Annotated in this window: 49 protein-coding genes and 1 pseudogene (1 of these 50 only partly in view); 22 read left to right on the top strand and 28 right to left on the bottom strand. The window is 71.8% G+C overall.

All coding sequences use genetic code 11. The annotated features are described in order from the left end of the window. Together ACIO1C_RS19780 and pdxH are read right to left on the bottom strand one after the other, a co-directional pair. Positions 1–497, bottom strand: partial view of a PAS domain-containing protein gene (locus ACIO1C_RS19780; protein WP_401865236.1) — the 5' end (the start) only. The gene continues 991 nt to the left of window position 1, outside the view; only the first 497 of its 1488 coding nucleotides appear in the window; its start codon is at positions 495–497; its stop codon lies beyond the left edge, outside the window. Positions 498–911: 414 nt separating this feature from the next. Then, the gene (pdxH, locus tag ACIO1C_RS19775; RefSeq protein WP_401865233.1) at positions 912–1535 is read right to left on the bottom strand and encodes a pyridoxamine 5'-phosphate oxidase; all 624 of its coding nucleotides are present in this window, start codon (positions 1533–1535) and stop codon (positions 912–914) included. A 354-nt stretch (positions 1536–1889) separates the two neighbouring features. On the opposite strand from pdxH, the gene ACIO1C_RS19770 reads away from it, so the two are divergent. Continuing rightward, positions 1890–2984: a citrate synthase 2 gene (locus ACIO1C_RS19770; RefSeq protein ID WP_401865231.1), complete on the top strand. Its 1095-nt coding sequence runs from the start codon at positions 1890–1892 to the stop codon at positions 2982–2984. A gap of 28 nt (positions 2985–3012) precedes the next feature. Here the strand turns inward: ACIO1C_RS19770 and ACIO1C_RS19765 are convergent, their stop codons facing one another. The 9 genes from ACIO1C_RS19765 to ACIO1C_RS19725 all read right to left on the bottom strand — a co-directional run bounded on the left by ACIO1C_RS19765 (position 3013) and on the right by ACIO1C_RS19725 (position 14724). Then, entirely contained in the window at positions 3013–3621 is a 609-nt protein-coding gene (locus ACIO1C_RS19765) for a TetR/AcrR family transcriptional regulator (RefSeq protein WP_401865229.1), read from the bottom strand. Then, positions 3609–4313 carry an enoyl-CoA hydratase family protein gene (locus ACIO1C_RS19760; protein ID WP_401865795.1) on the bottom strand — a complete coding sequence of 235 codons (705 nt, stop codon included), beginning with the start codon at positions 4311–4313 and terminating at the stop codon, positions 3609–3611. Before ACIO1C_RS19760 ends, ACIO1C_RS19765 begins: the two co-directional genes overlap by 13 nt. Positions 4314–4459: 146 nt before the next feature. Beyond that, positions 4460–6043 (bottom strand): 4-coumarate--CoA ligase family protein, encoded by a 1584-nt coding sequence (locus tag ACIO1C_RS19755; RefSeq protein WP_401865226.1) that lies wholly within the window; start codon positions 6041–6043, stop codon positions 4460–4462. A gap of 101 nt (positions 6044–6144) precedes the next feature. Next, positions 6145–7356 (bottom strand): acyl-CoA dehydrogenase family protein, encoded by a 1212-nt coding sequence (locus ACIO1C_RS19750; protein ID WP_401865223.1) that lies wholly within the window; start codon positions 7354–7356, stop codon positions 6145–6147. Beyond that, positions 7353–9392 (bottom strand): biotin carboxylase N-terminal domain-containing protein, encoded by a 2040-nt coding sequence (locus ACIO1C_RS19745; RefSeq protein WP_401865793.1) that lies wholly within the window; start codon positions 9390–9392, stop codon positions 7353–7355. The genes ACIO1C_RS19750 and ACIO1C_RS19745 overlap by 4 nt, the downstream gene beginning before the upstream one ends. A gap of 89 nt (positions 9393–9481) precedes the next feature. After that, positions 9482–11080: an acyl-CoA carboxylase subunit beta gene (locus ACIO1C_RS19740; protein WP_401865221.1), complete on the bottom strand. Its 1599-nt coding sequence runs from the start codon at positions 11078–11080 to the stop codon at positions 9482–9484. Beyond that, positions 11077–12825, bottom strand: coding sequence for an acyclic terpene utilization AtuA family protein (locus tag ACIO1C_RS19735; RefSeq protein WP_401865218.1), 1749 nt, complete (start codon positions 12823–12825; stop codon positions 11077–11079). Before ACIO1C_RS19735 ends, ACIO1C_RS19740 begins: the two co-directional genes overlap by 4 nt. Then, entirely contained in the window at positions 12822–13619 is a 798-nt protein-coding gene (locus tag ACIO1C_RS19730; protein ID WP_401865215.1) for a TIGR03084 family metal-binding protein, read from the bottom strand. Before ACIO1C_RS19730 ends, ACIO1C_RS19735 begins: the two co-directional genes overlap by 4 nt. Before the next feature lie 85 nt (positions 13620–13704). Further along, entirely contained in the window at positions 13705–14724 is a 1020-nt protein-coding gene (locus ACIO1C_RS19725; RefSeq protein WP_401865791.1) for an EamA family transporter, read from the bottom strand. Between the two features lie 190 nt (positions 14725–14914). On the opposite strand from ACIO1C_RS19725, the gene ACIO1C_RS19720 reads away from it, so the two are divergent. Then, a complete protein-coding gene (locus tag ACIO1C_RS19720) occupies positions 14915–15778 on the top strand; it encodes a LysR family transcriptional regulator (RefSeq protein ID WP_401865212.1) in 864 nt (287 codons plus the stop codon). A gap of 23 nt (positions 15779–15801) precedes the next feature. On the opposite strand, the gene ACIO1C_RS19715 is transcribed toward ACIO1C_RS19720, so the two are convergent. Next, on the bottom strand, positions 15802–18819 hold the full coding sequence (locus ACIO1C_RS19715) for an FAD-binding and (Fe-S)-binding domain-containing protein (RefSeq protein WP_401865209.1): 3018 nt from the start codon (positions 18817–18819) through the stop codon (positions 15802–15804). Positions 18820–19058: 239 nt separating this feature from the next. Here ACIO1C_RS19715 and ACIO1C_RS19710 point away from each other — a divergent pair, with 239 nt between their 5' ends. After that, entirely contained in the window at positions 19059–19706 is a 648-nt protein-coding gene (locus ACIO1C_RS19710; protein WP_401865207.1) for a GTP-binding protein, read from the top strand. Positions 19707–19716: 10 nt separating this feature from the next. Next, complete coding sequence (gene serC / locus ACIO1C_RS19705) at positions 19717–20835, top strand: phosphoserine transaminase (protein ID WP_401865204.1); 1119 nt, start codon at positions 19717–19719, stop codon at positions 20833–20835. An 87-nt stretch (positions 20836–20922) separates the two neighbouring features. Here the strand turns inward: serC and ACIO1C_RS19700 are convergent, their stop codons facing one another. Next, positions 20923–21990, bottom strand: coding sequence for a WD40 repeat domain-containing protein (locus tag ACIO1C_RS19700; RefSeq protein ID WP_401865201.1), 1068 nt, complete (start codon positions 21988–21990; stop codon positions 20923–20925). Between the two features lie 43 nt (positions 21991–22033). Here ACIO1C_RS19700 and ACIO1C_RS19695 point away from each other — a divergent pair, with 43 nt between their 5' ends. Beyond that, entirely contained in the window at positions 22034–22720 is a 687-nt protein-coding gene (locus tag ACIO1C_RS19695; protein WP_401865198.1) for a GDSL-type esterase/lipase family protein, read from the top strand. 31 nt (positions 22721–22751) lie between these two features. Here the strand turns inward: ACIO1C_RS19695 and ACIO1C_RS19690 are convergent, their stop codons facing one another. Continuing rightward, a complete protein-coding gene (locus ACIO1C_RS19690; RefSeq protein ID WP_401865195.1) occupies positions 22752–24041 on the bottom strand; it encodes an MFS transporter in 1290 nt (429 codons plus the stop codon). A gap of 126 nt (positions 24042–24167) precedes the next feature. On the opposite strand from ACIO1C_RS19690, the gene ACIO1C_RS19685 reads away from it, so the two are divergent. Beyond that, on the top strand, positions 24168–25145 hold the full coding sequence (locus ACIO1C_RS19685) for a LysR family transcriptional regulator (protein ID WP_401865192.1): 978 nt from the start codon (positions 24168–24170) through the stop codon (positions 25143–25145). Here ACIO1C_RS19685 and ACIO1C_RS19680 read toward each other — a convergent pair. The 3 genes from ACIO1C_RS19680 to ACIO1C_RS19670 form a co-directional block, all read right to left on the bottom strand. Then, positions 25111–26325, bottom strand: coding sequence for a cytochrome P450 (locus tag ACIO1C_RS19680; protein ID WP_401865189.1), 1215 nt, complete (start codon positions 26323–26325; stop codon positions 25111–25113). The two genes, ACIO1C_RS19685 and ACIO1C_RS19680, sit on opposite strands and share 35 nt — an antisense overlap. Positions 26326–26461: 136 nt before the next feature. Beyond that, positions 26462–26689, bottom strand: coding sequence for a ferredoxin (locus tag ACIO1C_RS19675; protein ID WP_401865186.1), 228 nt, complete (start codon positions 26687–26689; stop codon positions 26462–26464). Between the two features lie 3 nt (positions 26690–26692). Beyond that, on the bottom strand, positions 26693–27904 hold the full coding sequence (locus ACIO1C_RS19670) for a cytochrome P450 (RefSeq protein WP_401865183.1): 1212 nt from the start codon (positions 27902–27904) through the stop codon (positions 26693–26695). A 165-nt stretch (positions 27905–28069) separates the two neighbouring features. Between ACIO1C_RS19670 and ACIO1C_RS19665 the strand changes: the two genes are divergently transcribed. The 4 genes from ACIO1C_RS19665 to ACIO1C_RS19650 all read left to right on the top strand — a co-directional run bounded on the left by ACIO1C_RS19665 (position 28070) and on the right by ACIO1C_RS19650 (position 32777). After that, positions 28070–28642 (top strand): TetR family transcriptional regulator, encoded by a 573-nt coding sequence (locus tag ACIO1C_RS19665; RefSeq protein WP_401865180.1) that lies wholly within the window; start codon positions 28070–28072, stop codon positions 28640–28642. After that, a complete protein-coding gene (locus ACIO1C_RS19660) occupies positions 28639–29319 on the top strand; it encodes a GNAT family N-acetyltransferase (RefSeq protein WP_401865177.1) in 681 nt (226 codons plus the stop codon). The genes ACIO1C_RS19665 and ACIO1C_RS19660 overlap by 4 nt, the downstream gene beginning before the upstream one ends. 1344 nt (positions 29320–30663) lie before the next feature. Next, positions 30664–31704 (top strand): prolyl aminopeptidase, encoded by a 1041-nt coding sequence (gene pip, locus ACIO1C_RS19655; RefSeq protein WP_401865174.1) that lies wholly within the window; start codon positions 30664–30666, stop codon positions 31702–31704. Between the two features lie 86 nt (positions 31705–31790). Then, positions 31791–32777 carry an aldo/keto reductase gene (locus tag ACIO1C_RS19650; RefSeq protein ID WP_401865171.1) on the top strand — a complete coding sequence of 329 codons (987 nt, stop codon included), beginning with the start codon at positions 31791–31793 and terminating at the stop codon, positions 32775–32777. A gap of 170 nt (positions 32778–32947) precedes the next feature. Here the strand turns inward: ACIO1C_RS19650 and thpR are convergent, their stop codons facing one another. Next, on the bottom strand, positions 32948–33607 hold the full coding sequence (thpR, locus tag ACIO1C_RS19645; protein ID WP_401865168.1) for an RNA 2',3'-cyclic phosphodiesterase: 660 nt from the start codon (positions 33605–33607) through the stop codon (positions 32948–32950). Between the two features lie 104 nt (positions 33608–33711). Between thpR and ACIO1C_RS19640 the strand changes: the two genes are divergently transcribed. Next, entirely contained in the window at positions 33712–34305 is a 594-nt protein-coding gene (locus ACIO1C_RS19640; protein WP_401865165.1) for a Uma2 family endonuclease, read from the top strand. A gap of 70 nt (positions 34306–34375) precedes the next feature. On the opposite strand, the gene ACIO1C_RS19635 is transcribed toward ACIO1C_RS19640, so the two are convergent. Beyond that, positions 34376–35824, bottom strand: a complete 1449-nt coding sequence (locus ACIO1C_RS19635) for an MFS transporter (RefSeq protein ID WP_401865162.1) — start codon at positions 35822–35824, stop codon at positions 34376–34378. A gap of 29 nt (positions 35825–35853) precedes the next feature. Continuing rightward, entirely contained in the window at positions 35854–36294 is a 441-nt protein-coding gene (locus ACIO1C_RS19630; protein WP_401865159.1) for a MarR family winged helix-turn-helix transcriptional regulator, read from the bottom strand. 139 nt (positions 36295–36433) lie between these two features. Between ACIO1C_RS19630 and ACIO1C_RS19625 the strand changes: the two genes are divergently transcribed. From ACIO1C_RS19625 to ACIO1C_RS19615, 3 genes are all read left to right on the top strand, one after another. Continuing rightward, complete coding sequence (locus tag ACIO1C_RS19625) at positions 36434–36616, top strand: ribbon-helix-helix protein, CopG family (protein WP_161309965.1); 183 nt, start codon at positions 36434–36436, stop codon at positions 36614–36616. An 80-nt stretch (positions 36617–36696) separates the two neighbouring features. Beyond that, positions 36697–36969 (top strand): DUF2530 domain-containing protein, encoded by a 273-nt coding sequence (locus tag ACIO1C_RS19620; protein ID WP_401865156.1) that lies wholly within the window; start codon positions 36697–36699, stop codon positions 36967–36969. A gap of 207 nt (positions 36970–37176) precedes the next feature. After that, positions 37177–39786, top strand: coding sequence for an HAD-IC family P-type ATPase (locus ACIO1C_RS19615; RefSeq protein WP_401865153.1), 2610 nt, complete (start codon positions 37177–37179; stop codon positions 39784–39786). Between the two features lie 66 nt (positions 39787–39852). Here ACIO1C_RS19615 and ACIO1C_RS19610 read toward each other — a convergent pair whose 3' ends face one another. From ACIO1C_RS19610 to ACIO1C_RS19585, 6 genes and pseudogenes are all read right to left on the bottom strand, one after another. After that, on the bottom strand, positions 39853–40719 hold the full coding sequence (locus ACIO1C_RS19610) for a DUF5707 domain-containing protein (protein WP_401865150.1): 867 nt from the start codon (positions 40717–40719) through the stop codon (positions 39853–39855). A 139-nt stretch (positions 40720–40858) separates the two neighbouring features. Next, the gene (locus ACIO1C_RS19605) at positions 40859–41722 is read right to left on the bottom strand and encodes a DUF5707 domain-containing protein (protein WP_401865147.1); all 864 of its coding nucleotides are present in this window, start codon (positions 41720–41722) and stop codon (positions 40859–40861) included. A gap of 143 nt (positions 41723–41865) precedes the next feature. Next, positions 41866–42762, bottom strand: a complete 897-nt coding sequence (locus ACIO1C_RS19600; RefSeq protein ID WP_401865144.1) for a calcium-binding protein — start codon at positions 42760–42762, stop codon at positions 41866–41868. A gap of 128 nt (positions 42763–42890) precedes the next feature. Beyond that, positions 42891–46028, bottom strand: coding sequence for a sacsin N-terminal ATP-binding-like domain-containing protein (locus tag ACIO1C_RS19595; RefSeq protein WP_401865141.1), 3138 nt, complete (start codon positions 46026–46028; stop codon positions 42891–42893). Between the two features lie 147 nt (positions 46029–46175). Continuing rightward, positions 46176–46393, bottom strand: a pseudogene (locus ACIO1C_RS19590) (UTRA domain-containing protein); the annotation flags it as partial. A 492-nt stretch (positions 46394–46885) separates the two neighbouring features. Then, positions 46886–47797 (bottom strand): DUF3027 domain-containing protein, encoded by a 912-nt coding sequence (locus tag ACIO1C_RS19585; RefSeq protein WP_401865138.1) that lies wholly within the window; start codon positions 47795–47797, stop codon positions 46886–46888. Positions 47798–48418: 621 nt separating this feature from the next. Between ACIO1C_RS19585 and ACIO1C_RS19580 the strand changes: the two genes are divergently transcribed. From ACIO1C_RS19580 to ACIO1C_RS19565, 4 genes are all read left to right on the top strand, one after another. Beyond that, complete coding sequence (locus tag ACIO1C_RS19580; protein WP_401865135.1) at positions 48419–49771, top strand: MFS transporter; 1353 nt, start codon at positions 48419–48421, stop codon at positions 49769–49771. A 123-nt stretch (positions 49772–49894) separates the two neighbouring features. Further along, the gene (locus tag ACIO1C_RS19575) at positions 49895–50383 is read left to right on the top strand and encodes a DUF2771 domain-containing protein (RefSeq protein ID WP_401865132.1); all 489 of its coding nucleotides are present in this window, start codon (positions 49895–49897) and stop codon (positions 50381–50383) included. Positions 50384–50497: 114 nt separating this feature from the next. Next, positions 50498–51250 carry a futalosine hydrolase gene (locus ACIO1C_RS19570; protein WP_401865130.1) on the top strand — a complete coding sequence of 251 codons (753 nt, stop codon included), beginning with the start codon at positions 50498–50500 and terminating at the stop codon, positions 51248–51250. Next, positions 51247–52134 (top strand): 1,4-dihydroxy-6-naphthoate synthase, encoded by an 888-nt coding sequence (locus ACIO1C_RS19565; RefSeq protein WP_401865127.1) that lies wholly within the window; start codon positions 51247–51249, stop codon positions 52132–52134. Before ACIO1C_RS19570 ends, ACIO1C_RS19565 begins: the two co-directional genes overlap by 4 nt. Positions 52135–52165: 31 nt before the next feature. Here ACIO1C_RS19565 and ACIO1C_RS19560 read toward each other — a convergent pair whose 3' ends face one another. Then, positions 52166–52549, bottom strand: coding sequence for a cold-shock protein (locus ACIO1C_RS19560; RefSeq protein WP_388340140.1), 384 nt, complete (start codon positions 52547–52549; stop codon positions 52166–52168). Positions 52550–52738: 189 nt separating this feature from the next. On the opposite strand from ACIO1C_RS19560, the gene ACIO1C_RS19555 reads away from it, so the two are divergent. Next, positions 52739–53083 carry a hypothetical protein gene (locus ACIO1C_RS19555; protein ID WP_401865124.1) on the top strand — a complete coding sequence of 115 codons (345 nt, stop codon included), beginning with the start codon at positions 52739–52741 and terminating at the stop codon, positions 53081–53083. Here ACIO1C_RS19555 and ACIO1C_RS19550 read toward each other — a convergent pair. Further along, positions 52996–53706: an HAD family hydrolase gene (locus tag ACIO1C_RS19550; protein WP_401865122.1), complete on the bottom strand. Its 711-nt coding sequence runs from the start codon at positions 53704–53706 to the stop codon at positions 52996–52998. The two genes, ACIO1C_RS19555 and ACIO1C_RS19550, sit on opposite strands and share 88 nt — an antisense overlap. A 130-nt stretch (positions 53707–53836) precedes the next feature. Here ACIO1C_RS19550 and ACIO1C_RS19545 point away from each other — a divergent pair, with 130 nt between their 5' ends. The 3 genes from ACIO1C_RS19545 to ACIO1C_RS19535 are packed head-to-tail and all read left to right on the top strand — an operon-like array spanning position 53837 to position 56855. Further along, complete coding sequence (locus ACIO1C_RS19545; protein WP_401865119.1) at positions 53837–54874, top strand: FecCD family ABC transporter permease; 1038 nt, start codon at positions 53837–53839, stop codon at positions 54872–54874. After that, positions 54871–55953, top strand: a complete 1083-nt coding sequence (locus ACIO1C_RS19540) for a FecCD family ABC transporter permease (protein WP_401865116.1) — start codon at positions 54871–54873, stop codon at positions 55951–55953. Before ACIO1C_RS19545 ends, ACIO1C_RS19540 begins: the two co-directional genes overlap by 4 nt. Then, on the top strand, positions 55950–56855 hold the full coding sequence (locus ACIO1C_RS19535; RefSeq protein ID WP_401865113.1) for an ABC transporter ATP-binding protein: 906 nt from the start codon (positions 55950–55952) through the stop codon (positions 56853–56855). Before ACIO1C_RS19540 ends, ACIO1C_RS19535 begins: the two co-directional genes overlap by 4 nt. The last annotated feature ends 88 nt before the right edge of the window (positions 56856–56943 follow it).

Below are 56943 nucleotides of genomic sequence, written 5' to 3'. Positions count from 1 at the left end.
ACCTCGCTGAACGCGCAGTACACCCCGGCGGGCTTGCCGTCCGCGGCCCGTACCCCGGCCGCCTGGGTCCGTACGAGCACCCGGCCGCCGTCCTTGCGCAGCAGCGCGAACTCGTGGACCTGGCGGCCCGGCGCGTCCATCGCGGCCATCAGCCTGCCCTGCACCTCGCCGGCGTCGGCCGGCCGCACCGCCCAGCCCGCGAAGCCGTGCCGGCCGACGGCCTCCGCGGCCGACCAGCCGAGGACCCGTTCCGCCTCGCGGTTCCAGTGCGTGATCACCCCGCCCGCGTCGAAGGCGCAGAGCGCGGCGTCCATGCCGTCGAGCAGGGCCGCGAGCAGGTCGGAGCCCGGCCCGTCGCGCGCCGGTTCCGGTTCCGGTTCCGGTTCCGGTTCCGGTTCCGGTTCCGGTTCCGGTACGGCACCGGGCCCGGAGCCGGGCGCGGAACCCGGCTCGTCCGGCCCGGGCGCGCTGGTGGTCCCACTTCGAGAAGCACTCATCCTGGCACCCCCTGGCAGGACGTCTCCGCCGGTGCTGTCGCACGTCCGATCATTCAACTGGAACGTGACTCAGCACACACATCGTTCCCCGAAATCGGCTCGTCCAACAAATCTCGGTGCGCTTCGAAATTCACTTGAGCCTGCCCGGAGAGGCGCCTAACGTGGCAACCACACCGAAAGGAGGTGATCCGGAACATGATTTCAGTCCGGACAAGTGAGGTGGCTGCGGGCTAACGGCCTGCCAGTCGCACTCTTGAAGTGCTCGGCCGGTCGACGGTCGAAATCCCAAGCAGTCACCCGACCCGCAAGCCGCCGGTGTGTCCGGCCGGCTCCCTCCCCGGAGGGACCACGGCTTGCGGGTCGTCTGCGTGTGCGGGCCCCTTTCCCGCCGTACGGCAGAGGGTCGCGGAGGTCTTACGGGCAGAGCCGCTCGACCCGCCAGTCCTTCCCCTCGCCCACGTACCGCAGCCGGTCGTGCAGCCGGTTCTCGTGCCCCTGCCAGAACTCGACCGTCTCGGGGACCACCCGGAAGCCTCCCCACCCCGGCGGCACCGGCACCTGCTCACCCTCCGGATAGCGCGCCGCCAGATCCTCGTAACGGGCCAGCAGCTCCTCCCGGGTCCCGATCGGGCTGGACTGGTCGCTCGCCCACGCGCCGAGCTGCGAGCCGTGGGGGCGGGTGCGGAAGTACGCGGCCGTCTCGTCGCGGCCGACCCGGTCCGCCCGGCCCGTCACGATGACCTGACGCGCCAGCGGATGCCAGGGGAAGAGCAGCGAGACGTACGGGTTCGCCCCGATCTCCCGGCCCTTGCGGGACGTGTAGTTCGTGTAGAAGACGAAGCCCCGGCTGTCGTACGCCTTGAGCAGCACGGTGCGGGAGGACGGGCGGCCGTCCCGGGCGGCCGTGGACACGATCATGGCGTTCGGCTCGTGCAGGCCGCCGGCCGCGGCGTCCTTGAACCAGCGGGCGAACTGGTCCATGGGCGCGGGGGCGAGGTCCGTCCCCAGCAGCGGCATGCCGCGGTACCTCTCGCGCATGACGGCGGGGTCCGGGGCATCGGACGACTGGTCCGAAGACCGGTCCGAGGGCGACGCGGACGGCAACTCTGAAGGCAGGGAGTCAGGCACGCGCCTCATCTTGCCGCAGGGGCCAGTCTTCCCGGCACGGAGTGCCACCAATCCTTCCCGGATGAAATCGGGCACTGTGCCGGATATCACGCTTCCCCGCATCGGAGGAACCCGCCAAAATCCATGGGCGGGGCACTGTCGCCTTCCCACATCGGAAGCCGCCGTTCCCGCCTTCCCGACGGTGGGTGACCATTCACCGTTCGGGGCATCACCGGGGTGACCGGACCGGTACCACCCGTCGCACACATCATGAGGAGCCGCCTGATGTCCGACTTCGTACCCGGACTCGAAGGAGTCGTCGCTTTCGAGACGGAGATCGCCGAACCGGACAAGGAAGGCGGATCGCTCCGCTACCGGGGCGTCGACATCGAGGACCTGGTGGGGCAGGTGTCCTTCGGCAATGTCTGGGGGCTGCTGGTCGACGGGGCCTTCGACCCCGGCCTGCCGGCCGCCGAACCCTTCCCGATCCCGGTCCACTCCGGTGACATCCGGGTGGACGTACAGTCCGCGCTGGCCATGCTCGCGCCGGTCTGGGGGCTCAAACCGCTCCTCGACATCGACGCGGCCACGGCCCGCGACGACCTGGCGCGGGCCGCCGTGATGGCCCTGTCGTACGTGGCCCAGTCGGCGCGCGGTCAGGGCGTGCCGATGGTGCCGCAGCGGGAGATCGACAAGGCGGGGAGCGTCGTGGAGCGCTTCATGATCCGCTGGCGCGGGGAGCCCGACCCGAAGCACGTGAAGGCGGTCGACGCGTACTGGACGTCGGCGGCGGAGCACGGCATGAACGCCTCGACGTTCACCGCCCGGGTGATCGCCTCGACCGGCGCCGATGTCGCCGCGGCCCTCTCGGGCGCGGTGGGCGCGATGTCGGGGCCGCTGCACGGCGGCGCCCCGTCGCGTGTCCTCGGCATGATCGAGGAGATCGAGCGTACGGGCGACGCGTCGGCGTACGTGAAGCAGGCGCTGGACAAGGGCGACCGGCTGATGGGCTTCGGCCACCGCGTCTACCGGGCGGAGGACCCGAGGGCCCGCGTCCTGCGCCGTACGGCACGCGAACTGGACGCGCCGCGCTACGAGGTGGCGGAGGCGCTGGAGAAGGCGGCGCTGGAGGAACTGCACGCGCGCAGGCCCGACCGGGTGCTGGCGACCAACGTGGAGTTCTGGGCGGCGATCGTGCTGGACTTCGCGGAGGTGCCGGCCCACATGTTCACGTCGATGTTCACGTGTGCGCGTACGGCGGGCTGGTCGGCCCACATCCTGGAGCAGAAGCGCACGGGGCGCCTGGTGCGGCCGTCGGCCCGCTATGTGGGGCCCGGGACGCGGACGGTCGACGAGATCGAGGGCTTCGGCGGCCTCTGAGACGAGTGAGCGGGTCGCGGGGCGGCGCTCACCCCGGCCCGCCACCCGGCCCGCCCAGCACCCCGTCCAGGATGTGCGACCACTGGGCCACCACCCGCGTGCGGCGCGGGGTGTCGTCCGTCAGGAGGGTGGCCAGGCCCAGGCCCCGGGCCATGTCCAGGAGGCCCTGGACCGTTTCCCGTACACCCGGCACGGACTCGTCCGCGCCCAGGAGGGCGACCGCGCTGCGGTGCGCCTCGCGGCCCACCCGGGCTTCCAGTTCGGTGACGCGGGGGCGGAGTTGTTCCTCGTCACAGGCCGCGACCCAGAGGTGGAGGGCGGCGCGGAACAGCGGGCCGGTGTAGAGCGCCACGATCCCTTCGACCGCCTGCCCGCGGTGGTCCCGGCCGGCCGGGACGAGGGCGCGCAGGGCGGTGGAGCGTTCCTCCGCCACGTACTCGACCGCCGCGGTGAACAGGTCCTCGCGGGTGGGGAAGTGGTGCTGCGCGGCGCCCCGGGAGACCCCGGCGCGCTCGGCGACGACGGAGACCGTGGAGCCCGCCCAGCCGTGTTCGGCCAGGCAGGACACGGCCGCCTCCAGGAGCCGCATCCGGGTCGCCCGGCTGCGGTCCTGTTTCGGGGCGGCTACCGCACCCATGCGGCGTCCCGCCGTTCCAGGAACGCGGCGATGCCCTCGCGGGCCTCCGCCGACACGAAGAGCGAGGCGGAGCGCTGGACCAAGTCCTCTGCGTGGTCGTCGAACGCCCGCAGCACGTCCGCCGTCAGGAGCTTCTTCGACTCCGCGAGGCCCTGCGGGGACGCCCTGCGCAGACCGTCGAGTACGGGCGCGAGCGCCGCGTCCACGTCGTCGGCCGCCTCGGTGAGGATCCCCGCCGCGACCGCCGCCCCCGCGTCGAAGCGTTCGCCGGTGAGGTAGTAGCGGGCCGCCGCCCGGGGCGTGAGCCGGGGCAGGAGCGGCAGCGAGATCACGGCGGGCGCGACGCCGATCCGTACCTCGGTGAACGCGAAGTCCGCGGCCGTACGGTCGGCGAAGGCGAGGTCGCAGGCACCGAGCAGCCCCAGGCCGCCCGCCCTGACATGGCCGGTGACCCGCGCGACGACGGGTTTGGGCAGCTCCACGATCTGCCGCATCAGGGAGACGAAGGTGTAGGGGCTGGCCGGTTCCTTGAGGTCGGCGCCCGCGCTGAAGGTGGTGCCGGTGTGGGCGAGGAGCACGGCCCGTACGGCGGGGTCCCCGGCGCAGTCGGCGAGGGCGGCGCGGAGCGCGTCGACGAGCCGCGCCGACAGGGCGTTGCGGTTCGCGGGCGAGTCCAGGGTCAGGGTGGTGATGCCCCGGTCGTGCGCGGTGGTGACGAGGCCGGCGCGGGGCGCTCCCGTACGGTCCGCCGCCGTCTGTGCCGCTCCCGTACGACCTGCTCCCGCCTGCCCCGCCCCCGTACCGCCTGCCCGCTCGTGCCCCGCTCTCGGGTCGTCCGTCACGTGGTGGTCTCCCTCTCGCGGTCCCTCAGTTGGCGCCTGAGGATCTTGCCGGAGGCGGCGCGGGGCACACCTCCGATGAACTCGACCCGGCGGATCTTCTTGTACGGAGCGACTCGTTCGGCGACAAACGTCATGACGGCGTCCGCGCCGAGCGTCTCCGCACCGGGTCGTCGGACAATGTAGGCCTTCGGGACCTCGTTGCCGTCCGCGTCGTACACACCGATCACCGCCGCGTCCGCGATCGAGTCGTGGGTGAGGAGCAGCGCTTCGAGTTCGGCGGGGGCGACCTGGAAGCCCTTGTACTTGATGAGTTCCTTGACGCGGTCCACGACGAACAGCCAGCCGTCCGCGTCGGCCCGGCCGACGTCCCCGGTGTGCACCCACCCGTCGGCGTCGATCATCGCGGCGGTGTCGCCGGGGCGGCCGAGGTAGCCCTTCATGACCTGCGGGCCCCGGATGAGGATCTCGCCCTCGCCGCCGGTCGCCACGTCCGTGTCCGGGTCGTCGAGGCGGACGACGCGCATCTCGGTGCCGGGCAGGAGCTTGCCGACGGCGCCGGGCGGCGGGTCGGTGGCGGCCAGCGGGACGATGTGGGTGCCGGGCGACAGCTCCGTCATGCCGTACGCCTGCCGTACGGGCGGCAGGTTCAGCCGGGCCGAACAGGCCGCCGCCAGCCGGGAGTCGAGCGGGGCGGCGGCGCACAGGACGTAGCGGAGCGAGCTGAGGTCGTACCGCGAGACCGCCGGGTGCTTGGCGAGGGCGAGGACGATGGGCGGCGCGACGTAGAGGCCGGTGATGCGGTACGTCTCGATCGCGGCGAGGAACTGATCGAGGTCGAAGCGGGGCAGGACGACGACGGTCGCGCCGTGGCGCAGGGGCGCGTTCATCAGGGCCGTAAGGCCGTATATGTGGAAAAACGGCAGAATCGCCAGGATGCGGTCGCCGGGACCCATGGGGACGACGGGTTCCATCTGCGCGAGGTTCGTGGCGATCGAGCGGTGCGTCAGCATGACGCCCTTGGGGACGCCGGTGGTGCCGGAGGAGTACGGGAGGACGGCGATGTCCTCGCCGGGGTCGACGGGGACGGTGACCTGGGGGGCGGTCGAGCGCGCCAGGTCGCGGACCGAGCGGTGTCCCACGGCCCGGTCGCAGACGAAGATCTCCTCGATGCCGCCGACCAACTCCGCCGAGCGGCGGGCCACTTCGAGGAGCGGTCCGACGGTGACGATCCAGCGGGCTGCCGCGTCGCGGAGCTGGGTGGCCAACTCCTCGGCGGTGGCGAGGGGGTGGGCGGTGGTGACGGTCGCGCCGGCGCGGGTGGCGGCGTAGAACACCGCCGGGTACACCACGGTGTTGGGGCTGTGCAGGGCGAGGACGTCGCCCTTGCGCACGCCCGCGTCGGTGAAGGCCGCGGCGAGGGCGCGGTGGTACGTGTCGAGCTGGGCGTACGTCATGCTCGTGCCGTTCGTGCCGTCGATCAGGGCCACGGTGTCGCCGAACTCGGCGGCGCGGCCGAGGACGGCCTCGTGGATGGGCAGATCGACGGCCGGGACATCCGCGTACTCGCTGTGGAAGATCATGACGACCCCTTCGACGCTTCGACGCTCCGACGCGCGCGACACCGACGCGCGGCCGCGACATGAACGCTCAGCCGCGACATGAACGCTCAGAATCGCGTGTCTCAGTAGGACTTGGGGAGACCCAGGGACTGATGGGATATGTAGTTCAGGATCATCTCGCGGCTGACCGGCGCGATCCGGGCCACGCGCGCGGCGGTGACCAGCGAGGCGAGTCCGTACTCCCGGGTGAGACCGTTTCCGCCGAGCGTGTGCACGGCCTGGTCGACGGCCTTCACACAGGCCTCGGCGGCGGCGTACTTGGCCATGTTGGCGGCCTCGCCCGCCGCCGTGTCGTCGCCCGAGTCGTAGAGGTGGGCGGCCTTGCGCATCATCAGGCGGGCGAGTTCCAGCTCGATGTGGGCCTGGGCGAGCGGGTGGGCGATGGCCTGGTGGGCGCCGATGGGCTCCTTCCACACCTGGCGGGTCCTGGCGTACTCGACGGCGCGGTCGAGGGCGTAGCGGCCCATGCCGAGGGCGAAGGCGGCGGTCATGACGCGCTCGGGGTTGAGGCCGGCGAAGAGCTGGAGGAGTCCGGCGTCCTCGTCGCCGACGAGGGCGTCGGCGGGCAGCCGTACGTCGTCCAGGACCAGTTCGAACTGCTTCTCGGCGGCGTGGAGTTCCATGTCGATGGGGGAACGGGTGAACCCGTGGGCGTCGCGCGGGACGATGAACAGGCAGGGCTTGAGGCGGCCGGTCCTGGCGTCCTCGGTGCGGCTGACGACGAGGGTGGCGTCGGCGATGTCGACGCCGGAGACGAAGACCTTGCGTCCGTTGAGGATCCAGCCGCCTTCGCCGTCCTTGCGGGCGGCGGTGGTGATGCGGTGGGAGTTGGATCCGGCGTCCGGTTCCGTGATGCCGAAGGCCATGGTGAGGGAGCCGTCGGCGAGGCCGGGGAGCCACTGCCGCTTCTGCGCGTCGGTGCCGAAGCGGGCGATCACGGTGCCGCAGATGGCGGGCGAGACGATGAGCATGAGGAGGGGGCAACCTGCCGTGCCCAACTCTTCCAGGACGAGGGAGAGTTCGACCACGCCGCCGCCGCCTCCGCCGTACTCCTCGGGGAGGTTCACGCCGAGGTAGCCGAGCTTGCCGGCCTCACGCCAGAGGGTCTCGCGGTCGAAGTCCCGTCCGTGGCGGCGGCCGAGGGCGGAGACGGCGGCGCGGAGGGCGGTGTGTTCGTGGGACTCGATGAAGGTGCTGCCGGGGGTGGCGTTTTCGGGGGTGCTGCTTTCTGAGGTGCTGCTTTCTGGGCCCGTACGGTCGGCGCTGCGGCTCATGACGGCTGGTCCTCCGGGGCGGGGTCGGTGACGACGACAGCGAGCAGGGCGCCCAGTTCGACCTGGCGGCCGGGGGCGGCGTGGAGCGCGGTGAGGGTGCCGGAGGTGGGGGCCGCGACGCGGTGTTCCATCTTCATGGCCTCCAGCCAGAGGATCGGCTGCCCGGCGGTGACGTGGTCCCCCTCGGCCAGGCCGTCGGCGATCCGTACGACCGTGCCGGGCATGGGCGCGAGCAGCGAGCCGGGGGCGGTGGTGGCGCTCGGGTCGGTGAAACGGGGGTGGGCGAGGAGGCGGTACGACCCGTGGGCGGTGTCGACGTACACGTGGTCGCCGTTCGCCTTGTCGCCGTTGGCCTTGTCCCCGTTCACCTCGTCGCCGTACGCCGAGACGTGGAAGTCCCGTGTGACGCCGTCGACTTCGAGGCGTACGAGCCGCTCGGAGAGGCTGACGACCCGGACCGCGTCGTCCTCGACGAGGATCCCGTCGCGGGTGACCCGGTAGCTGATCTCGTGCTCGCCGTAGGTCTTGCGGTGCGGCTGCGAGGCGAGGTTGCGCCATCCGCCCAGGCGGGCGGGCACGGTGGCGGCCTCGCGCCGGGCGGCGGAGTCGGCGAGCGCGGCGGCGACCGCGGCGTGCCGTTCGTCTTCGCCGGCGGCGGGTGCGGTGAGCGCGTCGAGGTGACGCTCGTAGAACCCGGTGTCGGGGTGGCCGCCGAGGACATCGGGATGGGTCAACGACCGTACGAGCAGCTCCCTGTTGGTCCCGGGGCCGTGGATCCGGGCGCGGAGCAGCGCGTGCCCGAGGCGGCGCAGGGCTTCGGCGCGGGTGGGCGCCCAGGCGACGACCTTGGCGAGCAGGGCGTCGTAGTGCGGGCCGATGCGGTCGCCGGGGCCGTAGCCGGTGTCGATGCGGAGGCGTACGGCGTCCTGGGGCGTGCCGGATCGGGGCCGTACCCCCTCCACCTCCACCTCCACCTCCACCTCCACCTCCACCGAAAGCTTGTGGAGAACCCCCGTCTGCGGGGCCCAGTCCCGGGACGGGTCCTCCGCGTACAGCCGTGCCTCCACCGCGTGGCCGTACGGCTCCGGCGGCTCGGGCGGGAGCGGGGCGCCCTCTGCCACGGACACTTGCAACGCCACCAGGTCGAGGCCGAACACCTCCTCGGTGACCGGGTGTTCGACCTGGAGGCGGGTGTTCATCTCCAGGAAGTACGGGCTTCCCTGCGGCGAGACCAGGAACTCGACCGTCCCCGCACCCCGGTACTCCACCGTGCGCGCCGCCGCCACCGCCGCCTCCGCCAGCCCGGTGAGCAGCTCGGCCGGCAGCCCTGGCGCCGGGCTCTCCTCGATCACCTTCTGGTGTCTGCGTTGCAGCGAGCAGTCCCGGGTGCCCAGCGCCCACACCGTCCCGTACGCGTCGGCGAGGATCTGCACCTCCACGTGCCGGCCGTGCTCCACGTACGGCTCCGCGAAGACCTCGCCGTCACCGAACGCGGACGCGGCCTCCGCCGAAGCCGCCGCCAACTCGGCTTTCAGATAGGAGAGTTGGCGGACCACCCGCATGCCTCTGCCGCCGCCCCCGGCCGCCGCCTTGAGCAGCAGGGGGAGGTCGGCCTCCGTCGCCGAGCCCGGATCCACCGGCGCCAGCAGCGGCACACCCGCCGCGCCCATCAGTTCCTTCGCGCGCGTCTTCGACGCCATCGCCTCGATCGCGGCCGGCGGCGGCCCGATCCACACCAGGCCCGCGTCGAGTACCGCCTGCGCGAACTCCGCGTTCTCGGACAGGAATCCGTAGCCGGGATGCACGGCGCCGGCGCCCGCCGCGAGGGCGGCCTTCACGATCAGGTCGCCGCGCAGATAGGTGTCGGCGGGCGCCGCCCCCGGCAGCCGTACCGCCGTGTCCGCCTGCCGCACGTGCAGGGCGTCCGCGTCCGCGTCGGAGAAGACCGCGACCGTCGCGATGCCCAGCTCCCGGCACGTACGGAACACCCGGCAGGCGATCTCGCCCCGGTTCGCGACCAGAACGCTGGTGATCAGCGCTCGTTCGGCCAACTCGCCCTCGGTCGACTCACCTTCGGTCGGCGCACTCGTGCCCCGCGTGCGCACACTCTTCGTCATCGCTCGCCTCACATCCGGAAGACGCCGAAGCCGCCCCGCACTCCCGCGACCGGCGCGGTGTGGAGGGCGGACAGGCACAGGCCGAGGACCGTGCGGGTGTCGCGCGGGTCGATGACCCCGTCGTCGTACAGCCGTCCGGACAGGAACAGGGGCAGGGACTCCGACTCGATCTGCCGCTCGACCATCGCGCGCAGCGCCGCGTCCCCTTCGTCGTCGTACGGCTGTCCCTTCGCCGCCGCCGAGGCCCGCGCGACGATCGAGAGCACCCCGGCCAGTTGCTGCGGGCCCATCACCGCCGACTTGGCGCTCGGCCACGCGAAGAGGAAGCGCGGGTCGTATGCGCGCCCGCACATGCCGTAGTGCCCGGCGCCGTACGAGGCGCCCATCAGGACCGACAGGTGCGGGACGGTGGAGTTCGACACCGCGTTGATCATCATCGCGCCGTGCTTGATGATCCCGCCCTGCTCGTACTCCTTGCCGACCATGTAGCCGGTGGTGTTGTGCAGGAACACCAGGGGGATGTCCCGCTGGTTGGCGAGCTGGATGAACTGCGCGGCCTTCTGCGACTCCGCCGAGAACAACACGCCCTGCGCGTTGGCCAGGACCCCCACCGGGTAGCCGTGCAGCGCGGCCCACCCGGTCACCAGGCTCGGCCCGTACAGCGGCTTGAACTCGTCGAAGTCCGAGCCGTCGACCACCCGGGCGATCACCTCGCGCGGGTCGAAGGGGATCTTGAGATCCCCCGGCACGATGCCCAGCAGCTCGTCCTCGTCGTACTTCGGCGGCGCGGCCGGCCCCGGATCGGCCTGCGCCTTGCGCCAGTTGAGGCGGGCGACGATCCGGCGGGCCTGCCGGATCGCGTCCTGCTCGTCCACGGCGAAGTGGTCGGCGAGACCCGACGTACGGGCGTGCATCTCCGCGCCGCCGAGCGACTCGTCGTCGCTCTCCTCGCCCGTCGCCATCTTCACCAGCGGCGGGCCGCCGAGGAAGACCTTCGACCGCTCCTTGATCATGACGGTGTGGTCGGACATGCCGGGGACGTACGCCCCGCCGGCCGTGGAGTTGCCGAACACCACGGCCACCGTGGGGATTCCGGCGGCGGACAGCCGGGTCAGGTCGCGGAAGAGCGCGCCGCCGGGGATGAAGATCTCCTTCTGGGAGGGGAGATCGGCGCCGCCCGACTCGACCAGGCTGATGAGCGGCAGGCGGTTGGCGTACGCGATCTCGTTCGCGCGCAGCGCCTTCCTCAGCGTCCAGGGGTTGCTCGAACCCCCGCGTACGGTCGGGTCGTTGGCGGTGATCACACACTCGACGCCCTCGACCACGCCGATGCCGGTGACCATCGACGCGCCGACCGGGTAGTCGCTGCCCCAGGCGGCGAGGGGAGACAGTTCGAGGAACGGGGTGTCCGGGTCGAGCAGCAGCTCGATCCGCTCGCGGGCGAGCAGCTTGCCCCGCGCGCGGTGCCGGGCCACGTACTTCTCACCGCCCCCGGCGAGCGCCTTGGTGTGTTCGGCGTCCAGTTCGGCGAGCTTGCCGAGCATCGCCTCGCGGTGCGCCGCGTAGTCGGGGGACGCCGGGTCGAGCGCGGTGGGGAGCACGGTCACAGGAGGACCTCCGGAAGGTGGGCGTACCGGCCGCGCAGCCACTCGCCGAGTGCCTTGGCCTGGGGGTCGAACCGGGCCTGGGCGGCGACACCTTCGCCGAGCAGGCCCTCCACCGTGAAGTTGAGCGCGCGCAGGTGCGGCAGGACGTGCCGTACGACGGTCAACTCCGCGCTCTCGGGGATGAGTTGGCGGAAGAGGTCGACGGTCAACTCGTGCGCCAGCCACCGCCAGGCGCCTTCGCTCCTGGCCCATACGCCGACGTTGGCGTCCCCGCCCTTGTCGCCGCTGCGGGCGCCCGCGATCAGGCCCAGGGGCGCGGGGAGGGTGGCGAGGCCGGTGGGGAGCGGTTCGGGAAGGTCGCCGACCGGATCGGGTACGGGCTCAAGCTCTCTGACGCGTAGGGGAGTTGGCACGCCGACGCGCTCACCGTCCGGCAGTACGGCGATGTGGTCGACCTCCGCCGCGTCGATGTACGCGGACTCGAACACGCCGTAGGGGGCGCCCTTTCCGGGCGGGGCCGTGACGTGGAAGCCGGGGTAGCTGCCGAGCGCCAGCTCGACCACGGCCCCGCTGACGGCCCGCCCCACCCTGTCCGGATCGCTGTCGCGCACGACGAGCCGCAGCAGCGCGCTGGCCGTCTCCTCGGTGGGGGCGTTGTCGTGGTCCGTCCTGGCCAGCTCCCAACACACCTCGGCGGGGGGCGTGTTGCCCAGTGCGTCGGTCACCTGGTCGCGGACGAGGTCCGCCTTGGCCTCGATGTCGAGGCCGGTGAGGACGAAGACAACCTCGTTGCGCCAGCCGCCGATCCGGTTGAGCCCGACCTTGAGCGTGGGGGGCGGCGGCTCGCCGCGTACACCCGAGATCCTGACCCGGTCGGGTCCGTCGGGTGTCAGCCGTACGGTGTCGAGGCGGGCGGTCACGTCCGGGCCCGCGTACCGCGCCCCGCCCGTCTCGTACAGGAGTTGGGCGGTGACGGTGCCGAGGTCCACGACCCCGTCCGTACCGGGGTGCTTGGTGATGACGGCGGTCCCGTCGGCGCGGATCTCGGCGAGCGGGAAGCCGGGGTGGCGCAGGCGGCGCGGGTCGTGGTCGGTGAAGAGGGCGTAGTTCCCGCCGGTCGCCTGGGTCCCGCACTCCAGCACGTGCCCGGCGACCACCGCGCCGGCCAGCGCGTCGAGGTCGTCGGACGCCCAGCCGAAGTGGGCGGCGGCCGGCCCGGTCACCAGCGCGGCGTCCGTGACCCGGCCGGTGACCACGATGTCGGCGCCCGCGCGCAGGCACGCGGCGATCCCGGCGCCGCCGAGGTAGGCGTTGGCCGTCAGGACGCCGTCGCCCCAATCCCCCCTCGCCAGCAGGTCGTCACCCTCGACGTGGGCGACGCGGACCGGCACCCCGACCCGCTCGGCGAGCGCGCGGACGGCAGCCGCGAGACCGGCCGGGTTGAGGCCGCCCGCGTTGGCGACGATCTTCACGCCGCGCTCGTGGGCGAGCCCGAGCCCCTCCTCCAGCTGCCGCAGGAACGTCTTGGCGTACCCGGCGGCCGGATCTCGCTGCCGGTCCCTGCCGAGGATGAGCATGGTCAGTTCGGCGAGATAGTCGCCGGTCAGGACATCCAGCGGGCCGCCGGTGAGCATCTCGCGCAGGGCGTCGAAACGGTCGCCGTAGAAGCCGGAGGCGTTGCCGATCCGGAGGATGCCCGGGGCGGCACCGGTTATGGGGGAGTCGGTCGTCTCGATTCCGCTCATCTCGACTCCTCCCCCTTCGGCGCGCGGCCCGCGCCCGGGAGGCCCGCGAAGGCCTGGGCGATGTCCAGCCAGCGGTCCGCGTCCGGGCCGTGCGCCCGTACGGCGAGGTCGGCGCGGTGGGCCCGCTGGGTCACCAGCAGGCTGAAGTCGAGCGCGGGGCCGGTCACGCGCTGGGGCGCGTCCTCGGGGCCGTACACCCACAACTCCCCGCCCGGTCCGGTTAGTTCGACGCGGAACGGCTCAGGGGGCGGGGGCTCGTCCCGTACGGAGTAGGCGTAGTCGCGGGTCCGTACCCCGATCCACGCGATGTGCCGCAGCCGCGCGGTCGGCGCGCGCCGCACCCCGAGCGTGTCGGCGATGTCCTGGCCGTGCGCCCAGGTCTCCATCAGGCGCGCGGTCGCCATCGAGGGGGCGCTCATGGGAGGCCCGTACCAGGGGAAACGGGCGCCGGGCGGGGTGTCGCGCAGGGCGTCCCACAAGCGGTCGCGGCCCGTGCGCCAGCGGGCGAGGAGTTCGCCGGGCGGGAGCGCGGCGCCGTCCCGCGCGCCGTCGTCGACGAAGGACGAGGGCGCGGCGAGGGCTTTGCGCGTCTCCGTGGCGAAGGCCCGTTTGTCGGTGAGGGAGAGCAGCGCGGCGTTGTCGGTCCAGGCGAGGTGGGCGATCTGGTGCGCCACGGTCCATCCGGGGGCGGGGGTGGCCCGGGCCCAGTCCCCTGTGCTCAACCCGCCGACCAGGCCGTCGAGTTCCTCGCTCTCGCTGCGCAGATCGTCCAGGACTGCGGCAGAGTCGGACACGGGTGCGCTCCCTCGGACTCGGGCACGGCGGTGTGCGTGTCCCGGAGCATGTCAGGGGCCGAAGAAACAATCAAGCATGCTTGCTTTACTTCTCGGCGCGCATCTCCGCTGCCGCCCCGGCACTCCCGGCCGCTTCGGCCGCGCGGGCCGCCTCGGCTCTGGCGCGCGCCCGCCCCGCCCGCTTCCCCGCGTTCCGCCGCCCCACCTGGGTCCGTACCGCCCCCATGCTCGCCACGATCACCAGCGCGATCGCCAGCGACTCGGTGGTGGAGAGCGCCTGGTCCAGCAGGAGGAACCCGGCGCTCGCCGCGATGGCCGGCTCCAGGCTCATCAGGACGGCGAACGTCGAGGAGGGCATGCGGCGGAGGGCGAGCAGTTCCAGGGTGTACGGCAGGACGGACGACATCAGCGCGACCGCCAGCGCGAGCCCGAGGGTCGACGGCACGATCAGCTTGGACCCGGATTCCACGATGCCGAAGGGCAGCGCGATCAGCGCCCCGACGCCCATGGCCAGCGCGAGGCCGTCGGCCTGCGGGAAGCGCCGGCCCGTCCGTGCGCTGAAGACGATGTACGCGGCCCACATGGCGCCCGCCGAGAGCGCGAAGGCCGCGCCCAGCGGATCGAGGCGGTCGAACCCGCCGCCGCTGAGCAGCAGCACCCCGGCCAGCGCGAGCCCCGCCCACAGGACGTTCACCCACCGCCGGGAGACGATCACGGAGAGGGTGAGCGGTCCGAGGACTTCGAGGGTGACGGCGGCGCCGAGGGGGATGCGGTCGGCGGACTGGTAGAAGAGCCCGTTCATGGCGGCGAGGACCGTACCGAAGACGACGACCGTGCCCCAGTCGGCGCGCGAGTGGCCGCGCAGGGTGGGGCGGCAGAAGGCGAGCAGGACGACGGCGGCGAGCGCGAGCCGCAGGGAGACCACACCGAGGGCGCCGGTACGGGGCATCAGCAGGACGGCGATGGCGGCACCGAACTGCACGGAGAGGCCGCCCCCGATGACCAGTGCGACGGGCCCGAGGGAGCGGGAGGAGGACGCGGCCTCCGGACCACCACCGGCCTCCGGACCGTCCCCGGCCTCCGGCACACCCGACACCTCCGGCACGACGACGGAAGCGGTGGCGGAGGCGGTGGCGGAAGCGGAAGCAGTGGCGGAAGCAGTGGCAGCGGTACGCGGCTCATCCACCAAAAACCTCCAGGATGTCGTGGTCGGGCAGGCTGACGCCCGGACTCACGTTACGGCTCCGCGCCTCAGCCGTGAAATGCCTTTTGGGCTGCCGTTATGCTCCGCACGCATGAGCATCGAGCTGCGTCATCTCCGCTGCTTCCTGGCCATCGCCGAAGAGTCCAGCATGACCAGGGCGGCGGCCCGGCTGCACCTCACCCAGCCCGCCGTCTCCCGCAACCTCGTCGCGCTGGAGAGACACCTCGGCGTACGGCTCGCCGAGCGCTCCACCCACCACCTCGCCCTCACGGCGGAGGGCCGCGCCTTCCGCGAGAAGGCGGCGGCCGCCGTCGCGGCGTTCGACGACGCCCTCGACACGGGCCGGCTGCGCCGCCGGCCGCTGCGGCTCGGGCACGCGTGGTCGGCCTTCGGCCCGTACACCACACCGCTGCTGCGGCGCTGGGAACAGGAACACCCCGAGACCCCGCTGGAACTGCTCAGGATCGACGACCGTACGGCGGGGCTGATCCGGGGCGAGGTCGACGCGGCGCTGCTGCGGGGGCCCGGGGTGGTGGGGACGCCGGGGCTGGTGACGGAGCTGCTGTTCACGGAACCCCGCGTCGCGGCGGTCCCGGCCGACGGCCCGCTGGCCGCGCGCACCACGCTGACCCTGGCGGACCTGGCGTCCCGACCGATCCTGGTGAACACCGTCTCGGGCACGACGACCCCGTCCCTGTGGCCCCCGGAGGCGGGCCCGGTGTCCACGGTGACGGTGGCGAACACGGACGACTGGCTGACGGGGATCGCGGCGGGCCGAGGGGTGGGCGTGTCGAGCGCGTCCACGGCGGACATGCACCCCCACCCGGGAGTCGCCTACCGCCCCCTCCCCGACGCCCCACCCCTCCAGGTCTTCCTGGCCTGGCGCGAGGGCGCCGCCCACCCCGCCACCCAAGACCTGGCCACCCTGGCCTGGCAACTGGCCACGGGCACGTAGGCCCCCCTTCACGGGGCCGGCCTCTACGGCCCCTCCGGCCCCCTTCGCCCCTCCGGACCGTTTGTGCCGTCCGGCCGGTCCAGGGCCTCCGCCAGGACTTCCGCCAGGTGGCGGGGGTGGTGGTCGGTCAGGTGTGTCAGTTGGGTGCGGCAGGAGAAGCCGTCTGCCAGGAGTTCTGCCTCGGGGGGTGCTGACCGTACCGCCGGGAGCAGTTGGTCTTCCGCGACGGCCTTCGACACCTCGTAGTGGCCGCGTTCAAAGCCGAAGTTGCCCGCCAGGCCGCAGCAGCCGCCGCTCAACTCGCCCGTCAGGCCCGCTCGTTCGCGGAGTCTGCGGTCCGCCTCGTCGCCGAGGACCGCGTGCTGGTGGCAGTGGGTCTGGCCGGCGATCGGGCGGTTCAGGTGGGGTGGGTGCCAGTCCGGGGACTGTTCCTCCAGGGTTTGGGCGAAGGTGCGTACCGCCGCCGCCAAGCGGGCCGCGCGGGGGTCGTCGTGCAGGAGTTCCGGGAGGTCGGTGGTCAAGGTGGCCGCGCAGCTCGGTTCCAGGACCGTCACCGGGCCGCCCGCGTCCAGAATGGGTTCCATCCGGTCCAGCGTGCGGCGCATGACCTTGCGTGCCTGGTCCAGTTGGCCCGTCGAGACGTACGTCAGCCCGCAGCACACCCGGCCCTCGGGCACCGCGCAGCCGATTCCCGCCGCCTCCATCACCCGTACCGCCGCCCGCCCCACCTCCGGTGAGAGGTGTTCGGTGAACGTGTCCGGCCAGAGGGTCACTTGGGGGGTGAGGGGTGTGCTGTCCTCGTTCGCCTGGCGGCTTCGCAGCCATCGTGTGAACGTCTCCGGGGCCAGGGCCGGAAGGGTGCGCTCCCGCGCGATTCCCCCCGCCCGCTTCGCCACCGCCGCCAGCAGCGGCACCCGCGCCGCCGCGTTCAGCACCCGGGCGAACGGGGCCGCCGCCCGCAGCCACACCGGCAGCCGGCCCATCGCGTAGTGCGCGGCCGGCCGCAGGCGGCCCCGGTAGTGGTGGTGCAGGAACTCCGCCTTGTACGTGGCCATGTCGACGCCCACCGGGCAGTCGCTCCGGCACCCCTTGCACGACAGGCACAGGTCCAGCGCCTCCCGTACCTCCGTCGAACGCCAGCCGTCCGTCACCACCCCGCCCGCCTCCCCCGCGAGCATCTCGTGCAGCAGCCGCGCCCGGCCACGCGTCGAGTGCCGCTCCTCGCCCGTCGCGCGGAACGACGGGCACATCACCCCCGCGCCCTCACTCGGTCCCGCGACCCGGCACTTCGCCACGCCCACGCAGCGCCGTACCGCCGCCGAGAAGTCCCCGCCCCCGTCAGGCCCGTCGTGCGGGTAGCCGAACACCACGTCGACGCGCTCGCGCGGCAGCACCGCGAACCGCAGGTTCTCGTCCAGCCGCGCCGGCCGGGCCAGCACGCCCGGGTTCATCCCGCCCGCCGGGTCCCAGACGTCCTTGAACCGGCCGAACAGCGCGACCAGTTCGGGCCCGTACATCGCCGGCAGCAGCTCCGCCCGCGCCAGCCCGTCGCCGTGCTCCCCCGACAGCGAGCCCCCGTGCGCGACGACCAGCGTGGCCGTCTCCTCCGAGAAGCGCCGGAAGCGCCGTACGCCGTCCTCGCCCAACAGGTCGAAATCGATGCGGACATGGATGCAGCCGTCCCCGAAGTGCCCGTACGGCGTGCCCCGCAGGCCGTGGTGGGCGAGCAGCGCGCGGAAGTCGCGCAGGTACGCGCCCAGCCGGGCCGGCGGCACCGCGCAGTCCTCCCAGCCGGGCCACGCCTCGCTGCCGTCGGGCATCCGGGTCGCGGTCCCGGCCGCGTCCTCCCGTACCCGCCACAGCGCCCGCATCCCGGCCGGATCGTCCACGACCGTGCCGTCCAGCGCGTCCGCCGCGCGGAGGATCGCCCCGGCCGCGGCGCGCGCCTCGGCCGCCGTCGCCCCGCCGGTCTCCACGAACAGCCACGCGCCCCCGCGCGGCAGCCCGTGCCGACCGTCGCGCCCGCCGCCATACCGACCGTCGCCCCCGCCGCCGCCCCCGAACCCGAACCCGCCGCCGCGCCCGCCCCGTACCAGGTCCTCCGCCATGCCCTCGACCGTGAGCGGACCGTACGGCAGCAGACCCGCCGCGGCCTCGGCGGCGGCGCTCTCATCCGGGTAGCCGAGGACGGCGAGGGCGCGGGCGGGCGGGGACGGGACGAGCCGTACGGTCGCTTCCGTGACCACCCCGAGCGTGCCCTCGCTGCCGCAGAAGGCGCGGGCGAGATCCACCCCCGCCTCGGGGAGCAGCGCGTCGAGCGCGTACCCGGAGATGCGCCGGGGCAGCCCGGCGGGGTAACCGGTCCGCAGCAGCGCCAGATTCCGGCCCACCAGATCCTCCAGGCCCCGCAGCAGCGCGGCCCCACCGGACCCACTCGCACCCGCCCCCGGCCACCCCTGCCCCAGGCTCAGTTCCTCCCCGCCGTAAGTGAGGACGGACAGCCGGTCGACGTTGTCGGCCGTCGTCCCCCACGCCACCGAATGCGCCCCGCACGAGTTGTTGCCGATCATCCCGCCGAGCGTGCAGCGGCTGTGCGTGGACGGATCGGGTCCGAAGGTCAGCCCGTACGGGCGTACGGCGTCCCGCAGGTCGTCCAGGATCACACCGGGCTGCACGATCGCCGTACGCGCCTCCGCGTCCACCGACACGATCGACCGCAGGTGGCGGGTCAGGTCGAGCACCACCCCGACCCCGGTCGCCTGTCCCGCGATGGACGTCCCGGCGCCGCGCGGCAGCACCGGTACGCCGTGCTCGCGGCACACCGCCAGCGCGGCGGCCACGTCCGCCGCGTCGCGCGGGGCGACCACGCCCACCGGCACCCGGCGGTAGTTGGACGCGTCCATGGTCATCAGGGCCCGGGCCGCCGTCCCGAAGTCCACCTCTCCGCGCACGGCGCCCTCCAGCGCCCGCGCCAGCGCGGTCGCGCCCGTATCCCTCGTGCTTCCGGGTCCCCCGGACGACTTCTCAGCCTGGTCAGCCATGGTCCCAGGATGCCCCGGCCGCTCCCGCGAACCCGGTACATGAGTGGCACATGTACGGCATATGCCCGACGCACACCCGGTCCATCACTGGTTCACTTGTCAGCCACAGCACCTTCAGCAGACGGAAACACATAAGGAATCGAACAAAAATTTCCCAATTCAATCGTCAACTCTCCTATAGTGACCTCCGTTTGTGCGGTGCGCTGGGCCAACTTCACCGACCCGGAGGGCAATCCCCGATGACCGGCACCCCCGATGCCCCCACCGGCGCGGCCAGACCCACCGACAGCGGCACCCTGAAAATCGCCATCGTCGGCGGCTTCGGCGTCGGCAAGACCACCATGGTCCGTTCCATCAGCGAGATCCGTCCCCTGAACGCCGAGGAGACGATGACCCGCACCGTGGAGATCGACGCCCTCGCCGACCTCGACGGGCTCGGCAGGAAGACGGCGACCACGGTCGCGTTCGACTTCGGCCGGATCTCCCTCGACCAGACCTCGGCGCTGGACAAGAGCTCCGTGCTGTACGTGTTCGGCGGCCCCGGCCAGGAGCGTTTCTCGTTCCTCTGGGACCGCCTCTTCTCCGGGACGTTCGGCGCGGTGGTCCTCGTCGACACCCGCCGCGTCGCCGACGCGCGTCACACCATCGAGCGATTGCAGGCCGACGGAACGCTCTTCATCGTCGCCTGCAACGACTTCGGCGGCCCGTTCCGTACCGAGGAACAGGTGCGCGAAACACTCGGCCTGACCTCCGACATCCCGCTGGTGGAGTGCGACGCGCGGGACCGCTCGTCCAGCAAGTACGTCCTGATCACCCTGATCGAATACCTGGCCGCCCGCGTCTCATCCGACGGACACGGCTGTCCGGCACCGCGCGCGAGGCACTAGGCTCCGGCCCGTGGCCGATATCCAGATTCCTGCTGACATCAAGCCCGCCGACGGCCGTTTCGGCGCAGGCCCCTCCAAGGTGCGGACGGAGGCGGTGGACGCGCTGGCGGCCACCGGAACGTCGCTGCTCGGCACCTCGCACCGCCAGGCTCCGGTGAAGAACCTGGTCGGCGCGGTGCGCGACGGTGTACGGAGCCTCTTCGACCTGCCCGACGGGTACGAGGTGATCCTGGGCAACGGCGGCTCCACCGCCTTCTGGGACGTCGCGACGCACGGCCTGATCGAGAACAAGTCGCAGCACCTCTCGTTCGGTGAGTTCTCCTCCAAGTTCGCCAAGGCGTCGAAGCTCGCGCCGTGGCTGGCCGAGCCGACCGTCATCTCCACCGACCCCGGCTCGCACCCCGACCCGAGGGCCGAGGAGGGCGTCGACGTCTACGCCCTCACCCACAACGAGACCTCCACCGGTGTCTCCGCGCCCGTACGGCGTGTCGAGGGCGCCGACGCCGGCTCGCTGGTGCTGGTCGACGCGACCTCCGGCGCGGGCGGCCTGCCGGTCGACATCACCGAGACGGACGTCTACTACTTCGCCCCGCAGAAGTCCTTCGCCGCCGACGGCGGCCTGTGGATCGCGGTCTTCTCGCCCGCCGCGCTGGAGCGCGCCGCGCGCGTGCACGGCTCGGGCCGGCACGTCCCCGAGTTCTTCTCGCTGCCGACCGCGATCGACAACTCGCTGAAGAACCAGACGTACAACACCCCCGCCCTGGCCACGCTCTTCCTGCTGAACGAGCAGCTCACCTGGATCAACACCCAGGGCGGCCTGGACTGGGCGGTGAACCGTACGGCCGCGTCGTCGAGCGCGCTGTACGGATGGGCCGACGCGTCCAAGTACGCCACCCCCTTCGTGGTCGACCCGGCGAAGCGCTCGCAGGTCATCGGCACGATCGACTTCGCGGACGAGATCGACGCGACGGCGATCTCCAAGGCCCTGCGCGCCAACGGCATCGTGGACACCGAGCCGTACCGCAAGCTGGGCCGCAACCAGCTGCGCGTCGCCATGTTCCCGGCGGTCGACCCGGCGGACGTCGCCGCGCTGACGGCCTGCGTCGACTACGTGATCGAGCGGCTCTGAAATTCCGAAGAATTCGAAGGGCCCCGGTACGCGATTCCCGCGACCGGGGCCCTTCGCCGTGCACTCCGTCCGTCCGTCCGGCCGGCCTCAGCCCTTCCGCCGCAGCCGCTTGAAGCCGAGGAACAGCACCACCGCGCCCACCAGCACCACCGCCCCGACTGTCACCTTGCCCTGCTCAGCGTCCGTGCCGATGCCCCCGGCCGCTCCGCTCCCGCCCGACGCCGTACCACCGCTCCCCGAGGACGAGCCGCCGGAGTCCTTGTCCAGGTCCACCCGCTCCACCCCGCTCTGCTCGCCCTCGGAGCCGAACATCAGCGCACTGCCGTCCGCCGTGTACGTCACGGACTCGGCCTGCCCCTGGATGGGCGCGCGCACGCGGTGGTCGGCGCCCAGCCGGCCGTTCTTCCAGGCGTAGCCGCGCGCGCTGAAGTACGAGCGCAGCACCAGTTCCCTGCCGTCCGGCGAGAACGCGCCGTCCGTCACCCACGGCACCTCGCCGATGCGCCGGAAGACGTTGGTCCCCGTCGCGGTCAGCCGCGCCGGACCCTCGTACAGCCCGCCGCCGTCCTCGTTCTTCGAGGCGATGTAGACCCGCCCGGTCTTCGGGTCGACCATCAACGCCTCGGCGTCGCGCGGCCCGTCGGCGTACTTCACCGTGAACTGGGTGGCGCGGACGGTCGTGTCCTTGAGCTGCTCCGGCTCCGGGAAGCGGTAGATCCACACGTGGTCCCAGCTGCCGCCCAGGTTGTCGCCGATGTCACCGACGTACACGTCGCCGTCGGGCCCGACCGAGATGGCCTCCACGTCACGCGGGTCGCCGACGCCCCGGAGGGTGATCGTGGCGACCGTCTCCCCGGTCCGGGAGTCGACCGCGTAGACGTACGGTCCGTCGTCGCTGTCGTTGTGGGTCCAGTAGACGCCGGGGTGGGCGCGGCTCGCCGCCAGGCCGCTGGACTCGGTGATGCGCGGGTCCTTGATCGTGAAGCTGCGGTCGGGGGCCTGGTCGTCGGCGGTGGCCGCTGAGGCACCCGGCGCGGATATGCCGAGCAGGGTGGACACACCGACGAGCAGGGTGGACACACCGAGCAGTACGGTGGAAACACCGGCGAAGCGGCCGGAAAGACGCAGGCCAGGGTGGCGCGGAAGCGAACGCATGCCCCCAGCCTGCCATCCCGTCCCGATCGGGGATGATGACCCGATGCGTTTCATGTTCGTCGGCGACTCCATGACCATCGGACACGCGGGCGACTTCACCTGGCGCTACCGGATGTGGCAGCACCTGAACACGTCCTTCGGCGGTCCGTACCGGATCGTCGGCCCGCGTACGGAGTTGTACGACCTGCTCGCCGAGGCCCCCGTCTCGTACGCGTACGGCGCCCCGGACTTCCCCGCCGCCGCCCGGCGCCATCTGGCGGGCTGGGGCGAGGGCTGGCAGCACCTGACGCCCTTGATCCGCGACGCCGTGAGCACGCACAGGGCCGACATCCTGCTGATCTCGCTCGGGCTGATCGATCTCGGTTTCTACACGGACAGCACGCAGACCGCCGACCGGGCGCGGCTGTTCATCGCCGAGGCGCGCGCGGCGAATCCGCGGGTCAGGGCCGTGATCCTGCCCGTCATACCGAACGTGCGCGCCGACACCGACCCCGCCTTCGCCGCCGAGGTCGCCCGCTTCAACGAGCTGCTGGCGAAGGCCGTCGCCGACCTGGACCGGGCGGGCTCGCCCCTGCTGCTGGCGTCGCGCCCGCCCTCGTACGACATCCACCGCGACACGTACGACGGCACGCACCCCGCCCCGTCGGGCGAGCACAGGCTGGCGGGGGCGTTCGCGGACGCGATGTACGAGGCGTGGGGGCTGGGAGCGCCGTACGAGGCAGGGGTCTGACGTCGGCGGCACATACCGGGGGCCGCCGACGTCAGGCGACCCGGACGTCCGCCTCCGACGAGACGGGCTCAAGCTCCGACAGATGCGCCCGCGTGGGCAGCAGAAGCGGTGTGCCGAGCAGCAGAACACCGGACACGGCGATCGCGGCGAGCGGGCTCGTGAGCGTGGCGAGAATCCCCCAGATCACCATCAGGACGGCGTGCAGGAGTTTGCTGGCGGCACTCCACGTGCTGAGGATCTGGGCAGTCCGGTCTACGGGAGTCCGTCGCAGGCGCTCCGTCGCGTAGATCGGATTGAAGATCCCCATACAGGTGATCAACAGCCCCTCGACCACGATCACGGTGAGGAGTCCGGGAAGACCCGGACCGACAAACGCCAGACCGAGCGGGAAGACCGAGCGCAGCCAGCCGGAGACGACCATCACCCGGTGCCGGCCGTAGCGGGCCACGAGGCACGCGGAGAGGCGGGCGCCCGCGAAGCCGCCGAGGGCGGGGATGCCGAAGGCCAGACCGTACTGCCAGGCGGGGAAGTGGTACTGGCCCAGCAGGAGGACGGACAGGAGCGGGGCGGTGGCCATGATCAGGCCGCCGACCAGGATCGAGTTGAGGAACAGGCGCCTCAGCGCGGGGTCGCGGAGGATGAACCGCCAGCCGTCGAGAAACCGGCCTCCGCGCGGCTTGGCGGACCGGTCGCGCGGCTCGGCGGACCGGTCGCGGGGCTCGGCGGACCGGTCGCGGGGCGTCACGACATCGCCTCCACGGATGCGGAGGATTCCGAGCGCGGACAGCAGGTAGCTGAGGGCGTCGGCCAGGACCGTGACAACCGGGCCCAGCAACCCGATGAGCGCGCCGCCGAGGGGCGGACCCGCCGCCGTCGCCACCCAGCTCGTGCCCTCGAATCTCCCGTTGGCCAGGAGGAGGTGGTCCCGGGGGACGAGATGTTTCAGGTACGCGCCGGACGCGGCGGTGAAGGCGATGCCCGCGGCCCCGGAGACGACCGAGACAACCAGCAGTTGACCGTACGACAGCGCGCCGAGCAGGTACGCGACGGGGACACTCGCGGTCGCGGCGAACCGGACCAGGTCCATCCCGATCATCACCGGCCGCTTGGCCCGGTGCTCGATCCACGGCCCGAGCGAGAACGCGACCACCGCCGCGACGGCGAGCCCGGCCGCCTCCAGGAGCGACACGGCGAACGCCGACGCGTCCAGGACACGGACCGCGATCAGCGGGTACGCGCCGAAGGCGATCCACGTCCCGTACGTACTGATGGCGTAGGCCGACCACAGCCGACCGAAATCGGACCCCAACCGCTCGCGCACGTGCTTCCCTCCCCCGCCTCGACCGACGTTCGGCTCCCCGCATCACATCGCTCGCACCGCCCCCGGATCAAACAACCAACTCCCGGCCGGCCACAACCATTGGTTGTCCACACATAGGCTGCCGCCATGGATACCGAGGCGGTGCGATCGTTCGTCCGGGCGGCCGAGCTGGGGCAGCTGCGGCACGCGGCCGACGAGCTGGGCGTGACCCAACAGGCCGTGTCGAAGCGGATCGCGGCCCTGGAGCGCCAACTCGGCGTGCGGCTGTTCACCCGTACCGCCCGAGGGGTCGAGCCGACCCTCGACGGCCAGGCCTTCCTCCCGCACGCCCGGAACATCGTCACGGGTGTCGAGCGCGCGATCACCGCGATCAGACCGGGCTCACGGGCTCTGCGGATCGACGTCCTCGGCCTGCGGTCCGCGCAGGCCGTCGTCCTGCACGAATACTGGCGCTCTCATCCCGAGACCGACCTCGACGTGGTGACCCTCCGGGTCAACGACCCGCGTGAGGCGGTCGCCGCCGTCCAGGCGGGCGACCTCGACGCGTCGTTCCGCTCGGTCACCGACCCGGCCGCACTGCCACGTGACGTGCGGATGATCCACGCGTTCGACTCCCCGCTGGAACTGCTCGTCGGCCCGAGACACCCGCTCGCCGCCGCGCGGACCCTGACCCCGGCCCATCTGCGCCGGCACCGGATCTGGGTGCCGGGCATCGCGCCGCGCAGCGAATGGGCGGAGTTCTACGACGAACTCGCCACCGAGTTCGACCTCCGCGTCGACGCCGCGGGGCCGCACTTCGGCGACGAGGTGCTTCTCGACATCCTCGCGGACTCCGCCGACGTGGCCACCCTCGTGGGCGCGCGCGACCGGTACCTGTGGCCGACCCACCACGACCTGCGCCGCATCCCGGTGGTGGATCCGACGCTCGCGTACCCGCTCTCGCTCCTCCTCCGCCGGACGAATCCGCACCCGGGACTCCGGGCGGTCGTCGACCACTTCGCGAGCCTGGCCCCGCTCCCCGGGACGGTCTGGCGCCCCTCCTGGGCACTGGCACCGGGTCGTACGGACCTCACACCTCCACCAGCAGCTCCCGCAGCCCCCTGATGACGTACCCCGGGTTCCACTCGGGCTCGGCGGTCAGCCGCAGCTCCGGGGCCCGGCGCAGCAACGCCCCGAAGGAGGCGGCGAGTTCGAGCCGGGCGAGGGGTGCGCCCAGGCAGTAGTGGATGCCGGCGCCGAACGCCAGATGGGGGTTCTCCGTACGACCGAGGTCCAGGATGTCGGGACGGTCGAAGCGGGCGGGGTCCCGGTGGGCCGAGCCGAAGAGGAGGGCCACCTCGCTGCCGCGCGGGACCACCGTGCCGCCGACCTCGATGTCGTCCAGCACCCAACGCTCGAACATCTGGAGCGGGGTGTCGAAACGCAGCAGCTCCTCGACGGCGGAGGGCAGCAGACCGGGCAAGTCGGCGCGCAGCCGGGCCAGTTCGGCGGGATGGCGGAAGAGGGTGAGCCAGCCGTTGGCGGTGGTGTTGACCGTGGCCTCGTGGCCGGCGTTGAGCAGCAGCACGCAGGTGGAGATCATCTCCTGCTCGGTGAGCCGGTCCTCCTCGTCGTGCGCGGCGATCAGCGCGCTGATGAGGTCGTCCCCGAGGTCGCGGCGCCGCCGCGCGATGAGCCCGCGCAGGTACGAGGAGAACGCGACGGACGCCTCGACCGCCCGCCGGGCCGTCTCCTCGGTGGGGTTCAGCTCGAACATTCCGCAGATCGCGGACGACCAGGGCCGCAGCAGGGGCCGGTCCGCCTCCGGGATGCCGAGCATCTCGGCGATCACCGCGACGGGCAGCGGCTCGGCGACGGCGGCGACCAGGTCGCCCCCGCCGTCGGCGACGAACCGGGCGACCAGGTCCTCCGCGAGGCGGGTGACGGTGGGCGCGAGCCGCTCGACGGTACGCGGGGTGAAGGCGAGGGAGATCAGCCGGCGGATGCGGGTGTGGTCGGGGGCTTCGAGGTCGAGGAGGCCGTTGCCGTTGAGCGTGTGGAAGGGCTCGTGCGCGGCGGGCGGGGCGGTGCGGCCGAACTCCTCGTGGGTGAAGCGGTGCAGGTACGTACGGCCGAGGCGCCGGTCGCGGAGCAGGGCCCGTACGTCGTCGTAGTGCGGGACGAGCCACTGCCCGGTCGGCTCGAAGTACGTCACAGGCCCCTGCGCGCGGAGCCCGGCGTAGGCCGGGTAGGGGTCGGCGATGAACGCGGACTGCCAGGGGTCGAACGCGGGGGCGGTACTCATACGGCTCAGGGTAGAGCGGGGTGGAACCCGTGGGCCGGGGTGGTATCCGTGGGCCGGGATGGAACCCGTGAGCCGGGGTGGAACCCGTGAGCCGGACGGGCTTCCCCGGCCGTCCGGCCCACGGAGGACGTACGGGTCAGGGGCGTGGCCCCACCACCGTCCCCGAGGTCGTGTCCGTCACCGTGATGGCGACCGCCGGGCACGAGTCGGCCGCGTCCAGCAGTACCTCCGCCGGGTCCGCCTCGGCCGCGCCCGGCACCACCGCCGCCGTCGCGCTCTCCAGCTCGAAGCGGTCCGGGGCCAGCGCGGCGCACATCCCCGAGCCGATGCAGGCGTGTTCGTCCACCTCAAGATGCCAGGTCATGCGTCACCACCCCACCGTCATCCGGCGCGGGGCCCGCACGATCATCCGGTCCTTCCACTCGATCTCCCCCACCTGCCGCAACCCGGGCATCTTCGTCACCAGGGCGTACAGGGCCTCGTGGAGTTCCAGCCGGGCGAGCTGCGCGCCCAGGCAGTGGTGCACGCCGTGTCCGAAGCCGAGATGCTGGTTGGCCTTGCGGTCCAGCCGTACCTCGTGCGGATTCTCGAACCGGCGCGGATCCCGGTTGGCGGGGCCGATCGCGACCAGGACGGGCTCGCCCTTGCGGACCAGGACCCCGCCGACCTCGATGTCCTCGGTGGCGTACCGGGCGAATCCCCCGGCCACACCCAGCGGGATGAACCGCATCAACTCCTCGACGGCGGTGGGGATCAGCTCGGGCTCGATGACCAACCGGGCCCACTCCTCGGGGTGTTCGAGCAGTACATGTACGAAGTTCGGGATCTGCGAGGCGGTCGTCTCGTGTCCGGCGATGAGGATCGCGATGCACATGTCGACGAGTTCGATCTCGGTGAGCCGGTCCTTGACGTCCTTGGCCTCGATGAGCGCCGACATCAGGTCGTCCTTCGGATCGGCCCGGCGCGCGGCGACGTGCTCCGCCATGTAGGCGCGCAGGGCTACCTGGTTGGCGTGCTGCTCCTCGGCGTCGAGGATGCTGGTCGACAGGGCCGCGTCGCTCCAGGCGCGGAACTTGGGCCGGTCACCGGCCGGTACGCCGAGCAGTTCGCAGATGACGGCGACGGGCAGCGGGAGCGCGAACTCCTCGACCAGGTCGGCCGTACCCCCGCGGGCGATAAGCCCGTCGAGGAGCTCACCGGTCAACTGCCTTACCCACGGCCGTAATCCCTCCACCTGGTGTTTGGTGAAGGCGCGGGAGACCAGGGTGCGCAGCCGCGTGTGGTGGGGCGGGTCCATCGAGAGGATGTTCTCCTCGGTGACGGCCGGGGTGAAGCGGGGTTCGTCCTTCTCCAGCGACATCGCACGGGAGAAGCGGAGATCGCCCAGTACGAAGCGGGCGTCGGCGTACCGGGTGGCCAGCCAGGCCGGTTCGCCGTGCGGCAGCTGGACGCGGATCATGCCCTCGGCGTCCTGTGCGGCGGTGTACGCGACGTCGAGACCGAGGCCCCCTCCGTCGTTGAAGGGGTACGGGACGGGGGCCGGTACGGGGGCGGATACGGCTGCGGGGGGTGTGCTCAAGGTGACTCCCACTCGAACGGTCGATCGAGCCTGGTCAGGGGCTCGTTGAGGTCGCTGTCCGGAGTTTGCAAGCAGACGCTTACAACGCTAGGCAGGCCGTCGGGGAGGCGTCAAGACGGCCGCCCCCGGGCGGCTCGGGCGCTACGGTGTGCGCTGGGAGGGACCGTGGCCGAAAAACAACAACCCCGGCGCCGCGACGCGGCCGGGACCCGACAGGCGTTGCTCGATGCCGCCACCGCCCTCTTCGCGGAGCGCGGCTTCGCCCGTACGACCGTGCGGGACATCGCGGACCGGGCGGGGGCCAACCAGGCGCTGATCTTCCGCTACTTCGGCTCCAAGGCGGCGGTGTTCGAGGCGGTGGCGGCCCGCGAGGGCCGGGCCCAACTGGACACCACACCCCTGGAGAAGCTGCTCGACACCACCCTGCGCAGCATGCTCCGCGACGAGCCCGGCCAGCGGCGCGACCACACGCTGGTGACCTTCCTGCGCTCGCTGGGCAGCGAGGGCCCGGCAGCCACCATCGCCGAACAGCTGGGCGCGGACTACGCGGGCGCACTGGCCACCCTGACCGACGCCCCGGACGCGACGCTGCGCGCCCAACTGGTCCTCGCGTGGCTGGTGGGAATCGGCCTGGTCCGCGACGTCAGCCGCATGGAGCCGCTGGCGGGGGCGGATACGGACGAGATCTGCGCGCTGTTCCTGACGGCGGCACGGACGCTGTTGGAGCGCACCGAATGAGCGAGACGATCCCGCACACGATTCCCCACGCGATCCCGCACACGATCCTCCACGCGCCGGCCACGGCGAAGGCGCCTGCGCTGACGCTGCGCCCGTGGCGGGAGGGGGACGTCCCGGCCCTCATCGAGGCGTACGACGACCCGGTGATGGCCCGCTCGACCCAGAACCCCGTGACGAGCCGGGCGGAGGCGGTGCGCTGGCTGGAGGAACAGTCGAGGGGCTGGGCGACGGGGACGCGGCTGAGCTTCGCTGTGTTGGAGTTGGAGTTGGAGTTGGAGGAGGGGCGGCTGGTGGGGCATGTGGCCGTCAGGCTGGCGGGATGGGTGGAGGGGGCGGGGGACGCGGCTGGCGGGGCGGGGGCTGCGGGTGCTGCGGGCACGGCGGATGCTGCGGATGCGGCGGGCACGGCGGGCACGGCGGAGGTCGGCTACTGGACGGTGGCGGCTGCCCGGGGGCGCGGGGTGGCGCCGCACGCTCTGGAGGCGGTCACGGTATGGGCGTTCGCCGACCTGGGCGGGTTGGGCGGGCGCGGCGTGAACCGGCTGGAACTGCTCCACCAAGTGGACAACCCGGCCTCGTGCCGCGTCGCCGCGAAGGCCGGCTACCGGTACGTGAAAACCCTCCCGCCCCACCCCCCGTTCCCGTTGGAGGGCCACCTGCACACCAGACACCGGTGAGGGTTGGGGGTTGGGGGTTGGGGGTTGGGGGTTGGGGGTTGGGGGTTGGGGGTTGGGGGTTGAGGGTTGGACGTGCGGTGCGGGTTCGGGCCGAGGGGTAGTCGGGGGTGGCCGGGTTGTTTTGGGCGGCGTGGGGCCGCCCCGGTTGTTGATTGTCGCGGGGCCGGGTCGGGCGTCAAGGGCGCTCCTGCGTCGCGTCGGCTTCGCCGATTACGCTTCGCTTCACCCTTGACCCCCGCCCCGTCCCCGCTAAGGAAGGCCGAGGGGGGCGGCCCGGGGGAAGGTCCCCCGGGGGGCTTGTTTGTTGTTGGGGTTTCGTCGCGGGCCCCGGCTTTCGGCGGGGTTTTGCGCCCCACTTGAATGGGGCGGTGGCGAGTCGTCTCGGCGGCTGGACGGCCGTCTGTTGGTGGGTGTGCAGGCACCGTGTCTGGGATCCGTGGTCAGCTGCGGGGCGGGGCGGGGCTTCATCCATCCCCGTGGCCAATATGCCCCATTTACCTAGGTATTGAGGCCCCTGGGGGGCTTCTCCCGCCGGGCGTTGTGTCCTGTGTTTGATTAAGCGGCTCCCGGAGCACACAACCCACCGAAACGGGCCGGAAGGCCGCCTCTGCAATCACATCCGCCCCATCGCCCACCCGGCTCGGGTGTGGTGCTTGCGTGTGGGTCGGTGGGTGGCGGCCGGCCGCCGGGACTGCCCACCACCCCACCCCCAACAGGCAATATGCCCCATTTGCCCAGACTTTGAGGGCTCCTCCGGGCTTCTCCTACCCGGTCCTGTGTCCTGTGTTTCGTTAACGGGCTCCCAGAGCACACAACCCGCCGAAACAGGCCCGACAGGCCGCCTCCCCCGGCCACATCTGCCCCACCATCCACCCAGCCCAGACACGGTGCTTGCGCACCGGCCGACGGACGGTGGTCAGCCGCCGAACCGACCCGTCACCGCCCCATTCAAGTGGTGCGCAATACCCCGCCGAGAGGCGCGGCCCGGCGCGAAACCCCGGGAACAAACAAGCCCCCCGGGGGACCTTCCCCCGGGCCGCCCCCCCAGCCTTCCCTTGCGGGGCCGGGCCGGGGGTCAAGGGTGGAACGAAGTGGAATCGGCGAAGCCGACGCTCCGCAGGAGCGCCCTTGACGCCCGGACCGGACCCGCGACACTCAACAGCAAGGGGCGGCCCCACGCCGCTCAAAACAACCCGGCCACACCCGACTACCCCTCGGCCCGAACCCGCGCGCCCCCGCCGGTGAAAACGGGCTGCCCCGCCTCATCCCCGCAGCCTAAGGTCGGGGCGGTCCACCCGGACCACCATCCCACCCCACCCCATCTCGCCCCCCAGGAGCACCACCATGCCGCAGCCCACCCCCACCCCGGCCCCTTCCCCCTCCCCCACCCCTTCCCCCTTCCCCTCCCCCACCCCCGACTCCCCGCACTATCCGCCCGTCGAGCCGTACGACCACGGTCTGCTCGACGTCGGTGACGGGAACCTTGTCTACTGGCAGGTCTGTGGGAATCCGGACGGCAAGCCCGCCCTTGTCGTCCACGGCGGGCCGGGGTCCGGCTGCAACCCCACCATGCGGCGGTACTTCGACCCCGCCCGCTACCGCGTTGTCCTCTTCGACCAGCGCAACTGCGGGCGCAGCACCCCCCACGCGAGCGACCCCGCCACCGACCTGCGGCACAACACCACCGACCACCTGATCGCCGACATGGAACGGCTGCGCGTCCACCTCGGCATCGACAAGTGGCTGCTGTACGGGAGTTCCTGGGGCTCCACGCTGATCCTCGCGTACGCCGAGCGCCACCCCGGGCGCGTCTCGGAGATCGTCATCTCGGCCGTCACCACCACCCGGCGTTCGGAGATCGACTGGCTGTACCGGGGCGCCGGCCAGATCTTCCCCGAGGAGTGGGAACACTTCCGTGACGGCGTTCCGGAGAGGGACCGGGACGGTGACCTCTTCGAACTCCTCGCCTCCTACTCCCGGTTGACCGAAAACCCCGACCCCGCCGTACGAGAGCGGGCCACCACCGACTGGTGTGCCTGGGAGGACGCCGTGCTCTCCCAGGAACCGCACGGCTCGGCCCGCCCGTACAGCGACCGGCCCCCGGCCGCCCGCCTCGCCCTCGTCAGGATCTGCGCGCACTACTTCTCCCATGCCGCCTGGCTGGAGGAGGGGACGCTGCTGCGCGGCGCGGACCGGCTGGCGGGGATCCCGGGGGTCCTCGTCCACGGCCGGTTCGACCTGGGCGGACCCCTGATCACCGCCTGGCAGCTGGCGCGCGCCTGGAAGGACGCCCGGCTGGTGATCGTGGAGGACTCGGGGCACAAAGGCAGCGTCACCGAACGGCTCGCCGTACGGACGGCGCTGGACGAATTCGCGGGCAGGTAGAAGCGGCGCCCGTAAGCCCCGCCGGGTGTTCACGCCCCGGACGGGGGGTTGCTTCGAGTGCGCTCGAACGCGTTGGCTAGTGCGACATGAAGTACACGCAGCTCGGACGCACGGGACTCCAGGTCAGCCGACTCGTCCTCGGGACGATGAACTTCGGACCGCTGACGAACGAATCCGACAGCCACACCATCATGGACGCCGCCCTCGACGCGGGCGTCAACTTCTTCGACACCGCCAACGTCTACGGCGGGACGGCGGGCCGGGGCCGTACCGAGGAGATCCTCGGCACCTGGTTCGCCCAGGGCGGCGACCGCCGTGACAAGGTCGTCCTCGCCACCAAGGTGAACGGGAACATGGGCGGGGACGGCCCGGCGTGGCCCAACCACCACAAGCTCTCCGCCCTCAACATCCGCCGTGGGGTCGAGGCCAGCCTCAAGCGGCTCCAGACGGACTACATCGACCTCTACCAGTTCCACCACATCGACCGTGCCACCCCGGTCGAGGAGATTTGGCAGGCGATCGACACCCTGATAGCCCAGGGCAAGATCCTCTACGCGGGGTCGTCCAACTTCCCCGGCTGGAAGATCGCCCAGGCCAACGAGACGGCGCAGCGGCACGGTTCGTACGGCCTGGTCAGCGAGCAGTGCCTGTACAACCTCACCGAGCGGCGCGCCGAGATGGAGGTCATCCCGGCCGCGCGCGAATACGGCCTGGGTGTCATCCCGTGGTCGCCGCTGGCCGGTGGCCGGCTGGGCGGCGTGCTGCGCAAGGAGCGGGAGGGCACGGGGTCCGGGGGCCGTTCGAGCGGCGGGATCACCGACCCGGCCGTGCGCGCGCAGCTCCAGTCGTACGAGGACCTGCTCGACAAGCACGGCATCGACCCGGGCGAGGCGGCGCTGGCCTGGCTGCTCACCCGCCCGGAGGTGACGGGCCCGATCTCGGGACCCCGGACCCTGGAGCAGCTGGAGTCGGCCGTGCGCGCGGTGGACCTGGAGCTGTCGGACGAGGTACTGGCGTCGCTGGAGGAGATCTTCCCCGGCCCGGGCGAGACGCCGGAGGCGTTCGCCTGGTAGTCGGTAGCCGGTAGCCGGCTTCGGTCGCCTACGGAAAGGGGTACGCGGCAACACCGCGTACCCCTTTCCGTACCCGACGGGTGTCTATCCCCCGACGGCGGCCGCGACAGCCACGATCACGAACATCAGCACCAGCACGCCGGCCATGATTTGGTTTCGGGTCTTGGGGTTCACCTGTCGAGGTTACGTCGGGCACGGGCCACGCCCTCGCCCGGGGGGCCGCCGTGCCCCGCCCCGAGCGGACACCGCGCGACCGTCTCGTAGCGCGGCACGTGTCCGGGCCCCCATCCGACCTCCGCCGTCCCGGGCAGCCGACTGCGGACGAGCGCCAGCTCGGTCACCTCCCACGGCGTGCCCTCGAAGCCGGCCAGCGCCTCGACGTACGGCCGCAGGCCGTCCCCGGCGCCGTCGTCACCTCTTTCCCGGTCGGTACGGGCCAGGGTGAGGTGAGGCTGATAACGGCGGTGCTCCTCCATCGGTACGCCGGCCCGCCGCGCGGCGGCGTCCGCCCGCTCGGCGAGGAGCCGCAACGCGTCGAGGCCCCCGGCGGCCCCGGCCCACAGCGCCCGTCCGCCGAAGTGCCCACTGCCGTGGAGGCGCAGCGAGAAGGGCTCGGTACGGTACGCGGCCTGCTCCAGCCGCCCGGTGAGCTCCGGCACCAGCGCGTCGTCCACCTCCCCCATGAAGGCCAGCGTGAAGTGCCACCCGGGCACCCCGGTCCACCGCAACGAAACCCCGTCGCCACGCTCCAGCTCCCGCAACGACTGCACAGCGCCCGCGAGTTCGTCGACGACAAGATCGGGCGGCAACACGGCGGCGAAGAGTCTCATACGCCCAGTTTCCCCGGCCGAGCTCCCGCTCGTAACCCGGTCACCGTGCGTATCGTTGTACCGCGCGGCTGCCACATTGTCCGGCGGCGGGGAGGAGCGCCACGATGACCGTCGTAGAGACCGACAGGATCGACATGGCCCACGAGAGCGTAGAGCTGACTCTGGACACGCTGTTCGAACGGCTTGAGCAGATGCCCGTCCCCGAGGGTTACAAGGTCGAGATCGTCGGGGGGAACATTCACATGTCGCCGCAACGGGACACCCACTGGGAAATCATCCGACGCGTCGTACGGGCCCTGGAGGACAGGTTCGGTGTAGATGTGAGGGTGCTCTCAGATGTACGCATCGATTTCCCCGGGCACATGAACGGCTTCGCACCGGACGTGGCCAAACTGGCCGACGGCGCGAAGAAGGACGTGCGCGGGCGGTGGAGCCACGAAGACCTGGAGTTCATCGCAGAGGTGATCTCGCAAGGCACCGGCCCCAACGACTACGGCCCGAAGAAGGCGGCTTACGCGGCGGCCGACATCCCCGTCTACCTGATCGCCGACCCCTACACCCGCCGCTGCCACGTCTACACCGAGCCGAAGGACGGCGACTACACCGCCGAGCTCATCGTCCAATTCGGCAACGAGATCGACCTGACCGGCACCGCCGTCGATCTGAGGCTCCGGACCGCGGAATTCCCCCGCGACTGACCCTCACACGCCCCGACCACCACCGTGGCCCCGACCGGCATCCGGTCAGGGCCACACGTCTCCCGCCGCCTCACACCGTCGCCGGCACCCGTTCCCCCGCCGCTCTCGGGACCAGGTCCACGTGGGGGCGGCCGCCCCGGACATCGATCTTTATGCGGACGCCGACCACCCGGGTCAGGATCAGGCCGATCGTGGCCGCCGCGATCAGGGAGACCGCGCCGCCCGTCGCGAAGCCGACGCGGGCTCCGTACGTGTCCGTCACCCAGCCCAGGAGCGGGCCGCCCACCGGGGTGCCGCCGACGAAGACCATCATGTAGAGGCTCATCACCCGGCCCCGCATCATGGGGTCGGCCGCCATCTGGACGCTGGTGTTCGCGCTGATGTTGGTCGTCATGCCGAGCATGCCGATCGGCAGCAGCAGCAACGAGAACAGCCACACCGACGGCGCGAAGGCGACCAGGAACTCCAGCAGTCCGAAGCCCACGCCCGCCAGGATCATCAGGCGCAGCCGCGAGGAACGGCGGCGGGCCGCGAGGAGGGCGGCGGCCAGCGAACCGACCGCCATCAGGATGTTGAAGAACGAGTACAGCCCGGCCCCGCCGCGGAAGACCTCGTGCGCGAAGGCCGTCAGCCAGATGGGGAAGTTGAAGCCGAACGTGCCGATGAAGCCGACGAGGACGATCGGCCCGACGAGTTCGGGCTTGCCCCGTACGTAGCGCAGTCCCTCCCGCAACTGCCCCTTGCCGCGCGGCACACGCTCGACCTTGAACAGCTCGCTCTGGCGCATCAGGAGCAGCCCGGCGAGCGGGGCCAGGAAGGAGAGGCCGTTGAGGAGGAAGGCATAGCCGCTGCCGACCGTCGTGATCAGCACACCCGCGACGGCGGGGCCGATGAGGCGGGCCGACTGGAAGTTCGCCGAGTTGAGGCTGACGGCGTTGCGCAGCTGGCTCGGGCCGACCATCTCGGAGACGAAGGACTGGCGGCTCGGGTTGTCGACCACCGTCACCATGCCGAGCAGGAACGCGATCAGGTAGACGTGCCAGACCTGGACGTGGCCGGACAGCGTCAGAAAGGCGAGGGAGAGCCCGCAGAGACCCATGGCGGCCTGGGTGGCCAGCAGGATCTGGCGCTTCGGGTAGCGGTCGGCGATGACGCCGCCGTACAGGCCGAAGAGGAGCATCGGCAGGAACTGGAGCGCCGTCGTGATACCGACGGCCGCCGAGGAGCCGGTGAGGCTCAGGACCAGCCAGTCCTGGGTGATGCGGGACATCCACGTACCGATGTTGGAGACCACGGCACCCGTGGCGAACAATCGGTAGTTACGGATCTTGAGGGACGAGAAAGTGCCGCCCTTGGTGGGGGTGGGGGCGGCGTCTGTGCTGGTGGTGCTGGGGGTGGTGCTGGTACTGCCAGTACTGCCGGTACTGCCGGTACTGCCGGTACTGCCGGTACTGCCGGTACTGCTGTCGTGGGCGGATTGCGGTGCGGGGGCGGAGTCTGCTCCGGATCCCGAACTCAACGTTGTTTCGCCTCCTTGCGGCGCGCGGGTCAGAGGTGGGCGAGCTTCTCCAGGACGGGGGCGGCGGCGCGCAGCTTCGCCCATTCGTCCTCATCGAGGCCCTCGGCGAGGGAAGTGAGCCAGACGTTGCGCTTGCGGCGGCTCTGTTCGAGCATCGCCTCGGCCTCTTCTGTCTGGCTGACCACCTTCTGCCGACGGTCGTCGGGATGCGGCTCCAGCCTGACCAGGCCCTTCGCTTCGAGCAGGGCGACGATTCTGGTCATCGACGGCGGCTGCACGTGCTCCTTGCGGGCCAGCTCCCCCGGGGTGGCCGAGCCACAGCGGGCGAGGGTGCCGAGCACCGACATCTCGGTGGGGCTCAGCGACTCGTCCACACGTTGGTGCTTCAGTCGCCGGCCCAGCCGCATGACGGCGGATCGGAGAGCGTTCACGGCGTCGTCGTTCTCGTCACCGTGGGACAGATCAGGCATGTATTTAGCGTAACTCATTACCCATGCTAAATACCACCGGGGGGTCCGGCCCGGCCCGGCCCGCAAAGACCACTCGAAGGAGTGAGAATGCCGCCGAAAGCGACACCGTGGGGCGTGTCCGCCCCCGACCCTGGAACGCATGGGATCGACAGTGCTCAGCCTGCGGATAGACGGTGAGCTGCTCGACCGGCTCAGGCGGCATGCCGCCAGACGAGGGATGAGCGTCCAGGACTATGTGGTCAGGACGCTCGTCCGCGACGACTTCGACGAACGGTTCCAGGCGGCCGTCGACGAGACGGAGAAGTTCTACGGGGTGCCGTAGGGGGAGCCGCGGCGACGTGCGGCAGGGAGGTGCGGCAGGCGGGTGCCGTCGGCCGGACAACCCCGACCTACACTGCCCCCATGACCGGTTCCCCGACCAGATCCCCCCAGCATGAGGCGCCCGAGCCCCTGGAGGGGCCGGTTGTCGGCACCATCGTGGGCGGGACGATCATCTGGTTCGTCCTCTTCCTCGTACAGCTGCCGTTCTACGGATGGTTCAGCGACCACGGGCACACGTGGTGGATCTGGACCTGCCTGACCGGCGCCGGCCTCGGTCTGATCGGCATCTGGTACGTACGGGGGCGGGACGCGGCGCTCAAGCGCGCGGCGGCGGAGGGCACGTCCGGGACCTGAGGGCCTGAGACCTGAGAGCCTGAGACCTGAGAGCCTGAGGGCGTCAGGCCTGAGAGCCTGAGGCCTCAGGGAGGGTGCCTGTCGGGGGCACCCGTACTGCCCCAGGAGCACCCGTCTCCTCCCAGGGTCGGATTCTTCGCCCACCGGGCCCCGGTCTTCGCCCCGCCCAGCGGGAAAAGCCGCCCCCCGGGTCGTACCGTCGGAACCATGACTCAGCGGGCCCATCGGGCGACGAGTGGCACCGACGGCCCGGAACCGGGCGGCGGCGCGTCACCCACCCCGGACGGCCAGGACGGCGGGGACGGCCGGGACAGCCAGGACGGCCAGGACACCCCGGAGACCCCCGGCGGCCGCGCCACCGGGCTGAACGCCGCCGAGGTCGCCGAACGGGTGGCCCGCGGCGAGGTCAACGACATCCCCGTACGCAGCAGCCGCTCCTCCGCCGACATCGTCCGCGCCAACGTCTTCACCCGCTTCAACCTGATCATCGGGGTGCTCTGGGCGGTCATGTTCTTCGTGGCGCCGATCCAGGACACGCTCTTCGGCTTCGTGATCATCGCCAACACCGGCATCGGCATCATCCAGGAGATGCGCGCCAAGCGCACCCTCGACGGCCTCGCGGTCATCGGGGAGGCCAAGCCCGTCGTCCGGCGTGCCGGGGTCGCCGCCGCCCTCTCCACCTCGGAGATCGTCCTCGGCGATCTCATCGAACTGGGCCCCGGCGACAAGGTCGTGGTCGACGGGGAGATGGTGGAGGCGGACAGTCTGGAGATCGACGAGTCGCTGCTGACCGGCGAGGCCGATCCCGTACTGAAACACCCCGGCGATCCCGTGATGTCGGGCAGTTTTGTCGTGGCGGGGGGTGGCGCGTTCCGGGCCACGAAGGTCGGGCGGGACGCGTACGCGGCCCAACTCGCCGAGGAGGCCTCGCGGTTCACGCTGGTCGACTCGGAGCTGCGCAACGGCATCAGCACGATCCTCAAGTACGTGACGTGGATGATGATTCCGACCGCGACCGGGCTGATCATCAGCCAACTCGTCGTCAACCGGAACAACTTCAAGGACTCCCTGGCCAGGACCATCGGCGGCATCGTCCCGATGATCCCGGAGGGCCTGGTCCTGCTGACGTCGGTCGCCTTCGCGATCGGGGTCGTACGGCTGGGCCGCCGCCAGGCCCTCGTACAGGAACTGCCCGCGATCGAGGGGCTCGCGCGCGTCGACGTCGTCTGCCTCGACAAGACGGGGACGCTCACCGAGGGCGGGATGTTCGTGAGCGAGTTGCGGCCGCTGGGCGACGCGGACGAGTCGTACGTACGGCGGGTCCTCGGCGCGATCGGGGCGTCCGACCCCCGGCCCAACGCCAGCCTCCAGGCGATCGTGGACGCCTACCAGGACGGCAAGGCGCCCTGGAAGGCGACGGAAGCACTGCCCTTCTCCTCGGCGCGGAAGTACAGCGGGGCTGCCTTCGACGAGGGGGACGGCGGTGTCTCGGGGTGGCTGCTGGGCGCTCCGGACGTGCTGCTGCCGGACGGGGATCCGGCGCTGGCGGAGATCGACCACCTCAACGAGCAGGGGCTGCGGGTGCTGTTGCTGGCGCGGGTGGCGGGAGAGGTGGGTGGCGGGGGTACGGGCGGGCCGACCGCTCCCGGCGCGGCGGCCGGGCTCAGCGCCCCCGACACGGCGGCCAGGCTGAGCGAGCCCGGCACGACCGCCGGCCTCACCGCCCCCGACGTGGCCGTCGGCGCGAAGGCGACCGCCCTCGTCGTCCTGGAACAGCGGCTGCGGCCCGACGCGGCGGAGACCCTCCGGTACTTCGCCGACCAGCGGGTGGCGGCCAAGGTTCTCTCCGGCGACAACGCGGTCTCGGTCGGCGCGGTGGCCGCGAAGCTCGGCCTCCCGGGCGCGGAGCACACGGTCGACGCCCGCCGCCTCCCCACCGACCCGGAGGAGATGGCCGACGCGATCGAGGCGGGCACGGTGTTCGGCCGGGTCACCCCGCAGCAGAAGCGGGAGATGGTGGGGGCGCTCCAGTCACGCGGCCACACGGTCGCGATGACGGGGGACGGCGTCAACGACGTCCTCGCCCTGAAGGACGCGGACATCGGGGTCGCGATGGGGTCGGGCTCCGAGGCCACGCGGGCCGTCGCCCAGATCGTGCTGCTCGACAACAGCTTCGCGTCGCTGCCCTCGGTGGTGGCGGAGGGGCGCCGGGTGATCGGCAACATCACGCGGGTGGCGACGCTCTTCCTGACGAAGACGGTCTACTCCGTGCTGATCGCGTTCCTGGTGGCGTGCTTCCAGGTGGAGTACCCGTTCCTGCCCCGGCACCTGACGCTGCTGTCGACGCTGACGATCGGCATCCCGGCGTTCTTCCTGGCGCTGGCGCCCAACAAGGAGCGTGCGAGGCGGCACTTCGTACGGCGGGTCATGCGGTACTCGGCGCCCAGCGGGGTCATCGCGGCGGCGACGACGTTCGCGACGTACATGCTGGCGCGCAGCCACTACAGCGGCCCCGGCTCGCTCCAGGCCGAGACGAGCGCGGCGACCCTGACCCTGTTCCTGGTCTCGATCTGGGTCCTGGCGATCATCGCCCGCCCGTACACGTGGTGGCGGCTGTTGCTGGTGGTGTCGATGGTCGTCGCGTTCCTGGTGGTGCTCGGGGTGCCGTCGCTCCAGCACTTTTTCGCGCTGAAACTGGTGGGGACGACGCTGCCGTGGGCGGCGGTGGCGATCGCGGTGGTGGGGGCGGTGCTGCTGGAGGTGGCGTGGCGGTGGGTGGACCGGCATTTCCACCAGACGGTGACGGCGGCGGCGTAACGGAGGAAGCGAAGAGGCCCGTCGCGGACGGCTTCCCGCGACGGGCCTCTCCCCTGACTCTGAGGACTACTTCACGTCGACGTAGTCACCGGCGACGTTGATCGCGGGGGTCGTGGCCGTACCGACAAAGCTCCACCGGTAGTACCCGTCGACCGTGGCCTTGGTCGTCGTCTTCAGCGCACCGGTCGTGGACGTCTTGACGCCCTTGACGTTGGTGTACGCGGTGCTCGTCTTCTTACGGAACTGGAGGATCACCGACTGCGTCGAGTAGCCGGCGTACTTCCCGGTGTCCCAGTTCGCACGCGACAGCTTGCCCGTCACCGTGATCGTGCCGTTCTTCTTCACCGGCTCCGGGGCCGCGTTGACCGTCAGCTGCGACTGGCGCTGGAACTTGACGGAGGTGGCCTTGTCCTTCTCGGTGATCTCACCGTCGGTGGCCAGCACCGCCCCGTAGACCTGCCACGTCTTGGCGTCCACGTTCCAGAGGTCCAGCGGACTGACCGTGAAGGTGAGCGTGCAGGTCGACGTCGTGGCGCTGGCCGCCTTGCAGTTCGCCGCCTCGCCGTCGGGCGCGTAGCCGTAGCTGTTCTCGTCGTCGACGCCGGTCCCGCCGGTGTACAGGATCGCGAAGGCGTCCTCGATGCCCGAGTCGTCGGACGCCGTGACGGTGAGGGTCACCTTCTTGGTGCCGGTCGTGCCGAGCACGATCGGCTTGCCGCCGTTGATGACGGTCTTGGTGATGACGGGCAGGGTCGCGGCCTTCGCGCCCAGCGCTCGCTGGTTCGCCTGAGGAGCGCGGTCCTTCCACGCGAACCCACGCTCGCTGATGCTCGGGTGCTCCTTGTGGGAGTCCGCCGCCTGTGAGGCCGGCACTGCGAGGGCGGACAGGGCCAGGGCGCCGGTCGCGACGGCAACGGTGGCACGAATACGCATATGTGTTAACTCCCCGTGGAGATCTGCGAGTCTGATGACTCAACACACCAGACCCGCAAGCCTCACCGATGGTTGTACACACATACGAATATTTCGCGAAGATCGCCAACTGTCCTGGCGATCGCGGGAGTTACCGGGGTTACTTCACGTCGACGTAGTCACCGGCGACGTTGATCGCGGGGGTCGTGGCCGTACCGACAAAGCTCCACCGGTAGTACCCGTCGACTGTGGCCTTGGTCGTCGTCTTCAGCGCACCGGTCGTGGACGTCTTGACGCCCTTGACGTTGGTGTACGCGGTGCTCGTCTTCTTACGGAACTGGAGGATCACCGACTGCGTCGAGTAGCCGGCGTACTTCCCGGTGTCCCAGTTCGCACGCGACAGCTTGCCCGTCACCGTGATCGTGCCGTTCTTCTTCACCGGCTCCGGGGCGGCGTTGACCGTCAGCTGCGACGCGCGCTGGATCTTTACGGTGCCCTGGGCGTCGACCTTGGTGTCCTCGCCGTCCGGCGAGGTGACCCAGGCGCCGACCTTCCAGGTCGTCGCGTCCTCGTTGATCAGTTCCTCGGAGGGAACCGTCACCGTGAGGGAGCAGGTGGACGTGGTGGCACTGGCCGCCTTGCAGGTGGCGGACTCCTCGTTCTGGTAGAAGGCCCAGATGGGGTCCTCCGGAGACGTGCCACGCCAGATGATGGTGGAGAACCCGTCGATGCCGGAGTCGTCCGTCGCGGTGACGGAGATCGTCACCTTCTTGCTGTTGGTCGTGCCGACCACGATCGGCTTGCCGCCGTTGATGACGATCTTGCTGATGACCGGGGCGGCGGCCTTCGCGGCGAGCGAGCGCCGGCCCGCCTTCGGAAGCCCCGCGCGCTGGTCCGCCGAGAAACCGTAACGGTCGCTCGCCGGGAAGTCGCCGCGGGACTGCGAGGCCTGGGAGGCCGGGATCGCGAGGGCTGACAGGGCCAGGGCGCCGGACACGACGGCGACGGTGGCGCGAATACGCATATGTGTTAACTCCCCGGGGAGGTGTGCGGGTCTGGTGACCCACACACCAGACCCGCAAGCCAGACCGATGGTTGTACACACGCACGAAGGTTTCGCGAAGATCGCCAACTACCCCGGCGTGCTGGGCGCGATTCCGGGCCGGACTACTTCACGTCGATCGCGTCGCCCGTCGCGCTGACCGCCGGAGTCGTGGCCGTACCGGCGAAGCTCCAGCGGTAGTAGCCGTCGACCGAGGCCGTGACCGTGGTCTTGAGGGTGCCGGTGGAGGACGTCTTGACCGTCTTCACCGTGGTGTAGGCGGTGCTCGTCTTCTTGCGGAACTGGAGCTTCACGGACTGGGTGCCGTAGCCCGCGTTCTTGTTGGTCTCCCAGTTGGCGCGCGACAGCTTGCCGGTGACCGTGACGGTCTTGCCCTTCTTCACGGGCTCCGGGGTGGCGTCGACCGTCAGCTGGGAGGCGCGCTGGAACTTGACCGTGGACGCGGACTCGTTCAGACCGGGCTCGTCCACGTCGGGGTTGTCGTCGTTGCCGAACGCCACCGCGAGCACGTGCCAGGACGTGGCGTCGACGTTCTTCAGCTGGGTGGGCTTGATCGTGACGATGCCGGTGCAGGTCGTCGTGGTCTTGTTGACCACCTTGCAGGCGACCGAGTCGGCGTCCGGGTCGAACGAGTTGGCGTTCGTGCCCGACCAGAGACCGGCCACGGCGACCGCGACGCCCGACGCGTCGGTGGCGGTGACCGAGAACGGCACCTTCCTGCTCTTGGTCTCCGTCGCGGTGACGACGACCGGCTTGCCGCCGTTCACGGAGGCCTTGGTGATCACGGCGGGCTTGTTGGCCGCCGCCGCGAGCGCCGAACGCTTCGCCGAGGGCGTGGCCGGGGCCGCGTGGTCCTTCGCGATGTCCTGCGCGGCACCGGTCAGGTGCGCGATCGCGGCGTGGGCGCCGTCCTGCTGCGCGGCCTGGGAGGCCGGGACGGCGAAGGCGGAGAGCGCCAGTGCGCCGGAGGCTGCGGCGACGACGGTGGCACGAATACGCATGTGTTCCCCAAGTACTGGTCCTGCGAGTCTGGAGTGACTCGCAGGACCAGACCGGAAGCTCTGGCCAATGGTTGTACCCATGGTCATTCTTTTACGAAGACCGGGTACGCACCACACTTGGCCGAAACTCAGTCGAACCAGCGGTCCCGCTCCAGCTCGTCCGTCCGCGACGGATCCTCCAGCAGCGCCGCCACCTCGAACCGCCGCGGCCACTGACCGGCCGCCCACGCGAGGCCCGCCGCGACGCCCTCCAGCGTCGCCGCGTGCACGACGCCGTCCGGGGTGCGGCGCCAGTCCAGTTCGACGCCCCCGGCGACCAGTTCCTCGTGCTCGACGTACGTCTCCGGCGTGCCCGCGCCCAGCAGGGCCCGTACCGGCTCCGGTACGTCGTGCTCCTCGCCCTCCGTCGTGACCTCCGCCGGGACCGTCTCGCCCAGCCGCCGTACCTGCAACAGCTCCGCCAGCTCCCCCGCACGCGAAGGGGCGACGGGCAGCAGCGCCAGCCCGCCCGCCAGCGGCAGCAGATCGGGCGCGTCGGCGATCACCGCGTCCCCCGCGTCGACCACCCGTACCTCACCGTCCATCACCACGCGCAGCTCGTCCGGCAGGGTCACCTGGTCCGGGTCGAGGTCCGCCAGCGCGGTGTACAGGGCGTGGAGCTGCGGCACGCTCACCGTCCTGTCCGGGTCGGCGAGCCGGCCCAGCAGCTCGGCCGCGCCGCCCGGTTCGTCCAGGAGGGCGGCGACGGAGGTCCGTACCCCCAGCGCCTGCAACACCTGCGCGTCGTCAAAGCCCGACGCGTCCACCGCGTCGTACAGACCGGTCAGCAGCGGGTCCCCGCCGGCCGCGCGCAGACCGGCGGGGCGGCGGCCGTCGAGAACGGGATGGTCCCGGAGCCACCACGCCGTGTAGGACCGTACGGACTCCGTCGTGCCGTCGGGCAGCAGGACCCGTACGGACTGGGTCAGCGCGTCCCGCAGCGGCGGGCGGGCGAGCAGCGCGAGGGCCTGCGGCCAGGCGTCGTCGTCCACGAGGTCCAGGTCCCGCACGGCCACGATCTCGGTGGCGACCGGCGGCACCGGCGTCTCCGGCAGCCGGTCGAGCACGTCCTCGCACCAGACGTCCACGGCGTCGAGCAGCCCGGCGTCGTCGGGCTCGGCGAAGTCCCCGTCGCGGGGCTCCAGTTCGTCGGGGTCGAGGACCACGTCCGTGGCCCGTACGAGCGCGAAGGTGGCCAGCACACCACAGGCGGCCAGCGGCTGCTCACCCCACTTGGCGGCCAAGTCCCCGTCGCACAGGGCGAGTTCGTCCTCCCGCATGAGGGCGGCGAACGGGCTTCCCGGCAGGACGAGTTCACCGGCGGGCGCCAGCTCGCCGTCCTCGTCGGTCAACGCGAGGGCGGCCAGCCAGGGTTCGTCGCCCGGTTCGAGCCCGGCGTCCCGCACCAGCCGCAGGACGGTCTCCGCCAGCTCCTCGGCGTCCAGCGTGTCCGCGTCCTCGTCCCAGATCTCCCCTGCGTCCATGGAGGCGGCAACGGCGTTGCGTACCTGGGGAGTTGTCAGGACCGCGCGCGGAGTCGCGGGCATTGCGCCCAGCTTCTCCAGCAGCGGATGGGCGGCGTCGGGGTGCGCGACCTTCAGCCCGAGCCGGGCGAGATCGGCGGGCGCCTCGGTGTCGGGGAACGGCAGCAGGACCTGCCGGGGGCCGATCGTCGTCCGGCCGTTCGCGAGCGGCACGGGCAGCCCGGACAGCCGTTCGGGGTCGACGCCCGCGAGGGTCTCGTACAACCGCCGCCACCACTCGGGCGGGCGCTCCGCCCCGGCGATCCGGTCGATGGCATCACCCAGCGGCAGCCGGCCCACGCCCAGCGTGCGCAGTTCGGTGCGGCGCTCGAACCCGGCGGGCAGCAGGGTGGGCAGCACCTCCGCCAGTACGCGTACGGTGTCGGCGCCCCCGCCCTCCACCACCTCCGCCTCGAAGGGCCGCAGCGCGGTCAGCTCCTCGCTGGGCCCGGCGGGCGCGAGGAAGGCGACACGCGGCAGCCGCTCCAGGATCGCCGCCCGCAGCCGCCCGTCCAGCTCCCCCTTGCCGAGCGGCCCTGGCACGAGGTCGATCGTGCCGGTGGAGACGGGCTCCCACCCACCGAGCAGCTCCGCGTACGCGTCGGCGGCCTTGCCGACGACAAAGTCCGTGAGCGCGCCGGGGGCGGTGTGCCGCCGGCTCGGGTCGAGCGGGAACGACGCGATGAGCAGCGCGGGCACGCCGAGGGGCTCGTCGGTGGGGGTCGGGGCGTGGACGACGGGGGCGGTACGGGGCCGGGCGGGCGCGCCTTCCTCGTCGACGGGCACGGCCCAGGTGACGGCCCAGTGCGGCCGCAGCCGCTCCTCGACGGGCCGCCCTTCCAACAACTCCGGCGCGGTGGCACCATCCCGATTCACGACCCGCCACCGATGGATGTCCCCACCGCCGGCACTGTCATCGACGTGGACGTAGGGCCCTTCGACGGACCGCCGCAACACCCTCTCTCCATCGGGCGTCTCGATGACAATCTCAGCGAGCCCGGGCAGAGTCAGCAGCAGCGCATCATCAATGCCGTCCAGCAGCCGCTCGACAAGATCGAACGCGGCGGCGTCCCGCAGGGGCAGGACAACGACGGTGTCGTACCCCTCGGGCGGCGCGCCCTCGGCGGGCAGGGGCAGTCGCAGCAGCGGTACGTGCCCGTCGCGGCGGCGCAGTTCGTCACCGAGCCCCGGACTCCCCTGCGCGGCCTCGCGCGCCAGCTCCCGCGCCTCGTCCAACGACCACCGGACGCCACCGTGGCGCCCGAGGACGGCGGGCTCGTCACTGACGGCGAGCACGGCGGCGAACCCGACCCCGAACCGCCCGACGGCCCCTTCGTGCCCTTCGCGCTTGGCGGAGGCGCGCAACGTACTGAGCGACTCGACGCCGGCGGCGTCCAGGGGCGCCCCGGTATTGGAGGCGCTGAGCACGGCGGGCGCGCCGCCCTCACCCCCCACGAGCCGAAGCCGCAACCGCCCGCTGCCCTGCGCGTCGCTCCCGCCCCCACTCCTCCTACTGGCCGCATCGGCGGCATTCTGAGCAAGCTCAACAACCAACCGGTCGCGGTAACCGCCGAGCGCGAGGTCCTCCTCGGCGTTGGCGTCCTCCCGGAACCGCGCGGGACTGGCCCCCCACGCATCAAGCACCCCACGCCGCAACCGCCCCGTCCCGAACGGGTCGACCCCCTCGGTCGTCCTGACGCCCACGGCATGACTCCACTCTTCGGCTGACCGGACCTACGCGGCCGAAGGTACCGCGCGAACCCCTCCCCGCGTCGTCGCGGGGTGGCGGGGCGGGCGCCCGGGGGCGGGCTCAGGGAAGCAGCCGGCGAATGACCAGCGACTCCTGACCGACGCGTCGAAGTCGTACTTCAGAACGTACGACGCAGAGTCAAGGTCATCTCATTGACCTCAACGGCCAGCCCCTCAGCGGTGAACGCGGTACGACACACAAGAATCACCGGGGTCCCCACCGACAGCCCCAGTCGCTCGGCCTCAACCTGAGTCGGCATGCGCGACCGGATCTCCTCGCGGAAGTGCAGATACGAAGTCGCCAGCGCCGACACCCTTGCGGCTCGCGGCGAGACCCTCGTTCTGAAGAACCCCGAGAGCCCGCCGCGCCGTCATGCGGGCAACGTTGCGGCAGCCGTCGACATGGCCTCCGCGCCATCCCTCCCAGCGGCCGACTGCGGCGAGTGTGACGACTGGTGGTGGGCGGAACAACTCGCCTTAGGCGAGGACGCATTGAGTGAAGCGACCGACCGTCGCGTCTTGCTGCGCCGGCATCTGCACGCGGCGCATGGGACGGCCGGCGCGCGCCGGGTTGTTTTGGCGCGGGCCGGGAAGGGGGACGGGCAGGGGTCGTGTCCGGAACGTAGAGCGTGTTTTGTGTCGCATGGCGAACGTTGCTAAAACGACCCGCTGAACGCGACGTAAAACATGCAGTGCAGGACACGACCCCTGCCCGGCCCCCGGCAACAACCCGCACCCAAAAACCCGGCCCGCAGCGGGCAAAATCAAGCCCGTCCGGCGATTGAGGACAAAAAGCCCGGCCGCCAGGCCGCCTACGAGTGGCCCAGCGGAAACGCGTCCGTCGCCATCGAGTCCATCACCGGCGGCAACGGCCGCAGCGGTGGTGGCATGACCGCCGCCTCCGAGTGGCCCCCGCAGCCGTACGCCAGCGACACCACATGCCCGTCCGCCGGCGAGAACTCGTTCGCGCAGACCCCGAACGCCTGCCTCAGCGAACCCGCCAGCGGCAGCAGGAACCCGCACGACACGCACGGCGCCGGCGCCGCCTGCGCCATCGGTGTCTTCGCGCCGAAACTCTCGTCCCAGCGGTCCGCCGCCAGGTGCAGCCCGTACCGGGACAGCACCCGCGCCCGGCGCATCCCGAGCTCCTCCGCCACCGCGGCGATCGTCCCCCGCGCCGTACCGGACGGCGAACCGGGAGACGACTCCGGCGACAGTTCCGACGGCCGCTCCGAATCCGGCGCCCACTCGGGCGCCTCCGCCTCGACCAGGTCCGCCAGGTTCTGCGGCGTCACCCCCGACGCCACCACCGAGTTCGGCGGCGCCGACTCCTCCGCGTTGTACCCGGGCTCCAGCCGCAGATCCTCCGCCTCGGTCGGCAGCAGGTCCCCGGGGCCCATGTCGCCGGGACGGAGCCGTTCGCTCCACGGCACCCATTCGGGTGCCAGCAGGGAGTCCGGGCCCGGCAGCAGCACCGTCTCGTCGAGCGTGACGAGCTTCGCGCGGGACGCGCGGGTGACCGTCACCGCCCAGCGCCAGCCGCGGTAGCCGGGCTCCTTGCACTCGAAGAAGTGGGTGACGACCCTGTCCCCGTCCGCCACCGCCGTCACATGTTCCCCGACAACACCGGGGAAGGCCGCCTCCTCGGCAGCCGACCGGGCGAGGTCTACCGCCTCGGCGCACAGACGGTCAGGGGTTCGGCTTCGCGTCGTCGCAGCACTCACAGGTCTCGCTTCTCTCCTACGCCGTCTCACGGGTGCGCCGGCCGAGTAGCGATGTACGAGCCGAGGGCGGAGCGGACCAGAGGGCCGCATCGACGTCCACGCCCGACCTCTTCCCGGGCACACCTACCGTCATCCATTCTGCGGGATGACGAAGAGGCGCGCGGCCGAGAATAACCGCCGGTGGCGCGCTACGCACGCTACCCCCTCTCTCGCCCCCCGCCCACCTGCACGCCGTCTTTCCCGCACTTCCAGCCACACCGCAACAATGCCGTAACCCTGGCGGGGCCGGGCCGGAGGCGGGTTGCGGCGAATTTCGGCCCACTCCGAGAGTTTTCGGCGCGTCAGCCCGGAATCCCCGATTCAGCGTGAGCCACGCCGCTCAGCATGCGCCACCCCGGCTCAGCATCAGCCACGCCTCCTCAGCATGAACCACACCGCCCCGCCCCGGCAAAGCCCGCCCGCGTGACCGGATGAACACCGTCCGCCCCCACGGTGACACCCACGGTGACACCCACGGTGACACCCACGGTGACACCCCCCGCTCCTCCGTCATGGCACTGTCACGGCCCCGTCATGGACAGGATCGGTTCGCTTCCCCTGTGGGTGGGGCACTATGACGGGGTGGCAGCCGCAAGGTCGTCCGACGACGCCGGCCCGCTCCGCAAGACGGGGCGGGCTGTCGGTCATGCCCTGCGCCTGCCGTTCACCGCCTCCGCGCGGGGCATCCGCAGGGCCACCCACGCGCACGGAGCGGGTGAGTCCGGGCTCGGCAAGCTGATCGAGCTGCACGCCGTGAACGGCGCCGGTGACGTCATGATCACCGTCGCCCTCGCCTCGACCGTCTTCTTCTCCGTACCGACCGACGAGGCACGCGGCCGCGTCGCCCTCTACCTCGCCGTCACGATGGCGCCCTTCACCCTGCTCGCCCCCGTCATCGGCCCCCTCCTCGACCGGGTCCCGCACGGCCGGCGCGCCGCGATGGCCGCCGCCATGCTGACCCGGGCCATCCTCGCCATCGCCATGTCCACGTTCGTGGCCACCGGCGGTCTTGAGCTGTATCCGGCTGCCCTGGGCGTACTCGTCGCCTCCAAGGCGTACGGGGTGGTCCGCAGCGCCGTCGTACCGCGCCTCCTGCCCCCGAACTTCTCCCTCGTACGGGCCAACTCCCGGGTGACCCTCGCCGGGCTGCTGGCCACCGGTGTCGCGGCCCCGATCGGCGCGGGACTCCAGATCGTCGGACCGCAGTGGCCGCTGTACGGCGCGTGCCTGATCTTCATCGGCGGCACGATCCTGGCGTTCACCCTGCCGCCCAAGGTCGACTCGGCGAAGGGCGAGCGGAAGGCTCAGCTGGTACGGCACGGCGAGAAGCGACCGAGTCTGCGGTCCGTGGGGCCCTCCGTCCTGCACGGGCTCCAGGCGAACGCCTCCCACCGCGCCCTGTCCGGCTTCCTGACCTTCTTCCTCGCCTTCCTGCTGCGCGAGCACCCCCTCGCGGGGCAGAGCGCCGCCGTCTCCCTGGGCATCGTGGGCGTCTCGGCCGGGGTGGGCAACGCGCTGGGTACGGCGGTGGGCTCGCTGCTCAAGTCGCGCGGGCCCGAGCTGATCATCGCCACGATGCTGGGGCTCGCCCTCACGGCGGCGATCTTCGCCGCCGTGTTCTTCGGCGGTCTTGCCGTGGCCGTGCTGGGCGCGGTGGCGGGGCTCACGCAGGCCCTGTCGAAGCTGTCGCTGGACGCGACGATCCAGCGGGACGTACCGGAAGAGGTCCGTACGTCCGCCTTCGCGCGCTCCGAGACGCTGCTCCAGATGTCCTGGGTGGTGGGCGGCGCGATCGGCATCGCCCTGCCGCTGAACGGCTCACTGGGCATGTCCGTCGCCGCGGGCATCATGGGGCTCGGCGCGCTGGCGGCGGTACGGGGGCTGATCCGCACGTCGCGACCCGCCCCGGCCCAGCACCTCGGACAGCAGAAGTGACGAGAGGAGTGGCGGCAGGGGTGACGAGAGGAATGGCGGCAGGGGTAACGAGAGGGGCCGCGCCCGCCCGGCATGCCCGCCCCCGGCGCGGCGCGGACTCCGGCGACCGATAACCTTCGGCCCATGACCGTTGCGTTCTTCTCTGGTAGGGGCCGCCGGGCCGGCGTCGCCCTCGGCGCTGTGTCCGCCGGACTCCTCGTCCTCGCCGCCTGTGACAAGCCGACGCCGCTCGCGACCGTGACCGTCGGCGACGACTCGTGGAACAGCGGGGCGAACTGCTACAACGACGGCAGGGCCATCGCGCAGAAGGACCTCCTGAACTGCGTGAAGCGGAAGGCGGAGAACACCGTCAAGGTGAACTCCACCGACGAGGTCCACCTCGGCGTCGAGCCGTCCATCGCGGACCACAGCTGGGCCGTCATCGTCGACGGCACGCCGGTCTTCGACGAGCCGACCAAGAAGACGTACCGCACGATGACGGGCGCCGAGTTCTTCGCCCCCGACCCGCAGACGGGCCAGCCCGCGCCCACGACACGCCAGGTCAGCTTCCTGAAGATCGACGGCAAGTCGTTCAGCGGCGTGTGGAACTTCACCTTCAAGAAGACCTCCTGATTCAGGAAACCTCCTGACTCGGGCAGACCTCCTGATTCAGGAAGACCTCCTGCCCTTGTCCGACCTCCCGACCCTGTCCCGGACGCCGAAGCCGACCCGCCGGAGGCCCCCGCCATGCACGTCCTCGTAGTGACGGCGGTGGCGGCCGAGGCGGACGCCGTCGTCGCCGGACTCGCCGGATTCACCGCCCTCGGGCTGCGGGAGATGACGGGCGGGTACGAGTTGCGGGGCCACGCCCAGTACATGCCGCGTCCGGCGTCCGTGCAGATACCGGTCGTGGACGTCCTGGTGGGCGGGGTCGGCCCGGCCGCGTCCGCGGCGGCCACGGCGACCGCGCTGGCGTTCTCCACGTACGACCCGCCGTACGACCTGGTCGTCTCGACCGGCATCGGCGGCGGTTTCGCGCCACACGCGCCCCTCGGCTCGCTCGTCGTCTCCGACGCGATCGTCGCCGCCGACCTGGGCGCCGAGACCCCCGACGGCTATGTGCCGGTCGACGAACTGGGCTTCGGCCGTACGGTCCACCGCCCCGCCCCCGCGCTCTCGGGCCGGGTGGCGAAGCTGCTGGCCGCCGATCCCGCGGTCCGGGTGGCCCTCGCGCCGGTCCTCACCGTCTCCACCGTGACCGGTACGGCCGCCCGCGCGGCCGAGCTGACCCGCCGTCACCCGCGCGCCGCCGCCGAGGCGATGGAGGGGTTCGGTGTCGCGGAGGCGGCCTCGGGGCACGAGATCCCCTGTCTGGAGATCCGGGCCGTCTCGAACGCGGTCGGTCCGCGCGACCGGGACGCCTGGGAGATCGGCCCCGCGATGGACGCGCTGCGGTACGCGTTCGCCGCGCTCACCCCCGTCTTCGAGGAGTCGTCATGACGTCACAGCCTCAGTCCGCCACCGAGGCCGGCCCCACAGCCGCCCGCCCGCTCGACATCGCGTACTCGCCCTGCCCCAACGACACCTTCGTCTTCGAGGCCTGGGCCCACGGCCGGGTGCCCGGCGCGCCCGGGCTCGACGTCACCTTCGCCGACATCGACATCACCAACGGCATGGCGGAGCGCGGCGAGTTCGACATCCTCAAGGTCTCGTACGCCGTCCTGCCGTACGTCCTCGACGAGTACGCGCTCCTGCCCTGCGGCGGCGCGCTCGGCCGGGGCTGCGGGCCGCTGGTGCTGACGAAGGAGCCGGGCACCGACCTCACCGGCAAGACCGTCGCCGTACCGAGCGAACGCTCCACCGCCTACCTGCTGTTCCGGCTGTGGGCGGCCGAGGTGGTCCCGGGCGGGGTGGGCGAGATCGTCGTCCTGCCGTTCCACGAGATCATGCCGGCGGTACGGGACGGCAAGGTGGACGCGGGCCTGGTCATCCACGAGGCGCGGTTCACGTACCAGAACTACGGGCTGCACCGCCTCGCCGACATGGGCGCGCACTGGGAGTCCACGACGGGGCTGCCGATCCCGCTCGGCGCGATCATCGCGAAGCGCTCGCTGGGCGACGAGACCCTCCGCCGACTGGCGGACGCGGCCCGTACGTCCGTACGAATGGCGTGGGACGATCCCGAGGTGTCCAGGGCGTACGTCCTGGAGCACTCCCAGGAGATGGACCCGGCGGTCGCCGACCAGCACATCGGCCTGTACGTCAACGAGTTCACCGCCGACCTCGGCGAGGACGGGTACGCGGCGGTGCGCGGGCTGCTCACGCGCGCCGCGGCCGAGGGGCTCGTACCGCCCCTCCGCCACGACGCGCTGCGGTTCGCCTGAGCGGGTGGTGCACTCCGGTGCTCCCGCCCCGTCACACGTCCAGTTGGTCCGCCACCGCCCGCAACAGGCCCGCGATCTTCGACCCGTTGGCCTTGTCGGGGTACCGGCCGCGCTCCAGCATCGGGGTGATGTTCTCCAGAAGCGTCGTCAGATCCTGGACGATCGAGGCCAGTTCGTCGGGCTTGCGGCGCTGGGCCGCGGCGACCGAGGGCGTCGGGTCGAGGACCGTCACCGACAGCGCCTGGTCTCCGCGTTGACCGGCGACTACTCCGAACTCCACGCGCTGGCCGGGCTTGAGTGCGTCGACTCCGGCAGGGAGGACCGACGAGTGAACGAAGACGTCGCCGCCGTCGTCACGGGAGAGAAAGCCGAAGCCCTTCTCGCTGTTGAACCACTTCACCTTGCCGGTAGGCACGTCTGTCCTCGTCCTCGTACTCATCGGTGCGCTGGTGCGCGCGAAAAACGGGTCTGCAACGGGTCTGAATAGCACTACAGCGGGTCGCCTGACCCGCCACCCCCAAGGCTAGTGGTCCAGGCGCCGGTGACAAGACGTTGCCGGTCGGTTCCTGTCAGCTCCTGTTCCGCAGGGAACTACCCTGGTGGCGTGACTGCTACTCCTGCACCCCGCACGGCCACTCCCGCGTCCGGCGCGGCGGACGAGGCCGGCCCCGGCGACGGCCTGGTCCGGATCGGCGCGATCGTCTTCATCGTCGGCGCCGTGGCCACGCTGGCCACCGTGGCGCCCCTGTTCTTCGACACCCGCCCGTTCCCGACCGCCGCCTACCTCGTCAGCATGCTGATGGGTGTCGGGTTCCTCATCGCGGGCGCGGGGGTGCTGCGTTCGGTGGCGGCCCAGCGCCGTCAGGCCAGGTCGGCGGCTTCCGAGGCCGCGTCCGAGGCAGCTTCCGGCTCCGCGCCGGGCCCGGCCTCCGCCACCCCGGCCGCGTAGGTACGCAGCCACGCGGGAAACGCCGTGAGGTCCGCCAGGACCACATCGGCCCCCGCCGCGCGCAGCTCCGCCTCGTCGCACGGCCCGGTCGGTACGGCGACGGAGAGCGCGCCCGCCGCCCGGGCCCCCCGTACATCGCCCGTGTGGTCGCCCACGTAGACCGCCGCCCCGTGCGCGCGCAGCGCCTCCGCCTTGGCCTCCGCCCACAGCGAGCCGACGACCTCGTCGGGCTCGATGCCGAGGTGCGCGAGGTGGAGCTTGGCGTTCGGCTCGAACTTCGCGGTGACGACGATCGCCCGGCCGCCCGACGCCTGGACGGCGGCGACGGCCTCCCGCGCGCCGGGCAGGGCCGTCGAGGGGGCGATGGCGAAGGCGGGATAGATCTCCCGGTAACGGTCGCCCACTTCGGCGATCCGGTCCTCGGGGAACCAGTGCGCCAGCTCCAGTTCGAGCGGCGGCCCGAGCCGGGTGATCGCGAGGTCGGCGTCGATCGGGACGCCGGTCTCGGCGGAGAGCGCCAGGAAGGCGGCGCGGATGCCGGGGCGTGAGTCGACCAGGGTCATGTCGAGGTCGAAGCCGACGGTGAGCGCGGGCGGCGGGGTGAGGGAGGACATGGGGGCCATTGTGCCCGGCCGTGGGTGGCTGGAAAGGGCTGCTTAGACTTAGCCAAGCCTAACCATCCTTACGCCCACCGCCACCGCCCACCGCCCACCAAGCCCCCTGCTCACCCCTCACGCCTCCCGATTGGTTCCGATGCCGGCCGCCGCCGCCCCGCCGACCCCCCGTACCAGACGCGCCCTGGTCACCCGCCGTATCGGCTGGACGGCCGCCGCCGTCGTCGCGCTCCTCGTCGCGGTCCTGCTGAGCCTCGCGGTGGGCGCCCGCGCCATCGCCCCCTCCGCCGTGGTCGACGCGCTCCTGCACGGCGGGCACAGCGACGACGCCGAGGTCGTACGGCACCTGCGCGTGCCGCGCACGCTGATCGGGCTGATGGTGGGCGCCGCGCTCGCCCTCGCGGGCACCGTCCTCCAGGGCATCACCCGCAACCCCATCGCCGACCCGGGCATCCTCGGGATCAGCCAGGGCTCCTCGGTGGGTGTGGTCCTGGCCATCTCGGTCGTCGGCGTGCACACCCTCTCGGGGTACGTGTGGTTCGCCTTCGCGGGCGCGGCGCTGGCGTCGGTCGCGGTGTACGCGATCGCGTCCAGTGGGCGGGGCGGGGCCACCCCGATCAAGCTCGCCCTCGGGGGCGCCGCGATCAACGCGCTGCTGGTGTCGGTGACCCAGGGGGTGCTGACCACGGACGCGGCGACGCTGGACGAGTTCCGCTTCTGGCAGGTCGGGTCGCTCGCCGGACGGGACACCGACGTGGTGAACCAGATCTGGCCGTTCCTGCTGCTGGGCGCCGTGCTGGTGGTGTCCGTGGCGCGCGGCCTGGACGCGCTGGCCCTGGGCGAGGACGTGGCGAAGGGCCTGGGCCAGAACGTCGCGGCGGTACGCATCCTGGGCGGGCTCGGCGCGACCGTGCTGACCGGCGCGGGGGTGGCGGCGGCCGGTCCGATCGCGTTTGTCGGTCTCGCCGTCCCGCACATCGCCCGTGCGATCGTCGGGACCGACCACCGCTGGCTGCTGCCGATGGCCGCGCTGATCGGCCCGGTGATGCTGCTGGTGTCGGACGTGCTCGGCCGGATCGTCTTCCCGCCGGGCGAGGTCCCGGCGGGGGTGATGACGGCGCTGCTCGGCGTGCCGTTCCTGGTCGCTCTCGTACGCCGGAAGGCGGTGCCGGCATGACGGCGGTCGTGGAGAAGGCCCGCCCCCGGGCGGGCGGGGCGCGCCCGGCCGGGTACGCGCTCGTACGGGCCGGACGGGGATCGTTCCTGCTGCACCGGCGCGCGGCCGGGGCAGCGGTGGGGCTGGCCGTGCTGCTGGCGGTCGTCTGCGTGACGTACCTGAGTGTGGGCGAGAGCTTCGTACCGCCGTCCGAAGTCCTGAAGGTGATCCTCGGGCAGCCGTCGCCGGACGAACTGGTCGTCGGGACGCTGCGGCTGCCGCGCATGGTGACGGGACTGTTCGTGGGGCTGGCGTTCGGGGTCGCGGGCGCGCTGATCCAGACGGTCGCCCGCAATCCGCTGGCCAGTCCGGACATCATCGGCATCAGCCAGGGCGCGGGCGCGCTGACGGTGGGGGCGATGACGTTCGGCGTCACGTCGTACGCGGCTCTGCCGTACCTGTCGGTCGTCGGCGGGATCGCGGCGGCGGCGCTGGTGTACGTCTTCGCGTGGCGCGGCGGGCTGCACGCGACGCGGTTTGTGCTGATCGGCATCGGGTTCGCGATCGCGCTGCGGTCGGTGACGACGCTGTTCCTGACGAAGGGCGACTATCTGGTCGCCCAGCAGGCGCAGGTGTGGATGACCGGTTCGCTCAACGGGCGGGGCTGGGAGGAGGCCACGCCGCTCGGCTGGGTGCTGCTGGCGCTGCTGCCGGCGATGGCGTGGGCCGCGTACGCGCAGCGGTCGGTGTCCCTGGACGACGACACGGCGACGGCGCTGGGGGTACGGCTCGGGGGCACCCGGCTCGGCCTGGTGCTGCTGGGCGTGGTCCTGGCGTCGGTGGCGACGGGGGCGGCGGGCCCGGTGGACTTCGTGGCGCTGCTGGCGCCGCAGATCGCGCGGCGCGTGACCCGTACCGCGCAGATCCCGCTGCTGTGCTCGGCGCTGATGGGCGCGGTGATCGTCGTCCTGGCGGATCTGCTGGCCAGGAAGCTGTTCTCGCCGACGGAGCTGCCGGTGGGGGTGCTGACGGCGGCGGTGGGCGCGCCGTACTTGATCTGGTTGATCGTTCGAAGCCGTACCGCAGGAGGCACCGCATGAGCAGGCTCGTCGCACGGGATCTGACACTCGCGTACGAGGACCGTACGGTCGTCCACGAGCTGGAACTGGCCGTCCCCGACGGGCGGGTGACGGTGATCGTCGGCCCGAACGCGTGCGGCAAGTCCACGACGCTGCGGGCGCTGGGGCGGCTGTTGAAGCCCCGGGGCGGGGCGGTGCTGCTGGACGGCGAGGAGCTGTCACGGATCCCGACGAAGCGGATCGCGCAGTCGATCGGCCTGCTGCCGCAGTCGCCGGTCGCGCCGGAGGCGATCACGGTCGCGGACCTGGTGTCGCGCGGCCGGCAGCCGCACCAGGCCTGGTGGCGGCAGTGGTCGGACGCGGACGAGCGCGCGGTGACGGACGCGATGGAGCGTACGGACGTGACGGCGCTCGCGGACCGGTCGGTGGACGAGCTGTCGGGGGGCCAGCGGCAGCGGGTGTGGATCGCGATGGCGCTGGCGCAGGAGACGGACCTGCTGCTGCTGGACGAACCGACGACGTTCCTGGACATCGCGCACCAGGTGGAGGTCCTGGACCTGGTACGCCGCCTCAACCACGAACAGGGCCGCACGGTCGTGATCGTCCTGCACGACCTCAACCAGGCGGCCCGGTACGCGGACCACCTGGTCGCGATGAAGGAGGGCCGCATCGTGGCGGAGGGCGAGCCCCGGGCGGTGGTGACGGCGGAACTGGTACGGGAGGTCTTCGGCCTGGAGTCGGTGGTGGTCCCGGACCCGGTGACGGGCTCGCCGTTGGTGGTGCCGGGAGCGCCGTACCGGCCGGAGGGCCCGTACCGGCCGGAGGGTCCGGACCGGGCGGAGGGTCCGGACCTGGCGGAGGGTCAAGGCCGGCCCGAGGCCCCAGGACGGGCGGAAGCCCAGGGTCGGGCGGACACGCCCTAGGTGTTCTGTCCACGGAGGTTGGGTGCGGTGATGGTGATCACTGCGGTGGGATCTTGAACGGGTGAGGGCCTTCCGGGTTTGGTGTGGA

Source organism: Streptomyces sp. NPDC087420, assembly GCF_044744165.1.
Lineage (GTDB): Bacteria > Actinomycetota > Actinomycetes > Streptomycetales > Streptomycetaceae > Streptomyces.
This window is presented reverse-complemented; position numbering and strand designations above follow the sequence as displayed.

Bases quoted from the DNA above. Each gene is read 5' to 3' on its own strand.
- pdxH (WP_401865233.1), bottom strand. From the start codon at position 1,535: ATGCGCGAGAGGTACCGCGGCATGCCGCTGCTGGGGACGGACCTCGCC.
- ACIO1C_RS19770 (WP_401865231.1), top strand. From the start codon at position 1,890: ATGTCCGACTTCGTACCCGGACTCGAAGGAGTCGTCGCTTTCGAGACG.
- ACIO1C_RS19765 (WP_401865229.1), bottom strand. From the start codon at position 3,621: ATGGGTGCGGTAGCCGCCCCGAAACAGGACCGCAGCCGGGCGACCCGG.
- ACIO1C_RS19755 (WP_401865226.1), bottom strand. From the start codon at position 6,043: ATGATCTTCCACAGCGAGTACGCGGATGTCCCGGCCGTCGATCTGCCC.
- ACIO1C_RS19750 (WP_401865223.1), bottom strand. From the start codon at position 7,356: ATGAGCCGCAGCGCCGACCGTACGGGCCCAGAAAGCAGCACCTCAGAA.
- ACIO1C_RS19735 (WP_401865218.1), bottom strand. From the start codon at position 12,825: ATGAGCGGAATCGAGACGACCGACTCCCCCATAACCGGTGCCGCCCCG.
- ACIO1C_RS19720 (WP_401865212.1), top strand. From the start codon at position 14,915: ATGAGCATCGAGCTGCGTCATCTCCGCTGCTTCCTGGCCATCGCCGAA.
- ACIO1C_RS19715 (WP_401865209.1), bottom strand. From the start codon at position 18,819: ATGGCTGACCAGGCTGAGAAGTCGTCCGGGGGACCCGGAAGCACGAGG.
- ACIO1C_RS19710 (WP_401865207.1), top strand. From the start codon at position 19,059: ATGACCGGCACCCCCGATGCCCCCACCGGCGCGGCCAGACCCACCGAC.
- ACIO1C_RS19700 (WP_401865201.1), bottom strand. From the start codon at position 21,990: ATGCGTTCGCTTCCGCGCCACCCTGGCCTGCGTCTTTCCGGCCGCTTC.
- ACIO1C_RS19695 (WP_401865198.1), top strand. From the start codon at position 22,034: ATGCGTTTCATGTTCGTCGGCGACTCCATGACCATCGGACACGCGGGC.
- ACIO1C_RS19685 (WP_401865192.1), top strand. From the start codon at position 24,168: ATGGATACCGAGGCGGTGCGATCGTTCGTCCGGGCGGCCGAGCTGGGG.
- ACIO1C_RS19680 (WP_401865189.1), bottom strand. From the start codon at position 26,325: ATGAGTACCGCCCCCGCGTTCGACCCCTGGCAGTCCGCGTTCATCGCC.
- ACIO1C_RS19675 (WP_401865186.1), bottom strand. From the start codon at position 26,689: ATGACCTGGCATCTTGAGGTGGACGAACACGCCTGCATCGGCTCGGGG.
- ACIO1C_RS19660 (WP_401865177.1), top strand. From the start codon at position 28,639: ATGAGCGAGACGATCCCGCACACGATTCCCCACGCGATCCCGCACACG.
- pip (WP_401865174.1), top strand. From the start codon at position 30,664: ATGCCGCAGCCCACCCCCACCCCGGCCCCTTCCCCCTCCCCCACCCCT.
- ACIO1C_RS19650 (WP_401865171.1), top strand. From the start codon at position 31,791: ATGAAGTACACGCAGCTCGGACGCACGGGACTCCAGGTCAGCCGACTC.
- thpR (WP_401865168.1), bottom strand. From the start codon at position 33,607: ATGAGACTCTTCGCCGCCGTGTTGCCGCCCGATCTTGTCGTCGACGAA.
- ACIO1C_RS19640 (WP_401865165.1), top strand. From the start codon at position 33,712: ATGACCGTCGTAGAGACCGACAGGATCGACATGGCCCACGAGAGCGTA.
- ACIO1C_RS19630 (WP_401865159.1), bottom strand. From the start codon at position 36,294: ATGCCTGATCTGTCCCACGGTGACGAGAACGACGACGCCGTGAACGCT.
- ACIO1C_RS19625 (WP_161309965.1), top strand. From the start codon at position 36,434: ATGGGATCGACAGTGCTCAGCCTGCGGATAGACGGTGAGCTGCTCGAC.
- ACIO1C_RS19620 (WP_401865156.1), top strand. From the start codon at position 36,697: ATGACCGGTTCCCCGACCAGATCCCCCCAGCATGAGGCGCCCGAGCCC.
- ACIO1C_RS19615 (WP_401865153.1), top strand. From the start codon at position 37,177: ATGACTCAGCGGGCCCATCGGGCGACGAGTGGCACCGACGGCCCGGAA.
- ACIO1C_RS19610 (WP_401865150.1), bottom strand. From the start codon at position 40,719: ATGCGTATTCGTGCCACCGTTGCCGTCGCGACCGGCGCCCTGGCCCTG.
- ACIO1C_RS19605 (WP_401865147.1), bottom strand. From the start codon at position 41,722: ATGCGTATTCGCGCCACCGTCGCCGTCGTGTCCGGCGCCCTGGCCCTG.
- ACIO1C_RS19600 (WP_401865144.1), bottom strand. From the start codon at position 42,762: ATGCGTATTCGTGCCACCGTCGTCGCCGCAGCCTCCGGCGCACTGGCG.
- ACIO1C_RS19575 (WP_401865132.1), top strand. From the start codon at position 49,895: ATGACCGTTGCGTTCTTCTCTGGTAGGGGCCGCCGGGCCGGCGTCGCC.
- ACIO1C_RS19570 (WP_401865130.1), top strand. From the start codon at position 50,498: ATGCACGTCCTCGTAGTGACGGCGGTGGCGGCCGAGGCGGACGCCGTC.
- ACIO1C_RS19565 (WP_401865127.1), top strand. From the start codon at position 51,247: ATGACGTCACAGCCTCAGTCCGCCACCGAGGCCGGCCCCACAGCCGCC.
- ACIO1C_RS19550 (WP_401865122.1), bottom strand. From the start codon at position 53,706: ATGGCCCCCATGTCCTCCCTCACCCCGCCGCCCGCGCTCACCGTCGGC.
- ACIO1C_RS19545 (WP_401865119.1), top strand. From the start codon at position 53,837: ATGCCGGCCGCCGCCGCCCCGCCGACCCCCCGTACCAGACGCGCCCTG.
- ACIO1C_RS19540 (WP_401865116.1), top strand. From the start codon at position 54,871: ATGACGGCGGTCGTGGAGAAGGCCCGCCCCCGGGCGGGCGGGGCGCGC.
- ACIO1C_RS19535 (WP_401865113.1), top strand. From the start codon at position 55,950: ATGAGCAGGCTCGTCGCACGGGATCTGACACTCGCGTACGAGGACCGT.